Annotated in this window: 48 protein-coding genes and 2 tRNA genes (1 of these 50 only partly in view); 30 read left to right on the top strand and 20 right to left on the bottom strand. The window is 55.1% G+C overall.

Annotated elements, in window-relative coordinates:
* The coding region (locus QZ725_RS00535; RefSeq protein WP_293775510.1) for a hypothetical protein at positions 1–134 on the top strand (134 nt) is incomplete at its 5' end.
* Positions 135–230: 96 nt separating this feature from the next.
* On the opposite strand, the gene QZ725_RS00530 is transcribed toward QZ725_RS00535, so the two are convergent.
* From QZ725_RS00530 to fdxA, 6 genes are all read right to left on the bottom strand, one after another.
* Positions 231–2,573 (bottom strand): fatty acid cis/trans isomerase, encoded by a 2,343-nt coding sequence (locus QZ725_RS00530; RefSeq protein ID WP_293775500.1) that lies wholly within the window; start codon positions 2,571–2,573, stop codon positions 231–233.
* A gap of 204 nt (positions 2,574–2,777) precedes the next feature.
* A complete protein-coding gene (gene leuA, locus QZ725_RS00525) occupies positions 2,778–4,442 on the bottom strand; it encodes a 2-isopropylmalate synthase (protein ID WP_293775499.1) in 1,665 nt (554 codons plus the stop codon).
* Between the two features lie 42 nt (positions 4,443–4,484).
* A complete protein-coding gene (locus QZ725_RS00520; RefSeq protein WP_293775497.1) occupies positions 4,485–4,640 on the bottom strand; it encodes a hypothetical protein in 156 nt (51 codons plus the stop codon).
* A 222-nt stretch (positions 4,641–4,862) separates the two neighbouring features.
* On the bottom strand, positions 4,863–5,684 hold the full coding sequence (locus tag QZ725_RS00515) for a class III extradiol ring-cleavage dioxygenase (protein WP_293775496.1): 822 nt from the start codon (positions 5,682–5,684) through the stop codon (positions 4,863–4,865).
* Positions 5,685–5,762: 78 nt separating this feature from the next.
* Complete coding sequence (locus QZ725_RS00510; RefSeq protein WP_293775495.1) at positions 5,763–6,086, bottom strand: DUF3861 domain-containing protein; 324 nt, start codon at positions 6,084–6,086, stop codon at positions 5,763–5,765.
* The gene (fdxA, locus tag QZ725_RS00505; protein WP_293775494.1) at positions 6,083–6,430 is read right to left on the bottom strand and encodes a ferredoxin FdxA; all 348 of its coding nucleotides are present in this window, start codon (positions 6,428–6,430) and stop codon (positions 6,083–6,085) included. The genes QZ725_RS00510 and fdxA overlap by 4 nt, the downstream gene beginning before the upstream one ends.
* A gap of 109 nt (positions 6,431–6,539) precedes the next feature.
* On the opposite strand from fdxA, the gene QZ725_RS00500 reads away from it, so the two are divergent.
* A complete protein-coding gene (locus tag QZ725_RS00500; protein WP_293775493.1) occupies positions 6,540–7,400 on the top strand; it encodes a LysR family transcriptional regulator in 861 nt (286 codons plus the stop codon).
* A gap of 45 nt (positions 7,401–7,445) precedes the next feature.
* Here QZ725_RS00500 and QZ725_RS00495 read toward each other — a convergent pair whose 3' ends face one another.
* From QZ725_RS00495 to fabI, 3 genes are all read right to left on the bottom strand, one after another.
* Positions 7,446–7,850, bottom strand: a complete 405-nt coding sequence (locus tag QZ725_RS00495) for a YXWGXW repeat-containing protein (RefSeq protein ID WP_293775491.1) — start codon at positions 7,848–7,850, stop codon at positions 7,446–7,448.
* 152 nt (positions 7,851–8,002) lie between these two features.
* Complete coding sequence (locus tag QZ725_RS00490; RefSeq protein WP_293775489.1) at positions 8,003–9,400, bottom strand: DEAD/DEAH box helicase; 1,398 nt, start codon at positions 9,398–9,400, stop codon at positions 8,003–8,005.
* 416 nt (positions 9,401–9,816) lie between these two features.
* Complete coding sequence (gene fabI / locus QZ725_RS00485; RefSeq protein WP_293775487.1) at positions 9,817–10,602, bottom strand: enoyl-ACP reductase FabI; 786 nt, start codon at positions 10,600–10,602, stop codon at positions 9,817–9,819.
* Between the two features lie 274 nt (positions 10,603–10,876).
* Here fabI and QZ725_RS00480 point away from each other — a divergent pair, with 274 nt between their 5' ends.
* From QZ725_RS00480 to QZ725_RS00465, 4 genes are read left to right on the top strand one after another with little or no spacing between them, the layout of a single operon-like run.
* Positions 10,877–12,676: an extracellular solute-binding protein gene (locus QZ725_RS00480; RefSeq protein WP_293775485.1), complete on the top strand. Its 1,800-nt coding sequence runs from the start codon at positions 10,877–10,879 to the stop codon at positions 12,674–12,676.
* A gap of 10 nt (positions 12,677–12,686) precedes the next feature.
* Positions 12,687–13,745, top strand: a complete 1,059-nt coding sequence (locus QZ725_RS00475) for an ABC transporter permease subunit (RefSeq protein ID WP_293775484.1) — start codon at positions 12,687–12,689, stop codon at positions 13,743–13,745.
* Positions 13,742–14,818, top strand: coding sequence for an ABC transporter permease (locus QZ725_RS00470; protein ID WP_293775483.1), 1,077 nt, complete (start codon positions 13,742–13,744; stop codon positions 14,816–14,818). The genes QZ725_RS00475 and QZ725_RS00470 overlap by 4 nt, the downstream gene beginning before the upstream one ends.
* Positions 14,815–16,419, top strand: coding sequence for an ABC transporter ATP-binding protein (locus tag QZ725_RS00465; RefSeq protein WP_293775482.1), 1,605 nt, complete (start codon positions 14,815–14,817; stop codon positions 16,417–16,419). Before QZ725_RS00470 ends, QZ725_RS00465 begins: the two co-directional genes overlap by 4 nt.
* 133 nt (positions 16,420–16,552) lie before the next feature.
* Here QZ725_RS00465 and QZ725_RS00460 read toward each other — a convergent pair whose 3' ends face one another.
* Positions 16,553–18,106, bottom strand: coding sequence for a LysM peptidoglycan-binding domain-containing protein (locus QZ725_RS00460; protein WP_293775480.1), 1,554 nt, complete (start codon positions 18,104–18,106; stop codon positions 16,553–16,555).
* Positions 18,107–18,303: 197 nt separating this feature from the next.
* Complete coding sequence (gene gloB, locus QZ725_RS00455) at positions 18,304–19,074, bottom strand: hydroxyacylglutathione hydrolase (RefSeq protein WP_293775478.1); 771 nt, start codon at positions 19,072–19,074, stop codon at positions 18,304–18,306.
* Between the two features lie 4 nt (positions 19,075–19,078).
* On the opposite strand from gloB, the gene QZ725_RS00450 reads away from it, so the two are divergent.
* The 4 genes from QZ725_RS00450 (at position 19,079) to QZ725_RS00435 (ending at position 21,196) form a co-directional block, all read left to right on the top strand.
* Complete coding sequence (locus QZ725_RS00450; RefSeq protein ID WP_293775509.1) at positions 19,079–19,855, top strand: class I SAM-dependent methyltransferase; 777 nt, start codon at positions 19,079–19,081, stop codon at positions 19,853–19,855.
* 29 nt (positions 19,856–19,884) lie between these two features.
* Positions 19,885–20,316, top strand: a complete 432-nt coding sequence (rnhA, locus tag QZ725_RS00445; RefSeq protein WP_293775477.1) for a ribonuclease HI — start codon at positions 19,885–19,887, stop codon at positions 20,314–20,316.
* A gap of 50 nt (positions 20,317–20,366) precedes the next feature.
* Entirely contained in the window at positions 20,367–21,086 is a 720-nt protein-coding gene (gene dnaQ / locus QZ725_RS00440) for a DNA polymerase III subunit epsilon (RefSeq protein WP_293775476.1), read from the top strand.
* A 35-nt stretch (positions 21,087–21,121) separates the two neighbouring features.
* A tRNA-Val gene (locus QZ725_RS00435) sits at positions 21,122–21,196 on the top strand.
* 72 nt (positions 21,197–21,268) lie between these two features.
* On the opposite strand, the gene QZ725_RS00430 is transcribed toward QZ725_RS00435, so the two are convergent.
* On the bottom strand, positions 21,269–21,478 hold the full coding sequence (locus QZ725_RS00430) for a hypothetical protein (protein ID WP_188380250.1): 210 nt from the start codon (positions 21,476–21,478) through the stop codon (positions 21,269–21,271).
* Positions 21,479–21,724: 246 nt separating this feature from the next.
* Here QZ725_RS00430 and QZ725_RS00425 point away from each other — a divergent pair, with 246 nt between their 5' ends.
* From QZ725_RS00425 to QZ725_RS00390, 8 genes are all read left to right on the top strand, one after another.
* Positions 21,725–22,015, top strand: a complete 291-nt coding sequence (locus QZ725_RS00425) for a DUF1427 family protein (RefSeq protein WP_293775475.1) — start codon at positions 21,725–21,727, stop codon at positions 22,013–22,015.
* Positions 22,016–22,067: 52 nt separating this feature from the next.
* The gene (locus QZ725_RS00420) at positions 22,068–24,065 is read left to right on the top strand and encodes an amidohydrolase (RefSeq protein ID WP_293775474.1); all 1,998 of its coding nucleotides are present in this window, start codon (positions 22,068–22,070) and stop codon (positions 24,063–24,065) included.
* Positions 24,066–24,087: 22 nt separating this feature from the next.
* Positions 24,088–24,495, top strand: coding sequence for a DoxX family protein (locus QZ725_RS00415; RefSeq protein WP_293775473.1), 408 nt, complete (start codon positions 24,088–24,090; stop codon positions 24,493–24,495).
* Positions 24,495–26,072: an MFS transporter gene (locus tag QZ725_RS00410; RefSeq protein WP_293775472.1), complete on the top strand. Its 1,578-nt coding sequence runs from the start codon at positions 24,495–24,497 to the stop codon at positions 26,070–26,072. Before QZ725_RS00415 ends, QZ725_RS00410 begins: the two co-directional genes overlap by 1 nt.
* 80 nt (positions 26,073–26,152) lie before the next feature.
* Complete coding sequence (locus QZ725_RS00405; RefSeq protein ID WP_293775471.1) at positions 26,153–26,839, top strand: hydrolase; 687 nt, start codon at positions 26,153–26,155, stop codon at positions 26,837–26,839.
* Between the two features lie 291 nt (positions 26,840–27,130).
* Positions 27,131–30,094 carry a sensor histidine kinase gene (locus QZ725_RS00400; RefSeq protein WP_293775470.1) on the top strand — a complete coding sequence of 988 codons (2,964 nt, stop codon included), beginning with the start codon at positions 27,131–27,133 and terminating at the stop codon, positions 30,092–30,094.
* Positions 30,087–30,713: a response regulator transcription factor gene (locus QZ725_RS00395; protein WP_293775469.1), complete on the top strand. Its 627-nt coding sequence runs from the start codon at positions 30,087–30,089 to the stop codon at positions 30,711–30,713. The genes QZ725_RS00400 and QZ725_RS00395 overlap by 8 nt, the downstream gene beginning before the upstream one ends.
* A 116-nt stretch (positions 30,714–30,829) precedes the next feature.
* A complete protein-coding gene (locus QZ725_RS00390; protein ID WP_293775467.1) occupies positions 30,830–31,375 on the top strand; it encodes an AraC family transcriptional regulator in 546 nt (181 codons plus the stop codon).
* Between the two features lie 14 nt (positions 31,376–31,389).
* Here QZ725_RS00390 and QZ725_RS00385 read toward each other — a convergent pair whose 3' ends face one another.
* Positions 31,390–32,340 (bottom strand): LysR family transcriptional regulator, encoded by a 951-nt coding sequence (locus QZ725_RS00385; protein WP_293775466.1) that lies wholly within the window; start codon positions 32,338–32,340, stop codon positions 31,390–31,392.
* Positions 32,341–32,438: 98 nt separating this feature from the next.
* Here QZ725_RS00385 and QZ725_RS00380 point away from each other — a divergent pair, with 98 nt between their 5' ends.
* Complete coding sequence (locus tag QZ725_RS00380) at positions 32,439–33,680, top strand: MFS transporter (protein WP_293775465.1); 1,242 nt, start codon at positions 32,439–32,441, stop codon at positions 33,678–33,680.
* A gap of 72 nt (positions 33,681–33,752) precedes the next feature.
* Here QZ725_RS00380 and QZ725_RS00375 read toward each other — a convergent pair whose 3' ends face one another.
* Positions 33,753–34,550 carry a bifunctional hydroxymethylpyrimidine kinase/phosphomethylpyrimidine kinase gene (locus QZ725_RS00375; RefSeq protein WP_293775464.1) on the bottom strand — a complete coding sequence of 266 codons (798 nt, stop codon included), beginning with the start codon at positions 34,548–34,550 and terminating at the stop codon, positions 33,753–33,755.
* 216 nt (positions 34,551–34,766) lie between these two features.
* On the opposite strand from QZ725_RS00375, the gene QZ725_RS00370 reads away from it, so the two are divergent.
* From QZ725_RS00370 to QZ725_RS00355, 4 genes are all read left to right on the top strand, one after another.
* Entirely contained in the window at positions 34,767–35,081 is a 315-nt protein-coding gene (locus QZ725_RS00370; protein WP_293775462.1) for a hypothetical protein, read from the top strand.
* Positions 35,082–35,133: 52 nt separating this feature from the next.
* The gene (locus tag QZ725_RS00365; protein WP_293775460.1) at positions 35,134–35,502 is read left to right on the top strand and encodes a hypothetical protein; all 369 of its coding nucleotides are present in this window, start codon (positions 35,134–35,136) and stop codon (positions 35,500–35,502) included.
* A gap of 173 nt (positions 35,503–35,675) precedes the next feature.
* Positions 35,676–36,269: an OmpW family outer membrane protein gene (locus QZ725_RS00360; RefSeq protein ID WP_293775508.1), complete on the top strand. Its 594-nt coding sequence runs from the start codon at positions 35,676–35,678 to the stop codon at positions 36,267–36,269.
* Between the two features lie 150 nt (positions 36,270–36,419).
* Complete coding sequence (locus tag QZ725_RS00355; RefSeq protein WP_293775459.1) at positions 36,420–37,055, top strand: flagellar brake protein; 636 nt, start codon at positions 36,420–36,422, stop codon at positions 37,053–37,055.
* Positions 37,056–37,067: 12 nt separating this feature from the next.
* Here QZ725_RS00355 and QZ725_RS00350 read toward each other — a convergent pair whose 3' ends face one another.
* Positions 37,068–38,177, bottom strand: a complete 1,110-nt coding sequence (locus tag QZ725_RS00350) for an acyltransferase family protein (protein WP_293775458.1) — start codon at positions 38,175–38,177, stop codon at positions 37,068–37,070.
* Between the two features lie 467 nt (positions 38,178–38,644).
* Here QZ725_RS00350 and QZ725_RS00345 point away from each other — a divergent pair, with 467 nt between their 5' ends.
* A complete protein-coding gene (locus QZ725_RS00345) occupies positions 38,645–38,869 on the top strand; it encodes a hypothetical protein (RefSeq protein ID WP_293775457.1) in 225 nt (74 codons plus the stop codon).
* Positions 38,870–38,900: 31 nt separating this feature from the next.
* Here QZ725_RS00345 and QZ725_RS14955 read toward each other — a convergent pair whose 3' ends face one another.
* The 4 genes from QZ725_RS14955 to QZ725_RS00325 form a co-directional block, all read right to left on the bottom strand.
* The gene (locus tag QZ725_RS14955; RefSeq protein ID WP_366773385.1) at positions 38,901–40,376 is read right to left on the bottom strand and encodes an EAL domain-containing protein; all 1,476 of its coding nucleotides are present in this window, start codon (positions 40,374–40,376) and stop codon (positions 38,901–38,903) included.
* Between the two features lie 118 nt (positions 40,377–40,494).
* Positions 40,495–40,713, bottom strand: coding sequence for a hypothetical protein (locus QZ725_RS00335; RefSeq protein WP_293775456.1), 219 nt, complete (start codon positions 40,711–40,713; stop codon positions 40,495–40,497).
* A gap of 61 nt (positions 40,714–40,774) precedes the next feature.
* Positions 40,775–40,850: transfer RNA gene (locus QZ725_RS00330), tRNA-Asn, on the bottom strand.
* 92 nt (positions 40,851–40,942) lie between these two features.
* Positions 40,943–42,157, bottom strand: a complete 1,215-nt coding sequence (locus tag QZ725_RS00325; protein ID WP_293775455.1) for an amino acid aminotransferase — start codon at positions 42,155–42,157, stop codon at positions 40,943–40,945.
* Between the two features lie 118 nt (positions 42,158–42,275).
* Between QZ725_RS00325 and uvrB the strand changes: the two genes are divergently transcribed.
* Complete coding sequence (gene uvrB, locus QZ725_RS00320) at positions 42,276–44,369, top strand: excinuclease ABC subunit UvrB (protein WP_293775454.1); 2,094 nt, start codon at positions 42,276–42,278, stop codon at positions 44,367–44,369.
* A gap of 91 nt (positions 44,370–44,460) precedes the next feature.
* The gene (locus QZ725_RS00315; protein WP_293775453.1) at positions 44,461–45,246 is read left to right on the top strand and encodes a uracil-DNA glycosylase; all 786 of its coding nucleotides are present in this window, start codon (positions 44,461–44,463) and stop codon (positions 45,244–45,246) included.
* Between the two features lie 156 nt (positions 45,247–45,402).
* Here the strand turns inward: QZ725_RS00315 and QZ725_RS00310 are convergent, their stop codons facing one another.
* On the bottom strand, positions 45,403–46,125 hold the full coding sequence (locus QZ725_RS00310; protein ID WP_293775507.1) for a TetR/AcrR family transcriptional regulator: 723 nt from the start codon (positions 46,123–46,125) through the stop codon (positions 45,403–45,405).
* A gap of 471 nt (positions 46,126–46,596) precedes the next feature.
* Between QZ725_RS00310 and iscR the strand changes: the two genes are divergently transcribed.
* The 4 genes from iscR to iscA form a co-directional block, all read left to right on the top strand.
* Positions 46,597–47,073 (top strand): Fe-S cluster assembly transcriptional regulator IscR, encoded by a 477-nt coding sequence (gene iscR, locus QZ725_RS00305; protein WP_293775452.1) that lies wholly within the window; start codon positions 46,597–46,599, stop codon positions 47,071–47,073.
* Between the two features lie 17 nt (positions 47,074–47,090).
* The gene (locus QZ725_RS00300) at positions 47,091–48,344 is read left to right on the top strand and encodes an IscS subfamily cysteine desulfurase (RefSeq protein ID WP_293775451.1); all 1,254 of its coding nucleotides are present in this window, start codon (positions 47,091–47,093) and stop codon (positions 48,342–48,344) included.
* Positions 48,345–48,381: 37 nt separating this feature from the next.
* The gene (iscU, locus tag QZ725_RS00295; protein WP_293775450.1) at positions 48,382–48,786 is read left to right on the top strand and encodes a Fe-S cluster assembly scaffold IscU; all 405 of its coding nucleotides are present in this window, start codon (positions 48,382–48,384) and stop codon (positions 48,784–48,786) included.
* A gap of 68 nt (positions 48,787–48,854) precedes the next feature.
* Positions 48,855–49,083, top strand: partial view of an iron-sulfur cluster assembly protein IscA gene (gene iscA, locus QZ725_RS00290; RefSeq protein ID WP_293775449.1) — the 5' portion only. It continues 95 nt past the right edge of the window; 229 of the gene's 324 nt are visible here — the first part of the coding sequence; the start codon lies at positions 48,855–48,857; its stop codon lies off the right edge, out of view.

Genomic DNA, 49,083 nt, shown 5'->3' with positions numbered 1-49,083 from the left:
ACATCCCGATCGGCAATACGCACCGACTGGAGAATCCGGGCAAGCTACCGCTGCATCTGATCGAGGTGCAATCGGGGGCGTATCTGGGTGAGGATGACATCGTCCGGTTTGATGATGTGTACAAGCGTAATTGAGTGAATCGATCGATTGTCATGATGTGAAAAACGCTGCCATGTATTCCATAGGCAGCGTTTTTTTATGGACTTCCCCCCAAGCGTGGGCAAGCCTCGTTATCGATATTCCATCCGGTTGTAATCCAGAATCCCAGCCTGATTTGGCTGTTCCTTGCGATAACGTTCATGTACCGCATCACTGAAGGCCCAGAAGCCCGGGTTGTCACGCTTGACGGCCCAGCGTTTGGTAAATGCGGCGTAATCCTTTTCGGATTTCAGGTGCTGCAACGTTTGCACGAATGTTGACAGTTCGCGTGCCGACACGTTGTAGAACGCATTTGGGTAGCTAAATGCAACCCCAGTAGCGAGTGTCAGCGTATCTTCCTTGGGCAGGAGCGATTGATTTTCTCCAAGTAGATGCGAGACGCTGGCACGTGCCGTGTTGCGCATGAGCGAGAAAGTCTTCTTTTGACCGTTCGGCATATCCACCACGAGTACAGCACTTTCCGGCAGCCATTGCAGCGCGGTGCCATGCGTTGCCGCAAGCGAGCGTAGCGGTGCGTGCAGTACCGGTGTTGCCTGACGTTGCCAGTCGAAATCGGTATTGATGACTTTGCCTACTCGCTGGCGCATCAGTTCCAGTAGCTCCCGCTTGTGCTGATTGGTTTGATAACGCACGCCACTTTCCGTATCCAGCGTAGTCGATGGCCCGCCATAGACTTGATCGCGTACTGATTGGCTATCGCCTCGGTACCAGTCGTCGCGTACGGCGATACGTTCGGCTTTCGGCAGAAACATAAGGAAGCCGGATTCACCTTCCGCACGCAAATAATCCATATAGAGACGCGAATTGAACTGATGGCCGACATTGCCATAGACGTCGTAATTGGCGACGAGCAGGTAATGGATGCGTTCGAGTAGCGGGTAACCGATGACCCAGGCGGTTTTTGGTGTTTCGCCGATGAAGCCCTTGACGACACTGGCACCATCGAAGTGGCGCAGAATCGTCAGCGCTGCATTGTCGTTGTTGCCGTCGCCATCCCAAATCAGATTCAAATTCAAGTCAGTAGGTTGCCGGATGGCTTTATTCAATAACTTGCTGCGCTCCTTGAGATATTCGTTTTCCAGCTTTCCATATTTGAGCCAAGGTGTAAGGATGCCACTGGTACTGCTGCCTGTCGGCAGACTGGCGAGATCGGCACTACGCTGCAGCAGGCGATCGACTTCCTTGTCGTATGCATCTGATGGCGCCATGAAAGTCACCCAGAACTGATCCTGAATGACATTGAGTGCGAGTTGGCCGCGGCAGACGGGCCCTTTGATGAAACCCATGATGGTGAACTCTGCCTCGTCCAGCATGAAGCGATAACGTGCGCCGACTGGCAGATCGGCATAGGTTTCAAAAGGATTGGCGGCGGTACGCTCGGTATAGCCGGGCAACTTCTGTACCGAGTAGTTCGGTTCAAGAAACAAGGTTTTCCAGCGCGCCATGCGTTGTGCATCAAGACGATATGGCAGATGTGTCTTGGCGACGATGGTTTCGCGCTCTTCTGTCAGGCGGTAGTAAACGCGTTTTACCTTAGGATCGTCTACGGGACGAGCGCTGGGAATGATGCGGATTGGCTGGCCGGGCGGTGTGGTTGAGCGTACCAGCTTGAAATAATGCCGTTGCTTGTCGTTGCCAAAGTAAAGATGGGCGAGGAAAAGATGTTCGTACGCATAGCGTGCAAACAGTTGTTCCTTGTTGGCGTTGCCGTTGAAGAAGCGTTCCCAGTTTGATACTTCCTGTTGCACATCGTTTGGCAAGGCCGCCGATTTTTCAGCTGGCGCGCCAAGTTCCAGCCAATGCAGCAGTGTGCGCTGTTCATCTGGCGACAGTGCTGGCAACCCAAAGGGCATACCGCCGAGAGGGACGGTTTGTTCGTACACATCCATTTCGGCGCCAGCTGGGCACATGTTGCTGCGTGTAGAGGAAATATCGAGTTTGTCCAGTGTGGCATCGTTCGATGGCCAGGGATGCTGCTGCTTCAGCATCAGCATGCGATAGATCAGATTGGCAGAACGATTGGCTTCGGGCGTTTGCTCATGCTCGTTTAGCACGGAAAAAAAACCTTTGGTACGCCATTCGGATGCGTTCTCTGCATCGATGTAGAGGCGTGAAGGAGCAGAGGCGATCAAGCGTCCTGCGTCATAGACAGTGGTTTTGCTGGCACCGCGTGATAGGCCTTCCCAACTCGTGGTTTTCAACTGGCAAGGTGCATCGTAGCAGGCGTGGCAAACGACGCAGCGTTGATCGAGAATGGGACGAATCGTTTGATTGTATGAAAGGCCAGTTGGCGGCCGCGATGGTTCGTCAAATCGCGCAGGGTCGGCAGTGCCATAGAGGCGATTGAACTGGGCAGTTGCCAGCGTGGTACATGCGACCAGCATGAGCAGTGGGATGAGGACGATGCGGCGCATAGAATTTTGATGTATTGGGGCAATACATCTTACTCTTTCATCCCTGCTCATCCTAACTTCCAGTGCAAAATGATGGCGCATGTCTCACGTTGTCCCTGTATGGAGGGATTGCAGTGTCATTGCCGCAAATCCTGGCCGGCTGCAGAAAACAAAAAGCCGCTGCAATAACTTGCAGCGGCTTTTACAAAAAGATCAGAATGGGCTTTAGGCAGCTTTCACATTCAAGGCGCTATCGCGATTGATGGCGCTCAATACGGCGCGGAACGATGCCGTCATGATGTTGCTGTCGATGCCGACACCGAAGCGCGTCTGGCCGCCGTTGACGCGCAGCTCGATGTAGCTGGCTGCGTTGGCATCGGCACCTGAGCCGATTGCGTGTTCATGGAAATCCATGATCTTGACATCAAGGCCCAAGGCATCGACGAAGGCATCGATTGGACCGTTACCTTTGCCGGTTACCGTCAGCGGTTTGCCATCTTTTTGCAGATCGACCTTGATCGTGATGTCACCGCCATCGTCCTGCATGTGATGGCTGATGTAACGGTACGGCGTGACGGCATCCACATACTCGTTCTTGAAGATGGTGTGAATGTCGCCGGCGACAACTTCCTTGCCGGTTTCATCGGTCACGCGCTGGACGACGCGGCTGAATTCGATTTGCAGACGACGTGGCAAAACGAGGCCAAATTCCTGTTCGAGCAGATACGCCATACCGCCTTTGCCGGACTGGCTATTGACGCGAATGACAGCGTCGTAGCTGCGACCGAGGTCCGCTGGATCGACCGGTAAATAAGGGACTTCCCAGATCGCATCCTTCTGCTGCTTGGCAAAGCCTTTCTTGATCGCATCCTGATGCGAGCCTGAGAATGCGGTAAAGACCAGATCGCCAGCGTAAGGGTGACGTGGATGTACAGGAATCTGATTGCATTCTTCAACTGTCTGACGAATTGCATCAATGTCGGAGAAATCGAGACCCGGATTGATGCCTTGCGTGTAGAGATTCAGTGCCAGCGTGACGAGATCGACGTTACCCGTGCGCTCACCGTTGCCGAACAGACAGCCCTCGACACGATCCGCACCGGCCATGACGCCCAGTTCGGCGGCAGCAACGGCACAACCGCGATCGTTGTGCGGATGCAGGCTGATGATGATGGAATCGCGACGTTGAATATTGCGATGCATCCATTCGACCTGATCGGCATAGACGTTCGGTGTGCTGACTTCGACTGTACCAGGCAGATTCAGGATCATTTTGCGTTCCGGCGTCGCACCCCATGCTTCGGAAACGGCATCGCAGACTTCCTTGGCGAAATCCAGTTCGGTCATGCTGAAGGCTTCCGGCGAATACTGGTAGACCCATTCGGTTTCAGGACGTGCGTCGGTCAGTTCCTTAATCAGCTTGGTACCTTTGACGGCCAGCTCTTTCACTTCTTCCTTGGTCATGTTGAACATGATCTTGCGGAAAGAAGGCGCGGTCGCGTTATACATGTGCACGATGGCGCGGCGTGCACCGGTGACCGAATCCACGGTACGACGGATCAGATCTTCGCGTGCCTGCGTCAGCACTTCAACGGTCACGTCGTCAGGAATACGTTTTTCTTCGATCAGCTTGCGGCAGAAGTCGAAGTCGGTCTGCGAAGCGGAAGGAAAGGCGATCTCGATCTCCTTCACACCGATTTTAACCAGCATTTCAAAGAAGCGCAGCTTCTTGGCAGAGTCCATGGGGTCGATCAGCGCCTGATTGCCGTCGCGCAGGTCCGTGCTCATCCAGACAGGTGGTTTGGTGATGGTTTTGTTTGGCCAGCTGCGGTCAGGGAGATTGATGACCGGGAATGCCTGATATTTGGTCGATGGGTTCTTCAACATCATGATGATTTTCCTTGCTGAGTATTCTGTAGTAAGTCGTTGTATTCAATAGATCGAGGCTGTGGCGAAGGGCGATTCGGCTGCCACGGAACGCGAGGCCGGATCACCGATCGGTAGCGACAGCAGGGCGCGTGTGCGTGCAAAGACCTTGGCAATGAGTTTGCCGGCAATGTGCATGACAGAAAGGGCCTTGGTATGCATGTTTTCGGTACAGCCTGATTGGAGGAAACGAAACCGGCAAGTGAGAACCGGCGAGGTACGACAGAACGCTACGATCAGATTAGTCGTAGCGATAGCGGTAGAGCTGCCAGCGAGAACGTGGCAACAGGCGCTGTAATGCGGGGAGTGATGGATGTCTTGGACATGATGCCGCTACTTTAGGCGCGTGCCTGCTTGATGTCAAGCTGCACGCGCCCTGGCGGCCTATTGTGTGGCATTTTTCCCTGTGCCGAAGGCCAAGGCCGATACCACCACGTTCATCACCGTATCCTGAAAAACACGGACTCCGGTGTCTGTGCCAGCGGCTCCTGCGGCCACCATCAACGGCAGCAGATGGTCGGGATGCGGTTGTACCTGTCGTGCATGCGGGGCATTTTGCCAATCCTGCAACAACATATTCCGCGCGTTTTCCGCCTGCGTGGCCATATTGGCCAGCCAGTCGTCGAACTGTGCCGAAGCGTCGCGGAATGCAGGACTGAAACCGCGCATGTTGTGAAAGCTCATGCCGCTGCCGAGAATCAATACGTTTTCGTCGCGCAATGTCTGCAAGGTTTGCCCCACGCGCAGGTGTTCGGCGGCATCTAATCCTTTTTTCATGGAAAGTTGCAGAACCGGAATGTCCGCGTCGGGAAACATCACTTTTAGCGGAATGAAGACGCCATGATCCCAACCGCGACTTTCCTCGTGGTTAACGGTTATACCTGCCGTCGTGAGCAAGGTTTGCACGCGTGCCGCTAGCTCGGGGGCGCCTGGCGCTGCATATTCCAATTGATAAGTGTGCTCTGGAAAGCCGTAGTAGTCATAAATCAGGCCAGGTTGCGTGGTGGCTCCCAAAGTGAATTCGGCTTCTTCCCAATGGCCCGACACGATCAGGATGGCTTTGGGGCGCTTGGGCAGCGATGGACTCACGCTACGCAGAAAGTTTGCCATACGATCCCACATGTGCGGATCGCCGGGCCAGTCCATGAAAAAGCAGGGGCCGCCGCCGTGCGGGATGAAATAGGTCGGTAGTCGATGCGTGGTCATGATGTTCTCGAGCGAATGAGGCGGTGAGTGAAACGCTAAGCAGCAGTCAGGACGTCAAGACGGTTTGCTTATGTCGTCCTATGACAAGGGTTGGGGCTGGCCGTCGAGCGCGTCGCGGATGCGTTGTTTGAATGCGCTGATGAATTCCACAAATGCGGGTTGCAAGGGGCTGAACAGCGGATCCTTGCGATGCTTGAGCATCACCTCGCCAAACAGTTTCAAGCCGAGCGCCAACGCGGCAGCTTCATCCTTGTCCGTGATGTCGACGGCTTGCGCGCGCTCGATGATCATGAACAGATCGTCATGGTTACCGGCATCGAATTGCAAAGGTGCATGGGCTTCAGGGCCGGCATGTTTGCCGCCCAGGTATTCCAGGGTGACGCGGTAATCGTGTGCGCTCATGATGCTTTCCTTTCTGGATAAACGAGTTCCGACAGTTTGTCTTTGGCCGTTGCCCAATGTGCGTGATCCGGCAATGGTGCCTTGCTGTGACGCAGGCGTTGCCAGTCCGGATGTCGCGAAAGCTGGCGATTGAGTTCAATGAAATGCGCCTGTTCCGGCGCAATCTCACGATCGCCGACGATGGCTCCGACCGGGCATTCGGCAACGCACATCGAGCAATCGATGCATTCGTCCGGATCAATCACCAAAAAATTCGGCCCTTCCTTGAAACATTCCATCGGGCAGACCGTGACACAGTCCGTGTATTTGCAGCGTATGCAGGGTTCGGTTACGACAAATGTCATGCAAATCCTTTCCTTGTTTCTCCACTATAGTCGTCATTAAATTGTTGATAAATAATGTATATTCATAATAATTATCTTCAAATTATTGACAATGGATATTCTGGCCTGCATGAAAACCTTTGTTGCCGTGGTTGAAACCGAGAGTTTCACTGCTGCAGGGATGAGGCTTGATCTATCGAAGGCGGTGGCCTCCAAATACGTGGCGATACTGGAAGACCATCTGGGTACGCGGCTGCTCAATCGCACAACGCGTCGCCTGAGCCTGACGGAGTCCGGCAGTGTGTACTACGAGCGATGTGTGCAGATACTCGCCGATGTGGAAGAGGCCGAGCAGGCGGCCGCACAATTGACTACCGTGCCGCGCGGTACGCTCAAGGTGGCGCTACCGGTTTCATACGGCACGATTCGCATCGCGCCGTTGTTGACGTCTTACATGCAACAGCATCCAGACGTTCATCTGGATATTGCCCTGGCGGATCGGCGGGTCGATCTGATTGAAGAGGGATTCGATCTGGCGATTCGTATCGGTGCCTTGCCGGAATCCGGTTTGGTCGCGCGTCGCCTGGCAACGGAGCGCATCGTCCTGTGTGCGGCGCCTGCGTATCTTGCGCGCCATGGCAAGCCGATGCAGCCGGCAGATTTGGCTATGCATGCTTGTCTCAATTACAGCTATGCGAGCACTGGCGACGAGTGGACTTTCGTAACGGGGAAAATGCAGGAACATGTGCGTATTGGCGGGCCGATGCGTGCCAACAATGGCGACATGCTGCGCGTGGCGGCGCTGGCCGGCGCCGGCGTGATCTGGCAACCGCAATTCATCGTCGGCGATGATATTGCGGCAGGACGGCTGGTCGAGCTATTACCCGATTTCGCGCCTGCCGAGCTGGGAGTCCATGCCTTATATCCGAGTCGCAAGCATCTTTCCGCCAAGGTCAGGACGTTTGTCGATCATCTGGCGGTCAGCCTGTAACAAGGGTAGCCATCTCCACCGGGATGGCTATGGAGCGTGCCTTGGTCAGCAATGACCTTTCTTGGCTTGTCCCGGTGGACAGTGATAGCCGTGCCCACGATCATGTTTCTTGGGCTTGTGGCCGTGATGGTGGCGGTCCTCTTTCCAATGGCCTTTGCGAAGATGCCAGCCGCCCCGATCCTGATACCAATGGGCTTTTTCATAGACATAGCCCGAGCGTGCTTTCACCCAGTATCCGGGCACCCATACGTGACCATGTCCGTTCCAGTTCCAGTAACCTGGTGCCCAGACGTAGCCTTTACGCGGGCCTGGTACGCGTTCATAACGCGGTGGCGGTGGTTCTGCACCGATATTGACATTGATACTGACCTGCGCGCTGGCTTGGATTGGTATCAGCGTTGCCGTGCCAAGCAGCAGGGCGGTGAACAACGCGGCACTTGTTTTTTTCATGATGGCGCTCCGTAAGGGGTATGGGTGCAGTATAGGAAAACGATGCGCGCTTGAGCGTAATCCGAAAACTTGCTTACAACTGTTACGCAAGTCGCACAGACATAAAAAAAAACGGGCCGATCGGCCCGTTTTTTTTATGTAGGAAGCAGCTATCAACGCTCGCCAAACGAACGGCGCTGACCGCCATCCGCCGGACGCGGGCCCTTGCCGAATCCCGATCCTTCGTGGCGCGGACCATTGCCCGGCTTGCTGAACGTGCGTTGACCTGGTTTGCCGCCGCGGCCATCGCCTGGACGCCAGCCACCTGGTTTATGCGAACGTGCTGGAGAAGCCGTACGTTTCGGTTCCAGACCTTCAATCACGCTGACCGGAATCGATTGCTTGATGAAGCGTTCGATGCGCTTGACGTTGACTGTCTCGGCATGGTTGACCAGCGAAACCGCAATACCCTTGCGACCAGCGCGGCCGGTGCGGCCGATGCGGTGGACGTAGTCTTCGGCAAATTTCGGCAGATCGTAGTTGACCACGTGCGTGATGCCCGGCACGTCGATGCCGCGTGCGGCAACGTCGGTGGCAACCAGTACGCGAATCTGGCCGCGACGCAAGCCATCCAATGTGCGATTGCGCGCACCCTGATGCATGTCGCCATGCAAGGCTGCAGCGGCGAAACCGGCGATGTTGAGGCGATCAGCGATCGTGTCCGCATCACGCTTGGTCGCCGTGAACACGACAGCTTGATCCATCGTGCTGTCGTTCAGCAGGTGATCGAGCATGCGGTTCTTGTGCGACAGATCGTCAACGAAATGCACGCATTGCTGGATATTTTCGTGCTTGCTTGCCGAACCAGCGATCTGGATGATCAGCGGATCCTTGGTAATGCGCTTGGCCATGTTGCCGACGACGCCGTCCAGCGTTGCCGAGAACAGCATGGTCTGACGGGTTTCCGGCGTTTTGGCGACGATGCGTTCGATGTCTTCGATGAAGCCCATGTCCAGCATGCGATCGGCTTCGTCGAGTACCAGAATCTGCAATTGCGAGAAATCGATCTTGCCCGATTCCATATGGTCGATCAGACGACCAGGTGTCGCCACGAGGATTTCCGGATTGCGCGACAGCAGTTGCATCTGTTTTGGATAAGGCATACCGCCGAGAATCGACACGGCTTTTACGCGGCGCATGAAGGCGCCGTATTTGTCGGTCGAGGTCGTGACTTGCAATGCCAGTTCACGTGTTGGCGTCAGGACCAGCATCTTTGGTTGCGCAGGGCGGAAACGCGGACGCTCGCCACGCGAACGTGCCGATTGCATTTCCTGATTGGGCGTGCGGCTGCCCATAGGTGCCTGTTCGTCGGCTTGAACGGCGAACTTGTGCAGGGCTGGCAGCATGAACGCTGCGGTTTTGCCCGAGCCTGTCTGCGACGAGACCATCATGTCGCGGCCTTCGATACCGGCAGGAACTGCCTGCGCCTGAACGGGCGTCGGCGAGGTATAGCCGGATTCGGTCAAAGCCTTGATGATGGAAGCATGCAGGCCTAGTGATTCAAATGTCATTCTTTTCTTTCGTATATGTCAGCGCGACACAAGGCATCCGACAACAAGCGGACAGTTCTCGATGTAGCGCGAAAAATGCAAGGCCAACCAACGAAACAGCTGAGAAATCAGGGAAATTTCGGCACAAAAGCTTTGCGCCGGGACGGTGTAGGATGATTCAACACCAGAGGGGCGGGATGGCTTTATCGTTAATGCTAACGGTTCGCGATGCTGCGATGTTCACTGCACTCGTTGCGGAGCGATGAACAGCCGACATTGTAGTACAGAACAGGGGCGCCTGTCGAGGCGATGTTGGAAAGGGCATGTCTTGGCACGAAGAGAAACGACAAGTGTCGTTCTTCGTAGACAAAACGGTTGATACAAAAAAAGCGGTGAGTATTGCCACCGCTATTCATTAAGTCCCAAGCCTTGGCGGTTTATTCGCCGCCCATGCCACCGACCACGTGCGAAAAGCCGCCATCGACATAGGTGATTTCACCCGTGATGCCGCCGGACAGGTTCGACAGCAGGAAAGCGGCCGTATTGCCGACATCCTCGATCGTGACGTTACGACGCAGCGGTGCGTGATCCTTGACGAAATTGAGGATCTTGCTGAAATCCTTGATGCCCGAAGCGGCCAGTGTCTTGATCGGGCCGGCCGAGATACCGTTGACGCGCACACCTTTGGGACCCAGGGATTCCGCCGTATAGCGCACGCTGGCTTCCAGCGATGCCTTCGCCAGACCCATTGTGTTGTAGTTGGGCAGGGCACGCATCGAACCGAGGTAGCTCAGTGTCAGCAGCGAGGCACCCTCGTTGAGGAAAGGCGCAGCAGCCTTTGCCATTGCCGGGAAACTGTATGCAGAAATGTCGTGCGCTATGCGGAAGCCTTCGCGTGACAGACCTTCGAGAAAATCGCCGGCAATCGCCTCGCGTGGAGCAAAACCGATCGAATGTACGAAGCCGTCGAACTTGGTCCATGTCTTGCCCAGATCGGCAAACAATGCCTCGATCTGCGCATCTTCGGCTACGTCGCACTCGAAAACGAGCTTGCTGTCGAATTCGTTGGCGAATTCGGTGATGCGATCCTTGAAGCGTTCACCAACGTAGGTAAAGGCGAGTTCGGCACCTTCGCGCTTGCAGGCCGTAGCAATGCCGTATGCGATGGAGCGGTTCGACAGCAAACCGGTGATCAGAATTTTTTTGCCTTGCAGGAATGCCATGAACGACTCCGAGAATTCAGCCAAATGTTGTGGAATGGGCAGGATTGTAGGGGTTGCAGCGGGCGAGGGCAACTTTTGCATCGGATAGGTGTCTTGTTGCGAAGACTTTTCATTTGCAGGTTTCCGGCGCGGCGCGGCATGCATTTTGTGGCCGCATTCTTGCTCCTTATGCATCTCGCAGCCGGGCCGCTGTAGAATAGCCGGCAGCCCAACTGGCGCCCGATTCGTAGCCTTTCTCATTGACAGAAGCAACCAGGAAGTGATCTTCACGCGCATGACCAAGCCTTTTTTCTCTGTTCTGCTCGCCTGTCTTTTCTCTCATGGCTCGGCCGCCTATGCCGCTCACGCATTTTCTCTTTACGACACGCCCAAGTATCCGGCTGGCTTCACCCATTTCGATTACGTCAATCCCGATGCCCCCAAGGGGGGCGAACTGTTTCTCGCCAATCCGGATCGCCGCACCAGTTTCGACAAGTTCAATCCGTTTTCACTGAAGGGTGTCGCCGCGGCCGGTGTGTCCGAACTGATGTTCGAGACGCTGACGACCGGTTCTGCCGACGAAACCGCAACCATGTACGGCCTTCTGGCCGATGATATGGAACTGGCATCGGATCGCCTTTCGATGACCTTTCATCTGAATCCGAAAGCACGCTTCAATAATGGCGATCCCGTACTGGCTGCCGATGTGAAGTATTCGTTCGATACGCTGATGAGCAAGGGTGCGCCGCAGTTCAAGTCGATCTTCGCCGATGTCAAAGGCGTGGTGGTCGTCAGCGAACGCGTGGTGCGCTTCGATTTCAAGACGCGCAATCATGAGTTGCCCTTGATCGTTGGCGGTGTGCCGGTGTTTTCGCGCAAGTGGGCACAAGGGACGGAATTCGATCGCATCCAGCTGACGCCACCGATTGCCAGCGGCCCCTATCTGATCGATCGTTACGATATCGGGCGCTCCATCAGTTATCGCTTGAACCCTGACTACTGGGGCAAGGATCTTCCGGTGCGCAAGGGCATGTTCAATTTTGCCCGTATCAACTATCGCTTCTACAAGGACGATGTCGCGCGACTGGAAGCGTTCAAGGCGGGCGAATTTGATGTGTCGGTCGAGATGATTGCGAAGAACTGGGCGCGCAGTTACGTCGGTCGCAAGTTCGATAGTGGCGAACTGATCAAGCGCGAGTTTGCGCACGGCAATGGCGCTGGCATGCAAGGCTTCATCATGAATTTGCGGCGCGATCAATTCAAGGATCCGCGCGTGCGGCAGGCACTGGGACTGGCGCTCGATTACGAATGGATGAATCGCCAGTTGTTCTTCAGTGCCTACAAGCGCATCTACTCGTTCTTCAATAACAGCCCAATGGCGGCGACGGGTATGCCATCGACAGGTGAACTGGCATTGCTGGAACCGTTGCGCGACAAACTCGATCCCGCAGTCTTCGGGCCAGCACCCGTGCCGCCGAATACCGATGCACCGCATTCCTTGCGTGCCAATCTGCTGCAGGCGGTCGAATTGTTCCGCCAAGCAGGCTGGACTTATCGCGATGGGGCCTTGCGTAATGAGAAGGGCGTGCCATTTGCTTTCGAGATCATGGACGACCAATCGTCGATGTCTCGCGTCATCAGCGTCTATGTGCGCAATTTGCAGAAGCTGGGGATTCAGGTGACACAGCGCACGGCCGACTTTGCCCTGTTGCAGCAACGGATGGACGATTTCGATTTTGATATGACGAGCCTGCGCTTTCCCGATGTCAGCACGCCGGGTAACGAGTTGTTCGACATGTTCGGTTCCAAGGCCGCAGATGAAAAGGGTTCCAGCAATTACTGGGGTTTGAAGGACCCGGCAATCGACCGCCTGGTCGAAGCGCTCGTCAAGGCCGATACGCGCCCGCAACTCGAGTCTGCCGCGCGTGCCCTGGATCGTGTATTACTCAACAAGTACATTGTGATTCCGCACTGGTATTCCTCGACGCACCGGATCGCCTATCGCAACCGTTTCGGCATGCCGGCCAATTTGCCGCTGTACTACCAGGCCAATCCGTATGTGCTGTCGACCTGGTGGCAGGTCAAACCGCGATGAGGAGCGCGCAATGAATATCTGGACTTACGTCCTCAAGCGGGTGTTGCTGATGCTGCCGACCTTGTTTGGCGTGATTGCCATCACGTTTGCCGTCATCCAGTTCGTGCCGGGCGGTCCGGTCGAGCAGGCATTGATGGAAATGAAGGCAGTCGGTGGGGCCGGCGAGGCGAGTGGCGGTGGGGCATCGCAGTATCGTGGGCGCCAAGGTGTGGATGCCGAGCGCGTGGTGGAGATCAGGGCGCTGTATGGTTTTGACAAGCCGGCCAGCGAGCGTTTCTGGCAAATGCTGAAAGGCTTTGCGACCTTCGATCTGGGCAAGAGCTTCTATCACCACATGGATGTGTGGCAGCTTGTGGTTTCCAAACTGCCGGTGTCGATTACGCTCGGCATGTGGACCTTCTTCCTGACGTATTTCATTTCGCTGCCGCTGGGTATTGCCAAGGCCGTGCGTGAAGGCACGCGTTTCGATGCCGTGACCAGTGCGCTGGTACTGATCGGCTATTCGATTCCTGGCTTCATCCTCGGCGTATTCCTGCTAGTGATTTTCGGCGGTGGCAGCTTCGTGCAATGGTTTCCCTTGCGCGGCCTAACCTCGGATGATTGGGAGCAGTTGTCGCTGATGGGCAAGGTGCTCGATTACCTGTGGCACATCACGCTGCCTGTCACCGCATCGGTCGCGGGTTCGTTTGCCGTCATGACGATGCTGACCAAGAACACCTTTCTCGAAGAGATACGCAAGCAGTACGTGCTGACCGCGCGTGCCAAGGGCTTGAGCGAACGGGCGGTGCTGTACAAGCATGTGTTCCGCAATGCACTGATCCCGCTGGTGACCGGTTTTCCCGCAGCATTCATCGGTGCCTTCTTCGCCGGCAGTTTGCTGATCGAAACCCTGTTCTCGCTGGATGGCCTAGGGCTACTTTCTTATGAATCCGTGGTCCGGCGCGATTATCCGGTGGTCATGGGCACGCTTTATCTCTTCACGCTGATCGGGCTCGTTGTCAAATTGATTGGCGATCTTTGTTATGTCTGGGCCGATCCGCGCCTGCAATTCGAAAGCCTGAACCGATGAGCGCCGCTGCATCCTTGCCGCCACTTTCCACGCCGCCAACCGAGGCGGCGTCATCGGTATCACCGTGGCGACGCGTCTGGTTGCGTTTTCGGCGTGATCGGCGTGGTTATTGGAGTTTGATCCTGTTCAGTATTCTGGTCGTGATCAGTCTTTTCGCTGAATTGATTTCAAACGACAAGCCCTTGGTCGCCAAGTACAACGGTGAACTGGTCTTCCCGATTCTGCAGAATTATTCGGAAAAGAAATTCGGTGGCGATTTCGAGACGCCGGCCGATTATCTCGATCCTTTCATCGAGCAGCAATTCGAAAAAGACGGCAACTGGGCGATCTATCCGCTTAACCGCTACCGTTACGACACGCTCAACTATTTTGCCGAGTCGCCCAATCCTGCCCCACCTTCCGCCGAGAACTGGCTGGGGACCGATGATCGCGGGCGCGACGTGGTAGCACGCCTGCTGTACGGTTTCCGCGTATCCGTCCTGTTCGGTTTTGCATTGACGATTACGGGCGTGCTGCTCGGTCTGGTGACGGGCGCAATCCAGGGATATTTCGCCGGTCGCGTCGATTTGTTTTTCCAGCGTTTCATGGAAATCTGGGGCGCGATGCCCGAGCTGTATCTGCTCATCATTTTCGCTTCGATTTTTCAGCCCAGCATCGGGCTGTTGCTCGTCCTGTTGTCCCTGTTCGGCTGGATGGGTTTGTCGGATTACGTGCGTGCGGATTTCCTGCGTAACCGCAATCTCGAATACGTGCAGGCAGCCCGCGCGCTGGGCTTATCCAATGGCCAGATCATCTGGCGTCATGTGCTGCCGAACAGCCTGACCCCGGTGGTCACCTTTCTGCCATTCCGCATGAGTGCCGCCATCCTCGCGTTGACTAGTCTGGATTTTCTCGGCCTTGGCGTGCCTCCCTCAACGGCCAGCCTTGGCGAGTTGCTGGCGCAGGGCAAGAACAATCTGGATGCATGGTGGATTGCCGTCTCCACTTTCATGGTGCTGACCGTGATGCTGTTGTTGCTGACCAATATTGGCGATGCCTTGCGCAACGCGCTGGATGTGCGGAGAAAGGCATGAGTCTGCTGGAGGTAAAGAATCTGCAGGTTGCCTTCGATGGCAGCCGTGTCGTAGAAGACGTGAGTTTTTCGATTGCGGCAGGCGAGAAATTCGCGCTGGTTGGCGAATCGGGATCGGGCAAAACGGTGACGGCCTTGTCCATCCTGCGCCTGAATCAGGATGCGCAGTACGGCGGTGCGATTTTGCTCGACGGCGAGAATCTGCTGCAACGCAGCGAGAGGGCCATGCGTGCCGTGCGCGGCAAGGAAGTCGCCATGATCTTTCAGGAGCCAATGACGGCTCTGAACCCGCTTTATACGATCGGCAACCAGATTGCCGAAGTCCTGATGCTGCACGAAGGCATGAGTGCCAAGGCGGCTGCATTGCGTGCCATCGAATTGCTCGACAAGACCGGTATTCCCGAGCCGCAACGTCGCGCGCTGTCGTATCCGCACCAGTTGTCGGGTGGGCAGCGTCAGCGTGCGATGATCGCGATGGCGTTGGCGTGCAAGCCGCGTCTGCTGATTGCGGACGAGCCGACTACCGCACTGGACGTCACGATTCAGGTGCAGATCGTCGAATTGCTGAATCAGTTACAGCGTGAAGAGAACATGGCCGTGCTGATGATCACGCACGATCTGAATCTGGTTCGACATTTTGCCGACCGCGTTGGCGTAATGGAAAAAGGGCGCCTGATCGAGACTGCAACCACGGCCGATCTGTTTGCCAACCCGCGTGAGGCGTACACACAAAAGCTGCTCGCCAGCCAGCCGCATCAACTGGTCGATACGCTGGATGCCAAGCCGTTGTTGAAAGCCGAGAAGCTGCGCTGCGTGTTCGATATCAGGCAAGGGTGGTTTCGCTCGCGGCCCTTCGTTGCGGTCGATGCCGTTGACTTGCAGGTGGCACGTGGCGAGACCTTGGGCATCGTTGGCGAATCGGGTTCGGGGAAATCCACGCTCGGGTTGGCATTGTTGCGGTTATCTGCAGCACTTGTAGAAGGTCGCATCACGTTTGGCGATACGGATATTTCACGTTTACACAGCAATGCCTTGCGTCCATTGCGGGCGCGCATGCAGGTGGTGTTTCAAGATCCGTTTGCCTCGCTATCGCCGCGTCGTACGATCGAGCAGATTGTGGGCGAAGGGCTAGCCTTGCATCAGCCGCAATCAAGTGCGGCAGAAATTCGCCAGGCAGTCGCGCAGGCGTTGGAAGAAGTTGGCTTGTCGCCAGCTTTGATATCGCGCTATCCGCATGAATTCTCTGGTGGGCAGCGTCAGCGGATTGCGATAGCGCGTGCGCTGGTACTCAAGCCAGAGCTGATTTTGCTCGACGAGCCGACTTCATCGCTGGATGTCTCGGTGCAGCAGCAGGTGTTGCGTCTATTGGCGGATTTGCAGGCACGCTACGGTATTGCCTATCTATTCATCAGCCACGATCTGGCCGTGATTCGCGCCATGGCACACCGCGTCATGGTCATGAAGGATGGCAAGGTGGTAGAGCAGGGAAAAACCGCCGAAGTGCTCGCGCAGCCGCAACAGGCTTATACGCAAAAACTGTTGGCAGCATCGGTCTATGCCGGTGTTGCGCGTCAGGATGATCGTACCGATACAGCGATCTGAGATACGGTCACGCTGTTAAAAGCAAAACGCCGCTATGCATTGCGTAGCGGCGTTTTGCTTTATGCGGTGTTTAGATTCTCGACTGAAACGCATCACAACTCTGAAGCGTGGAGACGCAAAATATCTTTGCGTCTTATCGTGAAGCCGTCTTCGTCGAAGCCAGGCTGACTTTCACACGTGTATCGGATGGCTTGGCTGCCACCTTTCTGACGGTAGCTTTGGATGCGGTGGCTTTGTTGTTGCTCTTTGCAGGCGACTTGGCTGCGACGCGCGTGCTGGTGCTGCGGTTGCCCCCACCCGGCGTATGCAATTCGATCTTGCTGCCTACGGCCAGCTTGTCGCTGCGCAGATTATTCCATTCGCGAATCTGGCTGGCACTCACCTTGTAACGTTTGGCCAGCGAGGCGAGCGTATCGCCATGTTTGACTGCGACACTGCGCTTGCGACCTTCGGACGCTTCGGGTGCCATGGCCAGCACGGCGCTATCGGCAATATCGGAAGTGATGTCTTTTTGCTTGGCATCGGTACGCGGTACCAGAATCGTCGAGCCGGCTTTCAACACCATCTTCGGCGGGATGTGATTCACTTCGCGAATGACTTGTGGCGTGGTGTTGAACTGTGCGGCGATGGTTTCGATCCGCTCGCGTGCGCCGGTAATCTTGTGCGCTGTCCATGAAGACAGGGCATGGGTCCAGTTCGCCAGATTAGCCTTGAACTTGTCGGCGTTGCTCTGCGGCAGAAGAATCTGGGTATTGCTGCTGCCCGTGATGACCGGGCGGTTGAATTGCGGATTCAGCGCCTTGAATTCTTCGATCGGCAGTTCTGCCAATTGTGCCGCCAGTTTGACATCGATGTCGCGTGTCTTGGCGACGCTGACAAAGTACGGCTGGTTGTCCACGCGGGGCAATGCGATGTTATAGGCATCAGGGGTTGCAATGATGTTCTTGACGGCCTGCAGCTTGGGCACATAGTTGCGCGTTTCAGCCGGCATGTAGATCGACAGGCTGGTGTAATCGGTGCCGGTCCCGGCTGCTTCCGCCTTTTTGATCGCACGCATGACCGAGCCTTCGCCCCAGTTGTATGCGGCGAGTGCCAGTTGCCAGTCACCGAACATGCCATACAGCTTTTCCAGATAGTTCAGGGCAGCATCGGTTGAGGCCAGCACACTACGGCGCTCGTCCTTGAACATGTTCTGCTTGAGGTTGTAATCCAGTCCGGTCGAAGGGATGAATTGCCACATGCCGGCGGCCTTGGCCGAGGAATAGGCTTGCGGGTTGAATGCCGATTCGATGAAGGGAAGCAATGCCAGTTCAGTCGGCATGCCACGTTTTTCGAGTTCTTCGACCACGTGGTACAGGTACAGCGAAGCGCGCTTGGTGGTACGTCCGATGTAATCGGGGCGCGAGGCATACCAGGTCGTCTGGTTGTTCACCAACTGGTTGTCGACCAGATCAGGAATGCCGAAACCCTTGCGGATGCGGGCCCAGACGTCGATTTCGCTACCGACGCGGAAGGCGCTCAGCGGATCGTCATCGAGGCCAGGGTTGTTTTGTAGTGCTGCATCTTTTGCCCAATTGTAGGCAGGCAATGCCAGATCGCTGGCGGCGTGGGCCGTGTTGGCAGTAGCGAAAAGGAAAGTGGCGGATGCAAGGGTTTTGAGTACGGCGCGGATGTCGGACTGTGGCATGGGAACTCGCAATGATCACCGACCCATGAACAGCCGGCAGAAAAGAATAGATGCGAGTGTAAGGAATCGACGTTTTCGGCGTCAAGTAATTTGACAGGATAATGACAAATCGCAGCAAATTCGATGCCGATGAGAAAGGATCGCACTGCTTGTGCCGGTCTCTGCCATGACGAGGCCGGCACATGGGAAAGAATTATCTAAAAGCTATTTTTCCATTCGCGCAGCGCACCGAACACGGCAACGGTGTCGCCGCCTTTGACGCGCCCTTCGCCTTGCAATGTTTTCAAAATGGCGGGTTCGCGCGCGCGCAGGAAGGGATTGGTCGCCTTTTCAAGCGCAATGTTGGAAGGAACAGTCGGTTCGTTGCGTGCGCGTTTGGCCTGTTCGGCCTCCAGGCGCTGGCTCACGGCCTGATTGCCCGGTTCTGCAGCCTGGGCAAAACGCAGGTTCGAGACCGTATATTCGTGAGCGCAGTAGACCTTGGTGTCGTCCGGCAGTGCGGCCAGTTTGTCGAGCGAATGCAGCATCTGTTCTGGCGTACCTTCGAACAGACGACCGCAACCGCCGGCGAACAGCGTGTCACCGCAAAACAGCCAGCCTTGCTCTTTGGCGACGTAAGCGATATGTCCGCGCGTATGGCCCGGCACATCCAGTACGGACAAGGTCAGATCGAGTTCGGAAATGTGGACATTGTCACCTTCGGATAATGAGGTGGTGACATTGCTGATGCGGTCGTTGCGTGGCGCATAGACGGGCACCTTGGCATGTTGCAACAAGGCAGGCACACCGCCGACATGGTCGTTATGGTGATGAGTCAGTAAAATAGCGACCAGCGACAGATTGTGGGCACGCAATGCATCGAGAATCGGTGCGGCATCGCCCGGATCGACCACAGCGGCATGTGTGTCATCGTGGATGAGCCACAGATAGTTATCGTTGAACGCGGGAACGGTGAGTACTTTCAACATGAGCATGGACAATTTTTCGTCTGAAAAATCGATTATATCGCTGGGCTCGTGGTTGGAGAGTCCGGCGGGCAGTTACGTGCGCGCGTGGGAAGAGGCACAACTGGAAGAAATCACGGCCGACATCTTCGGTTTTCATGCCACGCAACTCGGCTTGCCGCAGGTGCAGACGTTACGCGGCAGTCGCATGCCGCACAAGTGGCTGACCGACACAGCATTGTTGGAAAGCGCGTCCGAGAAATCGGATGAGGAAAAATTGTTGGTTGTGGTGCAGGATTTTGAAGAGCTGCCTTACGAGACTGCCAGTATCGATCTTGTCGTGCTGCCGCATGTGTTGGAATTTGCGGCCGAGCCGCATCAGGTGCTGCGCGAAGTCGAACGTGTACTGATTCCCGAAGGGCAGGTCATCATTTGCGGTTTCAATCCGTTCAGCCTGTGGGGCGCGCGCCAGATTCTCGGCCGCATGATCGATGCCCATTATCTTCCCGAAGAAGGCGAATTCATCGCGCTTCCGCGTATCAAGGATTGGCTCAAGCTGCTGAACATGGAGGTTGGTAACGGTGTATTTGGTTGTTATGCGCCGCCGTTCGAGACGGAAAAATGGCTGCATCGCTGGCGCTTCATGGAAAGTGCCGGCACGAATGGCTGGCCGGTGTTCGGTGCGGTCTATATCGTGCAGGCGATCAAGCGCGTGCGGGGGATGCGATTGATCGGTCCGGCGTGGAAAGGCAAGACCGCAGCCGCGCCTTCGCGCGTGCCCGTCACCAACAAGATTCACCAATAACCCTGCAGTTGCAGGATAAAAGAAGCGTAATGAGTAAAGTCGAGATTTATACCGATGGTGCATGCAAGGGCAATCCTGGTCGTGGTGGCTGGGGCGCCTTGCTGCTCATGGGCGAGCATGAAAAGGAATTGTTCGGCGGAGAAGCCAACACGACCAACAATCGCATGGAACTCAAGGCCGTCATCGAGGCCTTGAATGCCCTCAAGCGTCCGTGCGAAGTCGTCTTGCATACCGATAGCCAATACGTACAGAAAGGCATCAGCGAATGGATACATGGCTGGAAGGCACGCGGCTGGAAGACGGCGGCGAAGGCACCAGTCAAGAATGTCGATCTGTGGCAAGCGCTCGATGCGGCACAGGCCCGGCATCAGATCGAATGGCGCTGGGTGCGTGGCCATAGTGGCCATGAACAGAACGAACGCGCCGATGCCCTCGCCAACCGCGGCGTGGAAACGATCTGACCGGCTTCGGCCTCGTTCATCAATACAGCAAGTAATCGGAAAGTAACCGTATGCGACAAATTGTCCTCGATACAGAAACCACTGGCCTGAATGCACGTTCTGGCGACCGCATAATCGAAATCGGTTGCGTGGAAATGATCAACCGTCGTTTGACGGGCAATAATTTTCACTACTACATCAATCCAGAGCGTGATTCCGATCCGGGCGCGCTGGCGGTACACGGCTTGACGACCGAATTCCTGAGCGACAAGCCCAAGTTTGCCGAAATCGCCGACGAATTCTGCGATTACGTCGGCGGTGCCGAAATCATCATCCACAATGCGCCTTTCGATATCGGCTTCCTGGATGTCGAACTGCAACGCCTGGGCCGCCCGGCTTTCCGCGAACATGTAGGCGAGATCATCGATACGCTGATTCGTGCCAAGGAAATGCATCCGGGCAAGCGCAACTCGCTCGATTCGCTTTGTGATCGCTACGGTATTTCCAATGCGCACCGTACCTTGCACGGCGCATTGCTAGACTCGGAGTTGCTGGCCGAAGTCTATCTGGCGATGACGCGTGGTCAGAATAGCTTGTCTATGGATTTGGGATCGGATGACGACGCTGACGGCGCCGGAATCGAAGTGGTGGAGATCGCAGAAATCCTCGTCTTGTCAGCCAGCGACCAGGAAATCGCTGCACATGACGCGTTGCTCGATGGACTCGACAAGCAGGTCAAGGGAACGTCGCTGTGGCGCGTGGCTTCTGCTGAAAGCCAACAGGCAAATTGATGTCTGCGTACTTTTGTGGAATAATGCGTGACTTCGGGAGGTTAGCTCAGGGGTAGAGCGATCGCCTCACACGCGATAGGTCACAAGTTCGAAACTTGTACTTCCCACCAAATCTCAAAGGCCACGTTCATGCGTGGCCTTTTTATTTGCCGAACGCTCGTTCGGTTTTTCAGATGGACTCTTCAGTCCATCACATTGGTGAAGCAAAGATTGAAGCCTTCGCCAAATTCCGGAATGGCGGTTTCTTCAATCGCCAGCAGAACATCTGGCATGGCGCGATCGATCATCTCGCGCACGAGTTCTTCATTAGGATGGGTTTTGACGAGGGCGCCGACGATGAATTTGAGTGCGAGCAGCTGGCCATGCAGGTTGGCGACGTCTTTGTCTTCCATGATGTGTCCCTATTGAATCGTGGTGTTGTTATCTGAAGTACAGACAGCAGCAAGCGGTCAAGAGTTCATCCATTTGCTGCAAATCTCTGGGTAATTATGCCGTGCATTTATTCTTCCGGGCACGGGAAATTTGATTTCCGGAAATTCATTTTCATAAGCAAAGAGCATTCTGATACAAGCGCAACGTTTGACGCACTTTCATAATCCCGCCTAATTCATCGACTCAAGGAAAGTGCAGGTGCCGAAATGAAAGGCTCTGTCTATTTTCTCTCGCTGGGAGCCGGTCTGCTGGTCGGCATTCTCTATGCCTTGATCAAGGTGCGTTCACCCGCGCCACCGGCGATCGCGCTGCTTGGATTACTAGGCATGTTGATCGGCGAGCAGATCGTGCCGATCGCTGCCAAGGTTGTGCGCGGCGAACCCTTGTCGATTTCCTGGTTTGCCAGCGAATGCGTACCCAAGATAACCGGTGTCGAGCCTGCAGCAGGGCTGACGAGTTCCGCACCTGAACAAGCTGTCTCTCCTCCCAAATCGTGATGCCTGGCGTCGCTCACCTGACATCCAATTTTTATCCTGAAGGATCACTGACATGAACAATCATCGTCGCAACATGCTGAAGTCGGTGGCATCCAGCGCCGCGCTGGCTACGCTTGGTGCCGTTGCCAATCGTGTAGAGGCGGCATCGGCCGGCTACGTGACACGTAACGCTAGTGACGACGCCGCAGCAGGCGCTGCCGGCAATACGCTGATTCTGCTGAATGGCAAATTTCACACCGTTGATAAAAGTAAGCCTGTGGCTTCGGCAGTGGCGATTCGTGATGGCAAGTTCCTCGCGGTGGGCGATACCGAAGAGGTGATGCGTCACCACGTGCCGGGTAGCCAAGTCATTGATCTGCATGGTCGCACTGTCATTCCGGGGCTGAACGACTCGCATACCCACCTGATTCGCGGTGGCCTCAATTACAACCTGGAGTTGCGCTGGGAAGGCGTGCCATCGATTGCGGATGCCTTGCGTATGTTAAAAGAGCAGGCATTGCGGACGCCAACCCCGCAATGGGTACGCGTGGTGGGTGGCTGGACTGAATTCCAGTTCGCCGAAAAGCGTATGCCGACGCTGGAAGAAATCAATGCCGCAGCACCAGACACGCCGGTTTTCGTGTTGCATCTGTATGACCGCGCCTTGCTCAACCGTGCGGCCTTGCGTGCTGTTGGTTATACGAAGGACACGCCGAATCCGCCGGGCGGCGAGATCCAGCGCGATGCAGCCGGTAATCCGACCGGCATGCTGATTGCCAAGCCGAACGCCTTGATCCTGTACGCCACGCTAGCCAAGGGGCCAAGCCTGCCGCACGACTATCAAGTCAATTCAACACGCCAGTTCATGCGTGAACTGAATCGTCTTGGCGTTACCAGCACGATTGATGCCGGCGGCGGTTTCCAGAACTATCCTGAAGACTACGCCATCATCGACGATCTGGCGCGCAACAAGCAGTTGACGGTACGGATCGCTTACAACCTGTTCACGCAAAACAAAGGCAAGGAACTGGAAGACTTCCAGTCCTGGAGCAAGCTGGTCAAGCCGGGACAGGGCGATGACTTCTATCGCCATAACGGTGCGGGCGAGATGCTGGTGTTTTCTGCTGCGGACTTTGAAGATTTCCTTGAACCGCGTCCGGAACTGCCTGTCAGCATGGAAGATGAACTGGAGCGCGTGGTCCGTCATCTGGTTACGCAACGCTGGCCGTTCCGACTGCATGCAACCTATGACGAGTCAATTGATCGCATGCTGGATGTATTCGAGAAGGTCAATCGCGAGATCCCATTCGATGGTCTGCGCTGGATGTTCGATCATGCGGAGACGATTTCGCCGCGCAATATCGATCGCGTGCGTGCGCTTGGGGGTGGTATCGCGATCCAGCATCGCATGGCATTTCAGGGTGAGTATTTTGTCGAACGTTATGGTGCCGAGGCAGCGCAGCAAACGCCACCGATCAAACGCATGCTGGATGCCGGCATTCCTGTGGGCGGTGGCACCGACGCCACGCGTGTTGCGAGTTACAACCCGTGGACAGCGTTGTACTGGCTGGTGTCCGGCCGAACGGTTGGCGGTATGAAGCTGTATCAGAGCGGCGCGCAACTATCGCGTGATACCGCGCTGGAACTGTGGACCAACGGCAGTGCCTGGTTCTCTAGTGAACAAGGCAAGAAAGGTCGGATCAAGGAAGGCCAGTTGGCCGATCTGGCTGTGTTGTCCAGCGATTTCTTCTCTGTCGATGAAGATGCGATCAAGTCGATCGAATCAGTCCTGACCATCGTCGATGGCAAGGTCGTGTATGGCAGCGACGAATTCACCAAGATCGCGCCGCCACCGATTCCTGTTCTGCCGGACTGGTCGCCGGTCAAGACCGTGCCAGGCCATTACCGTCAGGTCACCACACGTCAGCAGATGGCGGCCTTGCCGCATCAATGCGCCGGTGCGTGCGGCGTGCATGCCCATGCCCATGACGTTGCGCGCAAGTCATCGGTCCCGATCTCGAACTACTCGGGTTTCTGGGGCGCGCTGGGTTGCAGCTGTTTCGCTTTCTGATCGCGCTGGATACATCACTCAGATGACTCAATCTGTTCAAGGCTGGAATAAGCCACGCATCGACGCCGGCCTGTTTTTTCTGCGCGTGGCTGGTGCTTTCATGCTGTTTTATGTGCATGGTCTGCCCAAGATTTTGCATTACAACGAAGAGCTGACATTGATCGAAGATCCGCTCGGTCTTGGGCGTCAGTTCTCTTTACTGATGGCGATCTTTGCTGAAGTGATTTGCCCATTGTTCATTGCCGCGGGCTTGTTCACCAGACTGGCTTGTTTGCCTGTACTCGCCGTGTTGGTGGTGTCGATGTTTATCGTGCACACGCAGTGGTCGATTGCTGAAGGGCAGTTCGGCTGGTTACTGATGATCATATTCGGCGCGATTGCCTTGTGCGGTCCGGGTAACTGGTCGCTTGGCCGCAAGCAGGTGGCGTGATGGCAAGCATTTCTTCCTGGAGCCCGTTACAGAACAAGATGTTCCGTGCGTTGTGGCTGGCAACGGTCGCGTCGAACGTCGGTACCTGGATGCATGATGTCGGTGCTGGCTGGATGATGACGTCGCTGAGTCCGGACCCTTTGATGGTGGCGCTGGTGCAGGCGGCAACGAGCTTGCCAATGTTCCTGTTTGCATTGCCATCTGGCGTGTTGGCCGACATCGTTGATCGTCGCAAGTACCTGTTGTTTGCACAGGGCTGGATGTTGCTGACGGCTGCTGTGCTGGGCGTATTGGCTTTTGGTGATCTGGTAACGCCGGAGATTCTGCTTGCGGCAACCTTCATGCTTGGCGTCGGCGCTGCAATGGCGGCACCACCGTTTCAAGCCATCGTGCCGGAACTGGTCGGCAAGGAAGACCTTTCGGCGGCGGTTGCGCTCAACTCGCTGGGCGTCAACATCAGTCGTGCCATCGGTCCTGCTTTGGGCGGCTTGATTCTGTCGTTTGCTGGTCCACCCGTCGTCTTCATGCTAAATGCATTGTCGGTCCTCGGTGTCGTCATGGTGCTCTATACATGGAAGCCTGCGCCACGTGTACAACGGTTGCCATCTGAGCATTTTATTCCCGCCGTGCGTGCCGGTTTGCGCTATGTACATGCAGCACCGTTGTTGCGTGTGGTACTGATCCGCGCCGTTGCCTTCTTTGTATTTGGTAGTGCAGCATGGGCTTTGTTGCCACTGGTGGCGCGTAACCAGCTTGGTTTGGGCGCTGGCGGTTACGGTGCCTTGCTGGCCTGTATCGGTGTGGGTGCGGTCGCAGGCGCCTTGTTACTGCCGCGTCTGAAGAAAGCCTTTTCGACCGATACGCTGGCGCTGGGTGCCAGTGTCCTGTTTGCCATCACGATGCTGGCATTGGGTACAGTGCAGAACGCATGGCTGCTTGGCGGCATCCTGCTGTTTTCTGGTCTGGCGTGGATTGCAATGCTATCGATCCTAAACGTCGGTGCGCAGCGCAGTTCTGCAGGTTGGGTCAAGGCACGTGCACTGGCGGTCTATCTGGTCGTGTTCTTCGGCTCGATGGCAGCGGGCAGCACGATTTGGGGCAAAACGGCGGCGCAGCTTGGTACTTCGATGGCTTTGATCATCGCGGCGGTTGGCATGGTGCTCGCGTGTGCAACAGCACTGCGTTGGAAGCTCAACATGTCGCCAGACCTTGATCTGACGCCATCCAAACATCTACATGCACATGCGCCGCAGATCGACGCTGCACATGATGCCGGTCCTATCCGTATCAATGTTGAGTATCGCGTGACTACAGAAAACGCTGTGGCTTTCAAACATGCCATCCGTGAGATGCATCGTGTTCGCCGACGTGGTGGTGCCTTGTCGTGGGGTGTGTATGAAGACATGGCGGAACCCGGACGCTACATCGAAACCTTTGTCGTCGAATCATGGCTCGAACATCTGCGCCAGCATGACCGCTTTACTGAAAACGATAAGGCAATTACGACACGTGTGCATGCTTTTCATATCGGCCCGGATGCGCCACGTATCGAACATCTGATGACAGCATCTTCCTGACCAGATTATCTCAACCAGATTTATCCGGACTGCATGGGCAATTCAGCATCCATGCAACCAATCAACCCAAGGAGCATTGAATGAGCAACCCAAAACTGGAAGTCCTGACCCCGACTAATTCGCAGTTGATCTTTATCGATCATCAACCACAAATGGCATTCGGTGTACAGTCTATCGATCGCCAGACCTTGAAGAACAACACCGTTGCGCTGGCCAAGGCGGCCAAGGTATTCAACATTCCAACCATCATCACGACGGTGGAAACCGACAGTTTTTCGGGCCACACTTATCCGGAATTGCTGGATGTCTTCCCGGATCACAAGCTGCTGGAACGTACTTCCATGAATTCGTGGGATGACCAGAAGGTGCGTGACGCCCTCAAGGCCAACGGTCGTAAAAAGGTGATCGTATCGGGCCTGTGGACCGAAGTCTGCAACAATAGTTTTGCCCTGTGTGCCATGGCCGAAGGCGGTTATGAAATCTACATGGTGGCCGATGCATCCGGCGGTACCTCGCAACTGGCGCACGACATGTCGATGCAGCGCATGATTCAGGCAGGCGTGGTGCCGGTTACCTGGCAACAAGTCATGCTCGAATGGCAGCGCGATTGGGCGCGCAAGGAAACCTACGATGCCGTGACCGGCATCGTTAAGGAACATTCGGGTGCATATGGCATGGGCATCGACTATGCCGTCACCATGGTGCACAAGGGTGCGGAACGTACCAAGGTCAAGAACGAAATTCTGGCACCGATTCCCGCAAAATAAGCGTATGCAATGCGTGGCAAATGCGCAAACGGTTGGCAGGCTACTCATCGGCCTGGCTCTACCGCGCAACGCGCACGAGCACGCGTTTGGTCGTACCACGGGATACCGTTAGTGGTATCCCATTTTTTCGTCGGGATGATGTTTCTGTCTGCAATCACGATCATGCATCCCCTTTCTCTTCTTGCTTCCCTATGTTCGTTTGCACATTCGTTGCGCGCCGCATCTGGTGTGCCTCGCTGGACGTTGGGATGCTGCCTCCTGTTGATACTGCTTGGGCAATGCGGTAACGCCTTGAGCAAGCCTCCGAACCGGATGGAGCACCACCGATGGCTGGCTGCGGATGGCGGGCCAAGTCAGGTTGGTGCAATTGCACAGACAGCCGACGGTTATCTATGGCTGGGGACCAATGATTCCCTGTTTCGCTTTGACGGCTTTGACTTCACGCCTTATCGCACCCCGGATGCAAAACCCATTGGTATCGTTTCTTGCCTTCTGGCCGTGGAGGATGAGCTATGGGTCGGGTTACGTGCGGGTGGTGTCGTGCGAATCAGAAAGCAGGGCCTGACACGTTTTTCGCCTGAGCAGTTGCAGCCGGGCGTGGTGTACGGCATGGCCAGAACCCACGATGGTGCAATCTGGGCGGCGGCGGAAGATGGGCTGGCACGTTTTGACGGACGACGATGGCAAACCGAATGGCAGGATTGGCGCTTGCCCGCGGGCAGAGCACGTGCCGTGTTTGTTGATCGCACGGATACGCTCTGGTTGGCGACTGCGGGAGAACTGTTTTATCTGCCTTCCGGTACCAGGCAATTCATCAATGCCGGTGTGAAGGTGGAATGGGGAAGCGGGTTTGCACAGGCGCCAGATGGTGCGATCTGGCTGGCAGAGCGCTACAAGGGCGTGCTGTATCGGATCGCCCGCGAACAGATGCGGACGACCGTCGACACATTTCAGATGGATGTGCCCGCCAGCAATTTGCATGTCGACCACGACGGTGGACTGTGGATCAGCACACTCGGTCAGGGTGTGCGGTATGTGGATTTTCCAGTGGATGCGACGCGGTTGCGCAAGGCGCAGGTTTTTTCCTTCCGGGATGGTCTGAGCGCCAATTATGTGTGGCCGATCTTTGCCGACCGTGAACACAACATCTGGATCGGCACGAGCGCCGGTCTGGACCGGTTGCGAACGCGTGTCCTGATGCCGTCCGGGCTGCCGCTGGATGGGCTGAACTATGCGCTTGCACCGGGCCGGATGGGGACTTTGTGGGCGGGTACCAGCAATCATGGGGTAACGCATCTGCAAGGCAAATACCAGCAGCGTTTCTCACTGCCATCACCGATTACGGCTGCCATGCGCGATGCGCAGGAAAACATCTGGATCGCCGGTCCGGCGGGGATATGGAAAACGGTCGGTGATATTCCGCGCTTCGTGACATCGCTGCCATCGGGAAGCAGTGCCGATTCAACCGTCCGTGCTTTGGCGGTGGATGCGAAGCACAGCCTCTGGGTATCCATCAATCGACGGGGACTGTATGTATGGAAGCATCATGCCTGGCACAAAATGCCCCCCGTCTCAGCGCTTGCAAGCCAGATCATGCCGGTTTCTGCCGCGACCGATGCGCAGGGAAATGTCTGGTTTGGTTATCGGGACGGCTTGCTGATCCGGCAGCAAGAAGATGGCGTGACGCGCTGGACAAGCAAGGATGGCTTGGATATCGGCCATGTCACCGCCATTCTGCATCACGGCGGTCGTACCTGGGTCGGCGGCCAGAACGGCATGGGATGGATCGAGAACGACCGCTTCGTGCGGCTGAACGTCCCGGACTGGTCTGCCTTCGGTAACGTGTATGCGATGCTGGCGGTACAGACGGCAGGAAATGCAGACGCCATGCCTGAGTTATGGGTGCATACACGATCAGGCATTTTTCAGATTGAATCGTCGGAACTCATGCATGCCGCATCCTTGCCGAATCATCGCGTGCGCTATCGGTCGTACGGTCGCTTAAGCGGACTGGCAAACGATCCGTATCAGGTGCTGCCGTTGCCGACGGCAGTAAAGACAGAGGATAACCGGCTCTGGTTCTCGACCAGTAATGGCGTGTTCTGGATCGATCCTGCGAGCGTGCAGTCGGATCAGGCCGGGCCGTCGACCCATATCGAATCCGTGGTGGCCGACGGTGCATTGCTTGCGAATTTGCAGCCTGCCGTGCTGCCTGCATCGACGCAGCGCCTGGTGATCGATTACACAGCCTTGAGTCTGTCGGCACCGGAAACGGTGTCGTTCAGCTATCGCCTCGATGGTTACGACAGCGACTGGCAGGTGGCGGGCCGTCGTCGGTCAGCGACCTACACGGGGCTGGACGCGGGAGACTATCGCTTCCGTGTTGTCGCAACGGATCAGGACGGCATCCCCAGCGAACAGGAGGCGACTTATACCTTTTCCATCGAGCCAACCTTGTACGCGCGCCCGCTTTTCCAGATATTCGGTGGCGTGCTGATTGTATTGCTCCTGATGCTGGCTTATGTCTGGAGCATGCGCGGTTTGCGGCGTCGCATGCATGATCGTCTGGCGGCGCGGCATGCAGAACGCGAGCGCATTGCGCGCGAACTGCATGATACCTTGCTGCAAGGCGTGCAGGGTTTGCTGTTGCGATTGCAGGTCATTGCCAATGCCATGCCAAGCGAGACCCGTGCGCGGGACGATCTTGAGAAAGCGCTGCTGCGTACCGAAAAAATGGTCGAAGAAGGACGTGACCGCGTACGCGACTTGCGTGATGCGCAGGTGCCGGTACGCATCGATCTTGCACAACGTCTGGAGGAACTCGGGCGGACCCTGGAAAGCGACAGTGGTGCAGTCTTCGAAATCAGATCCAGCGGCACGCCTGTGGAGATGTCGGCAGCGTTGCATCGCGATTTGTACGGCATTGCGCACGAGGCGATCGTGAATGCCTTTCTGCACGCGCAGGCAACCACTGTACGCGTGGAACTGCTCTACACCGCAACCCGCATTCGCTTGATTGTCCGAGACGATGGGATTGGTATTCCGCCTGCCTATCTGGGTCGATATGGCAAGGAAGGCCATTGGGGGGTATCCGGCATGCGTGAACGTGCGTCCGAGATCGGTGCGATTCTGGATATCCGCAATAGGGACGACGGAGGAACAACGGTTGATGTACTGGCGTGCCTGCGTGGTTGTCGCTGGCTGAAATGGCAGGCCTGGTTCAACAGAATCGCGGAATGGAGAAAACATGACTGACAGAAAAATCCGCATACTCATTGCAGACGATCATCCGCTCATGATCGAAGGCATTCGTGCCGTGATCGAGAGCCAGCCGGATATGGAAGTCGTGGCTGAAGCCGCAGACGGGCTGGAAGCATTGACGCTGTATCGCACGCATTTGCCGGATGTCGCGCTGATTGACCTGCAAATGCCGCGGATGAACGGCATCGATGCGATTCACCTGATCCGCAACGAATTTCCCACCGCGCGGATCGGCATTCTGACGACTTATCGCGGCGATGTACGTGCCAGTCATGCCATCAAGGCCGGGGCGCAGGCCTACCTGCTCAAGACCGCCTTGCGTACCGAGCTGACGGAAGCCGTACGTGTGCTCGCTGTCGGCAAGCGCTATTTTCCAACGGCGATTGCGGCAGATCTGGCTGATCATCTCGGGAAGGAGCATCTGACGCGGCGTGAACTGGAGATACTGGGACTGATTGCGGGCGGCCTGTCCAACAAGGAAATTGCTGACCATCTTGGTTTGGCCGAAGACACGATCAAGGGGCATGTACGCAGCCTGATGGACAAGCTGTCGGCGCGCAACCGTACACACGCGGTGGCGATTGCCGTCGAAAGGGGATTTGTCACGCCCTGAATATAATTCACGTTGAAAACCAACACGAAAGTGTTGGTTCAGGTCCGCCGACTTGAGTCTTTTGCATAACCGGCAAGGACTGCATGATGTCGTTTTGACAGCCCGCAGGGTCAACCATGCATACGATTCCTCGCGTTCTATCCGCAGATTCGGCTCGTCGGACGCCAGAATGCCTGTCCGCCTATCAGATTGCGATGGCCAGTCTGGGTGTCATGTCGATTTCTGTCAGCCTGGCGTGTCCTGCCGAACGTGCTGCGCCGTCTTGTCCCGGCTCGCAGATGTCTGCCGAAGGCGATGCCGTCAACAATGACCATGCAGGCTTGTGTGCATGGCAGGTGCATCGGCTCACTGCCTATATCGATGCGCATATCCACATGCCGATTCGCACGGTGGATCTTGCCCAGGCACTGAATCTGAGCGTGAGTCATTTTTCACGCGCGTTCAAGCGCGCATGCGGCATGACGCCACGGGACTTCATCCTGCGCAAACGTGTGGCGCATGCGTGTCTGGCGATGAAGCAGCAGGACATCAAACTGACGGAGATCGCGCATACCCTAGGTTTCTATGATCAGTCACATTTCACGCGAGTCTTCAAAAAACTGAGTGGGCAGTCACCGCAAGCCTGGCGCAGACAAGCGTGTCTGGCAGATATGAGTGAATGATCGTTCCGTCTCAATCAAGCCCGGCGCCATGAAACGGCACCACTCACTGAACCTGGCATGGCTTGCCGCATCGTATCGATGAAATGCCGCAGACGGGCAGGATAGAAGCGCGCGTACGGATAAATGATGGAGACTGGCAAGGGCGCTGCCTGCCATTCTGGTAACAGCTGAACCAACCGTCCACTCGCTAGATGTTCTTCCATCAACCATGAGGAGCCAAGGCATACACCCAGACCTTCCACTGCCGCATTGCTCAGCGCATACAAACTATCCGAACTCAATTGCGGCTGAATTGCGACATGACATTGCTCGCCAGTTGCGCTGTGCGTGAGTAGGACTTCGCGTCGATAAAAAGTCGGAATGGCAACCCAGGGGAGTACGGTCAGATCGCGCGCATGCTGCGGCATGCCATAACGCGCCAGCAAGGCAGGCGATGCCACCATCATGCGTGGCACTTCTGCAAGCTTGATGGCGACGACCGATGGATCATTGGTTTCGCCAACCTGAATCGCGCAATCGATGCCTTGCGTGATGAAGTCGCTGCCACGGTCATGCAGTATCCATTCGATCGTGATGCCCGGATAGCGGCGCATGAATTCGGCCAACGGTCCGATCAGTTGTTTTTGCCCGAACGCATGCGGCACGATCACGCGCAAAGAGCCGCTGACTTCACTGCTTGCCGCGCGCAGATCGGTTTCAAATGCTTCCCAGCCGGCCAGCAGTTCTCTGGCGCGTTCATAGCATCGTTCGCCATCTTCGGTCAGCTTCATCGCATGCGTGGAGCGTTGCAGCAATCGCAGGCCAAGTGAGCGTTCCAGTTGCTGCAGACGGCGGCTGATGGTGGGTTGGGTTGTACCCATTTGCGTTGCGGCAGCAGACAGGCTGCCGGCCTGGACAATACGGACGAAGGTTTGCATCAGCTCGATCCGATCTGAGCTGACGGCTGGGGATGATAGTTTTGTCATGCGTAAAGCGTATAACAATTCTGCGCATGGTGCTACTACCATGCCGAGGTTTATAGGATCAGACTTCGTTTCAGCTTTTATCAACTGGAGAAACGAGTATGTCTTCCATTCAAAATACGCATACAGAGCCTGTATTAGCAGCGACTGGAGCGACTCCGCTAAAACGGGACGTGCGTCTTTCCGGCATGCGGATCTGGCTGCTGGCTGCCAGCGCGGGCTTCAGCGTCGCATCGCTTTATTATTCGCAACCGATGCTGGGCGTGATCGGCAGCGATCTAGGGATATCGGATCGTGCTGTCGGCATGGTGCCGATGTCCTCGCAATTGGGTTATGCGCTGGGCATCCTGTTGCTGGCACCGCTGGGCGACCGGCACGATCGCCGTCGCATCATTCTGATCAAGGTTGCTGTGCTGGTGCTGGCATTACTGCTGGCAAGCACATCATCCGGCCTGAGTCTGTTGCTGGCATCCGGACTGGCAATCGGCTTGTCTGCCACCATGGCACAGGACATCGTGCCGGCGGCGGCCATCCTCGCACCCGAGCAGCATCGCGGCAAGGTGGTGGGTACCGTGATGACCGGCTTGCTACTCGGCATTTTGCTGTCGCGTGTGCTCAGTGGCTTTGTGGCTGAACAGATGGGGTGGCGCGTCATGTTCATCGCTGCGGCCGTCAGTGTCGCGATGATTGGCTTGGCCCTGCTACGCAGTCTGCCTGCCTTCAAGCCAACGACGCAACTGGCCTATCGTGCCTTGCTTGGCTCGATGCTGGATCTGCTACGCCGACATGCTTCGTTGCGTCGTGCAGCGATGGCGCAAGGTTTGTTGTCCGTTGGTTTCAGTGCGTTCTGGTCGACGCTGGCGTTAATGTTGCACGGCGCACCGTTTCACCTTGGTAGCACGGCTGCCGGTGCATTTGGGCTGGCAGGGGCTGCAGGTGCGCTGGCAGCGCCATTGGCAGGACGCATTGCCGATCGCAAGGGGCCTGAACTGGTGACGCGTCTTGGTATCGGTCTGGCTGCACTGTCGTTTGCAGCAATGGGATTGGCACCTTTCTTTTCGGTCGATGGCAGCCTGTGCCTACTGGTACTTTGTGCGATCGGATTCGATTTCGGTGTGCAGGCAACGTTGGTGGCGCATCAGACGATCGTGTATGGACTTGACCCGGCTGCACGCAGTCGTCTTAACGCGGTCCTGTTTGTCGGAATGTTCGTTGGAATGGCCGCGGGAGCAGCATTGGGTAGCCTGATGCTGGCACAGTGGGGATGGTATGGCGTGATTGTTCTCGCAACCTTGATGTCATTTGCGGCGCTGGTTGTACGTGTCTGGCCACAGCGACACTGATCGCCTTCTTCAAAACGAAAAGGCCTGTCAATCGATCAAAATTGGCAGGCCTTTTAGCGTGAAGATGGATGTTCAGTTGCAGAAGTCGGTGGGCAGGCGGCGTGGGAAATACTGACCGGCGCCTGGTCGATCGGCATCACGCAGTGTGCGCCAGGTATAAGCCAGCGCGTTCTCAACAGCCGTATGCGTGTCTTCGCCCAATGCCAGACGACCCGCAAGAGCACTGGCGAGCGTGCAACCAGAGCCGTGATAGCTGCCAGGCAGACGATCACAGGTGAAGGTTGCAGTAGATCCATCGCGCGAATACAGACGGTTGTGGACGCGGCTTTCTTCGCCATGGCCGCCTGTGATCAGCAGATGCTGGCAAAACGGCAGTAGTTTTTCTGCACATTCATCGGGTGTGCCATTTGGCAGTTCGGCCAGAATGCGTGCTTCCGGCAAGTTCGGTGTGGCGACGGTTGCGACAGGCAGCAAGCGTTCGCGCATGGCGTAGCCGACTTCGTCCTTACCGAGTGCGCCACCGCCACCCGCACGTAATACCGGATCGCAGACGATCGGCAAACCTTGCAGGCGCTGCAAGACTTGTACGACCGTATCAACCATGGCAACCGAGCCCAGCATGCCGAGCTTGACGCCCGCCACCGTCATATCCTTAATCACGGCATCGGCCTGAGCGAGGACCCAGTCAGCATCGAGAACACGGAAATCGGACACATCGATCGAATTTTGTACTGTCAATGCAGTGACGGTTGGCGCAGCATGGCAGCCTTGAGCCATGATCGCTTCGATATCGGCCTGCAGGCCGGCGCCACCGCTGGGATCGTGGCCGGAAAGACAGAGAACAACCGGGCGGGAATGATCAGGTTTCATGTGCAACGATTCCTTGCCAATCGCGGAGTGACATGCGATGTGAATGAGGGGCAGTGACTGCCTTGCTTGAACAAACGGGCGCTATTATAACTGTGTACTTGGTCGTGCATTGATTGGTCTGCGTGGAGTAAAAAACCTTCTTGTTCATGTTGCTTCTTGCTTCTCTGGTAAGGAGCAACGTACCATGCTCATACCATCATTTCTGGGAGGGACATTATGTCGGTATATCTGATCGAAGCCGTACGTTTCAATGCAACGGGGGATCGTGTGGAAATGGTGCGCTGGGGTCGCGGTCACCGCAAGGGAAATGGTTCTCCGGGGTGGGAAGCGACGATGGTCGAGCAGGATGTGAGTCTGGTGGTGGATGCCTTGCATTTCGGCGATGAGGTCGCCACGGCGTTCAAGGCAGGCGAGGAACTGGTGCTGGGACCGCGCGTGCATATCGTCTGTCATGAGCATGGCATTGAAGATATCGATACGATCGACCACGATGTGCCCGGTCGCATGCTGTCGGACTTGCCGCGATTTTGATCAACAAGGATGTCGCCTTTGGCGACATATTCAGATTTTTACGATAACGAACATGGGTGAAGAGTTAACACTGGACGAGTTTTCTGCACTGAAGCAGATTGCCGCGATGGGATGGCAGAAAACGCGTCCATCCGCATGCGTGGCGCGTAACATCAAGCGCCTGACAGGGCTGAAATATGTGTCGCACACGAAAGGCATGCCAACGCTGACAGAGAAGGGAAAGCAGACGCTGTTTCTGCATCAATGCGTGGAAGCATTGTGTCAGCTGGATGCCAATGCTTCGCTTCCAGTCCCGCCGGATGTGGCAACTTTTCTTGAACGCAAAGGGCATGTTTCAGGAAATGCGACTGACGGATTCGTCATCACAGCCAAGGGCAAGGAGTGCCTGGACGATATCAATTCCCGAGCCAAAGTGCGTTGAGAATCACGGCGTGAATCCCGGGTGCAGTGCCATTTAATATCAAAGAAACAGAAATTTATTAGCAATACTTTTTTTGACCAGCGTCAAATTCCGAAGTTGTCGAACCGTTTAACGTGACGGTGTTGTATTCAACTTTGGAGGTTATTGTGAAAAGAAGTATTGCAGCACTCGTCATGATTCTGTCGGCAGCCGCCGGATCGCAAGCATTCGCACAACAAGTACAGGAAGGACCATGGCTGGTACGTGTACGTGCAGTCCATCTCGACCCTGCAAACAAGTCTGACCCTATTGGTGGTACCGGTGCAGCCAATCGTCTGACCATCGATTCGAAAACGATTCCGGAAGTCGATATCAGCTATTTCTTCACGCCTAACTGGGCGGCAGAACTGGTCCTTACGTATCCGCAAAAGCAGCGTGTCTATCTGGATGGTAGCGACATCGGCAGCTTCAAGCATCTGCCACCGACGCTGACATTGCAATACCACTTCACGCCTGAAAAAACGTTCAGCCCATACGTGGGTGCCGGTATCAACTACACACGTATTTCGAGCGTTCACTTGTTGAATGGTAGCGCCGATCTGGAAAGCAGCAGCGTGGGACCTGCTTTGCAAGCGGGTATCGATTACAAAATCAATCGCAACTGGTCGCTGAATCTGGACGTCAAGAAAGTCTATATTCGTTCCGATGTGAGCAATGCTGCCGGGACTATTAGTCAAGTCAAGGTTGACCCTTGGTTGATTGGGGTCGGTGTCGGTTATCGCTTCTGATCACAATAAAACCAGAAGAGGCGAGGGGAGGCGACCCGATAGCTATCCTGTAATAAAGGAAGTCATTACAATGCCGAACTTCGTTTTGCAGCGGGCTTTCGGAAAATGCAGGATCAGGCACAGCAGGCGGTCAATACCAAAGAGAATTCGATGAATTTGCAGCCCGGAACCCGGTTGCAGATTTTTACGCATCGCGGTCACAAGCCCATGCAATATGTCTCTGCCGTCATTGGCTTCGATTTTCCCAACTACATTCTGATCCAGCAACCGCGTGAAAGTGGTTCGCTTCTCACTTTCATCGATGGTGAGAAGTTGACCGTACGCGTGTTCTCGGGCACGACCATTTTTGCGTTTGATAGTGTCGTCCTGAAAACACTGGCGCATCCCGTCTATTGTCTGTGCATCGCCTGTCCGCTTGATGTTCGTACTAAAAAAGTCCGTAGTGAGATGCGTATCAAGGTGGCGATGGGTGCAGAGGTCGTTCGCGCTTCTGGCAGCGAACAAGTATCCTTGCAAAATCTGAGCGCGACAGGATGCCTGATCATGTCATCGAACAATCTCGGAAGTTTCGATGACGAACTTGGGTTGCGTTTCACGCTGCCACCCGGAGATGGCGAGCCTAGTCATGAGATCGATGTCCACGCAAGGATTCGCAATGTCATGCCACACGGTGCCGCAGGCATGACGACTGGCGTCGAGTTCGTCAAGGTAGGTGCGACCGAGTCGCTGGTGATCCGCAATTATGTATATGAAATGATGCTGGACGGCCGACAGAACATTGCCTGATTTCCACTGCATTCATTTCTTCTTCCAATCCAGAGGGAGCAATAGCGCAGAGAGGAGCCTACTGCGTTTGCACACCTCCCAGATCGCAAGCGCAATACCGGTGCAGGCGATGAAAGCGATCAGTCCCGCAAGTATTGCGGGCAGATGCGGTTGCAGGGCTGCCACCAGCGGGAACTGGATTTGTGCATGAAACAGCAAAATCATCAGGCTTCCCTTGCCAATGTAGGACAGCATTTTTCGCAGGTGCATGACTTGCGCAAGTAGCGTGCAGATGCACAGCATCAGATAGATTCCCGCCAAAGCCTGAATCGTGGAGATGAAGAGACTATCGTAGCGGCGCATGTTGAAGTCGATGCGGAAGCCGTATTGCATATTGAGCAGAATGGCGACCACGAATGCGATTGTCATGACAATCGGATGGATGCGGAAATTCTTGGCAGGTGTGGAGAGAAAATGCCCCAGCAAGAAGTAGCTTGCTGACAGCAGCAGGACATCGGCGCTGAAGGGCAGTCCACAATGCAGCAGCATGGGCTCCACATGCATGATGCGTTCGCAGGCGGGATTGTCGCGTACGGTATCAAACGCATTCATCACGTAATAGCCGATGCCCAGTAACAGTAGCAACACTGCACTTTTCTTGATGGGCTGATCAATCAGTGATTGCCCATGTTTGACGAGAATGGCAACGCTGACATAGAGCAGCCAAAGATGCGGCAGAAACCACAGCACATTCCAGCCTAGTGTAAAGCCGGTGCCATAGAAAATCCCTAGTAGCACGGATTCCACGCTTTCTTTCCCCATCAACCACTTCAGCAGTCCGCCCAATAACAGCACCATGACGTAAGGTTTCAGCCAGGCATCGGCGCGCCGCCACGCAATCGTGCCGATGTCGCGTCGCCCGACTGAAAAAATAACGCCTGAAATGAAGAAAAAGAAAGGTAAACGAAAGGCCGCTAGAAAATTGGCCGCGTCTTCGTAATGCGAAGTAAAGATGCGGTTGTGTCCAAGAACGATCAGCAAAATGCCGATTCCCTTGGCGACATCGATCATCGGTAGACGGGGTTGTGGAGGATGTGTGGTAACAGGTGTGGCTTGAGATTGATGCGTGACGGCAATCGGCATGGCAAGGCAGATCGATACGCTACGTTATGGATGGCAAAGAAATTGCCAAGAGTTCGCGCAGGTTCTCGATGAAGAAGTTCTTATTGCCTTGTTAGATGCTATTTTGAAAATATGTTCAACTCAAATCATTTTGAGCTGATGATTTCAGTATGGTGATGCGCGTTGACCGTATGAATAGCCGGATTTCAGTCGAACTAGAAAAGCCAGATCAGGGCCGATAGCGCAATCGAAATGACGAAGGCCAGCGTTTTGGCGGGGTGGTTATCGATAAGATAGTTCATGGAAAGGACTTTCATGGAAGCGGCGACAGTATTCCGTTGCTTCGATGAAAGAGCAATCCCATGAAATGGGGATTGTTGAATAGAAAGCGATTAATCGTCCTCATGCGCGGAGGAGTGCATTCGCATTCCCGCAATGTCTGGAAAATTCCCGTATATTGCGTTTTTCAATTTTCATCTGCTTCTATCATGCAAATCACTGCTCAGGAATTCGCCGATCTCGTTACGCAAGCCTTGCAAGACCCTGAAAGATTGGGGAGCGATGCCAGCTTCGGTGTAACGCTATTGCGTGTGGGAAGTGGTTACCATCTGCGTCCGGTAGGGGAAACACCGAGCACTTTCATCCATGAGTGCTATCGGATCATCTACAGCCTGTATCAACCCACATCTACCGTCGTACCGCCGCCGCTTTGATCTCTGCGGTGTTCTGACACTTACCGCCCGTTTAAATGTTGGTCATTTGCTGATGTGACATGGCGAACATATTGAATGCATCGATGGGCAAGGGTTTGCTTAGCAGGTAGCCCTGAAACGCATGGCAGCCGAGTTCCGCAAGAAATTGCCTTTGTTCCTCAGTTTCGACGCCTTCTGCAATGACATGTAATTCCATGTTATGCGCCAACTCTACGACGGTTTGCACGATCGCGACATCATGCTTGTCGATTGTGACGTCGCGTACGAAGGAACGATCAATCTTGATCTGGTCAAGCGGCAACCGTTTTAGGTAGCTGAGCGATGAGTAGCCGGTGCCAAAATCATCCAGCGATAGTCGTACGCCTTTTGCTTTCAATGCATGCATCTTCGAAATGATGTCATTCACATCATTAACTAGCATGCTCTCCGTCAGTTCGAGCGTGAGGCGTGTCGGTTCTACACCGGAGCGATCCAGTACAGAGATGACTTGGTTGACATAATCGCGCTGTTTGAACTGCGATGCGCTGACGTTGACGGCAATGCTGAGATGTGCGGTCGCGGGATTCGCTGCCCATGCTTGCAATTGCGTACAAGCTGCGCCCAAAACCCAATGACCGACGGGCAGAATCAGACCGCTTTGCTCGGCCAGCGGAATGAAGTCCGCAGGTGATACCAGGCCTTTTGTTGGATGGCGCCACCGTAGCAACGCTTCGGCACCAACAATGTGACCATCATTTCCGACCTGCGGCTGAAAATGGAGTATGAGCTGTTCAGCGGAGATGGCTTTGCGCAGATCCGCTTCCATCGCATTGCGTTCGGCCAGATTGGTTTGCATGACCCATAGCAGCGTGACCAGTAAGGCTGTCACGAGGATATTGTGTATCCAGGATCCGGGAGCGCGGACATCCGCACCTAATGCGTATGGCGTGCTGATGCCCCATTGCGTGCTGGCGAAAAAGATAAAGGCACCAAGCGCTGCCAGCAGCGTGCCATAGCGCAACCAGACTGCATCGCCTTTAAACACCAGCCATGCGAATAGGGCCACAACCAGAAAATAGTTGTGATTGGAGCGAGGTGCATCTGCTGTAGGGACGTCCAAAAAGACGCAGAACACGCAGAGGATCAGATACACCGCCGAAAACAGCGTAATCGAAGCGAAGCGTATTTTCCCGCGCCAGGTCAGCCAGGCGACACCGATTGCAACAGCAATTGAAAGTATGTTGATCGGCCAGATAATCCAGTTGCCCTGTGTGGCAAAGTAAAAGCCCCAGGCGATGGAAATGCAGCCCAGTACCAATGCGCTGAGCAGCAAGGCACGGCGCATGCGTAGCGATTGTTTGGGATTGGGCGCAGGAGGCATGCTCATTATTGTTTGCCGTCTTTCATCGACATCTGGGAAAGCTTGCTCTTCGTTAAAAATTCTACGCTTCTGAATTAACTTTGGGCAATTGTCGGTTGCCAGGCTGTAGTTCGAATGGCTGGTTTGGCTAACCCTCGGTGAACGCATGGATGGTGGGGGCGGGTACTGTTTGTAATGCGAGGCTGCTCTATATCCCCAAAAGAAAAGGCCCTACATGGTAGGGCCTGATAATTCTTTTATGTCGCGGATCGACTGTCTTCAATAATTATGGTCGCAAGACGCCGGGACTTGGCGCACCTTCGTAATAGGCAATCGCATAGCATTCGCGAATGAAATCCCGATCAGGAGAGCCGATCATTTTCAGCACATAGCCATAAGGCTCGCGTGCCAATTCCACGCCGTAATGTGGTTGGCTACCAGCGCGAGCCGGGTCGCTTGCGAGTTCGTTGACGCGGTCTGCGAATTCCTGTGGTGTACGTGCCATGACAATTCCTGTCGTGAAATGGAAAAAGGGCCCAGCTTTTAACTAGGCCCTTTGCATTCTGTGGCTCCCCGACCTGGACTCGAACCAGGGACCTGCGGATTAACAGTCCGTCGCTCTACCGACTGAGCTATCAGGGAACAGAGACAAGATTATGTCTGAAACTTCCTTGCCTGTCAAACACTAAGAGAAACTTTTTACGATTTTCTGCAGAAAAATTTACGTGCTTGCCTTACAAAACTTTTGCAATGGCATCGACAACGTAATCGATGTTGCCGCTGTTGAGCGCGGCCACACAGATGCGGCCGGTATCGACCGCATAAATCGAAAATTCATCGCGCAGGCGTTCGACTTGCGGCTTGGTCAGGCCGGAATAGGAAAACATGCCGCGTTGCGTGACAACGAAATCAAAATTATGCGATGGCGCTTTTACCTTGAGCTTGTCGACAAAGGCATGACGCATTTCGCGAATACGTACGCGCATGCCGGCCAGTTCTTCTTCCCACAGTGCACGCAGCTCTGGCGTTGCCAGTACGGTCGCGACGACCTGGCCACCATGAATCGGTGGGTTGGAATAGTTGGTGCGAATGACGCGCTTGAGTTGCGACAGCACGCGTGCCGCTTCTTCGGCACTGGTCGCGACGATCGACAAAGCGCCCACGCGTTCGCCATACAGCGAGAAGGATTTGGAGAACGAGTTGGAGACGAACACGGGGCCGCCGGCATTGGCAAACAGACTGACAACCTTGCCGTCCGATTCGATGCCATCGCCAAAGCCTTGGTAAGCCATGTCGAGGAAGGGAATCAAGCCGCGCGAGGTGACGACATCGATGACTTGCGTCCATTGTGTATCGGTCAGATCGGCGCCGGTGGGGTTGTGGCAGCAAGCGTGGAGCAAGACGATGGAGCCAGCCGGAATCGATTTGAGCGTATCCAGCATGCCAGCGAAATTGATGCCCTTGCTTGCTGCATCGTAATAAGGATAGTTATTGACCACGAAGCCTGCTGATTCGAACAGGGCGCGGTGGTTTTCCCAGCTTGGATCGCTGATCCAGACTTGTGCATTCGGTGCAAAGCGCTTGAGGAAGTCGGCGCCGAGTTTCAACGCGCCGGTGCCGCCGATTGCTTGCGCGGTGATTGCACGTTTTTCCTTGACGACGGCGCTATCGGCCCCAAATACGAGATCCTGGACCGTTTTGTCGTAAGCAGCCAGTCCGTCGATAGGAAGATAGCCACGCGGTGCGGTTTTTTCCATCAACTGGGCTTCTGCCTTGCGTACGCATTCCAACAGAGGCAGCTTGCCGTTGTCATCATAATAAACGCCGACACCCAAATTGCATTTCTTCGGATTCTTGTCTGCGTTGAATGCCTCGGTGATGCCGAGGATCGGATCGCGGGGCGCCATCTCGATGGCATTGAGCAGTGAAGCAGAAGTAGGTGCGTTCATCGTGATAACATCAAAAGTTAGCTGCAAGTCACTGATTGCAGAGAGGTTGATTGGTGCGCAGGGCCAAAAGTCCTGAGCGAGAATTCAGCCGAACAATTCTACCAAAGGTCGTATTGCAATGTCCGATTTATCCCAGGTCACGCCGTCATTCGACGAGTCGAAAATCATCACCTTCCCGGATTCGCCGTTTCGGCTTTATCAGCCGTTTCCGCCTGCTGGCGATCAGCCGAAGGCGATTGACAAGCTGGTGGAAGGGATCAATGACGGTCTGTTTTATCAGACCTTGCTGGGTGTAACCGGCTCGGGCAAGACTTATACAGTGGCTAACACGATTGCTCGCCTGGGGCGCCCAGCGATTGTGTTTGCGCCGAACAAGACGCTGGCGGCACAGTTGTACAGCGAATTTCGCGAGTTCTTCCCGCAGAATGCGGTCGAGTATTTCGTCAGTTACTACGATTACTACCAGCCGGAAGCTTACGTACCGCAGCGCGATTTGTTCATCGAGAAGGATTCGTCGATTAACGAGCATATCGAGCAGATGCGCCTGTCCTGCACCAAATCGCTGATGGAGCGGCGCGATGTGGTGATCGTGGCCACTGTGTCAGCGATTTACGGTATCGGTAATCCCAACGAATATCACCAGATGATCCTGACCTTGCGTGCCAAGGACAAGGTCAGCCAGCGCGATGTGATTGCCCGTTTGATCCAGATGCAATACACGCGCAATGAGGTCGATTTCGGGCGCGGTACTTTCCGCGTGCGCGGCGATACGATCGATGTTTTTCCGGCGGAACATGCCGAGTTGGCATTACGGATTGAAACTTTTGATGATGAAATCGAGAGTCTGCAACTGTTCGATCCTTTGACCGGGCGCGTCAAACAGAAGATTCCACGCTTCACGATCTATCCGGGTTCGCATTACGTCACCCCGCGCTCCACGGTATTGCGCGCAATTGAAACGATCAAGGAGGAGTTGCGCGATCGTCTCGCCTTCTTCCGCAAGGAAAATAAACTCATCGAAGAACAGCGGCTGGAACAGCGCACGCGCTTCGATCTGGAAATGATGACCGAGATCGGCTTTACCAAAGGCATCGAAAACTATTCGCGTCACCTCAGTGGTGCCAAGGCTGGCGAGCCGCCGCCGACGCTGGTCGATTATCTGCCACCCGATGCGCTCATGTTCCTGGATGAGTCACACGTGCTGATCGGTCAGTTGAATGGCATGTATAACGGTGATCGCGCGCGCAAGACCAATCTTGTCGATTACGGTTTCCGTCTGCCATCTGCATTGGACAATCGTCCGCTCAAGTTCGATGAATTCGAGGGCAAGATGCGGCAGACCGTCTTTGTATCGGCAACGCCGGCCGAATATGAAAATGCACATGCCGATCAGGTGGTCGAGCAAGTCGTACGTCCGACAGGGTTGGTCGATCCTGTCATCAGCGTGCGGCCGGCAACCACGCAGGTGGACGACTTGATGTCGGAAATTACCGAACGCGTGAAGTTGAATGAGCGTGTGCTGGTGACCACGCTGACCAAGCGCATGGCCGAGCAATTGACCGAGTTTTTATCCGATAACGGCATCAAGGTGCGTTATCTGCATAGCGATATCGATACGGTTGAACGTGTCGAGATCATTCGCGATTTGCGACTGGGGACGTTCGACGTGTTGGTTGGTATCAATCTCTTGCGTGAGGGGTTGGATATTCCCGAGGTATCGCTCGTGGCGATTCTGGATGCGGACAAGGAAGGTTTCCTGCGTTCGGAACGCAGCCTGATTCAGACCATTGGTCGTGCTGCACGTAACCTGCGCGGGATGGCGATCCTGTATGGTGACAAGGTGACCGATTCGATGCGACGTGCAATCGATGAAACCGAGCGCCGTCGTGCCAAGCAGTTGGCTTTCAACGAAGCGCATGGCATTACGCCGGCAGGTATCAAGAAGGAAATTCGCGAGTTGATCGATGGCGTTTACAGCCCGCAAGAAGCGCGTCTTGAATTGCAGGTTGCGCAGGATAACGCCAAGTATGAATCGATGAGCGAGAAGCAGGTCAGCAAGGAGATCAAGAAGCTCGAAAAGCAGATGATCGACCACGCGAAAAATCTCGAATTCGAAAAAGCGGCCAAGGTGCGCGATCAGTTGCGTGTGTTGAAGGAGCAGTTGTTCGGGGCAGCGACGGGAACGGATTCATCGAACGTTATTCCCCTGTGATTTAGTTTATTTGCATGTGACGGCAGTTGCGTCACAAAATATATTATGGTCGGCCTCGTGCCGGCCTTTTTCCATTTATTTGTTCGTTACCATGCCTACTTCTGTTCCTGCCAAGTTCATCGCCATGATTGATCGCGCCCATCCATCGTGGCATGCCGTGTTGCGTAAAGGTCTGGATGCGGTTGCATCGGCACATCCGGCCTATCTGGTAGACCTCGACGATGCGGCTTTTCTGCCGACAGAGCAGCGCCTTTTTGCTGCCTTCGCGCAGCCGCTGGATGCGGTGCGATATGTATTGGTGGGGGAGGGGCCGTATCCACGTGCCGAGAGCGCAACCGGTTTTTGTTTCATGGATGGTGCCGTTGGTTCCTTGTGGTCCGAAAAGGGATTGTCCAAGCAAGTCAATCGCGCTACTTCATTGCGCAATTTCATGAAGATGCTGCTGGTGGCAGATGGCCAATTGTCACTGGCGCAAACGAACGGTGAGGCGATGGAAGCGGTTTCTGCAAAAGCACGTGCCGATGCGCCGCATGTCGTGCAGACCCTGCCTGAGTTGCAGGAAAAAATGATTGAACAGGGATTTTTGTTATTGAACGCGTCCTTGGTGTTTCGCCCGGATGTGCCGCCTGTGCGTGATGCCCGGGCTTGGCTACCATTTTTGCAAACGGTGCTGTCGGCACTGGCCGATCATGCCGAAGCGGCAGGGCAGACGCCAGCGATGCTGGTGTTATGGGGGAAAATTGCCGTGCAGCTCGATGCCTTGCCAGCCACGGCGCGTTTTCCGCGCAAGGTGGCGGAGCATCCTTATAACCTGAGCTTTATTGCCAACCAGTCGATGCAGGAATTTTTTGGTCCGATGTACTTGCTGGAGAAGTGACGGTGACAGATAAGGGCATTTGTACAAGTACGAATTAGCGCCTTCAAGCATGCTTTTGTTAGCTTGTTAAGCATTCCAAGAAAAAACGCCGCTACGGATTATTCGTGGCGGCGTTTTTTATGAACGAATTGTAAGTGGCATGAGCCAGCAATCTGTTTAAATCAGACTCATCTGTCGTACATCGGGTTTGACGTAGGGTGGTTCTACGCCGGTCAGCAAATCTGCTGGCGGCAAACCGGTCTTGCTGCGACTTTCGCTTTTGGTTTCCTTGCCGAGCACACGCGTAATCATGGTGTCGAAAAATGCAGGCAGGGCTTGCGGGTCGTCATGTGCGTGAAAGTGCTGGCGGATGACCATGCCGTCCCACAAGCCGGTCAGAAACAGGGCGGTTTGTGCGGCATCCAGCGAGGCATCAAGCTGACCACGTGCCTGGGCGACACGCAGAATGTTCGTCAACCCCATTACCCATTCGGCTTCGATCTTGCGCAACACGGCACCGGTACGCCTGCTGCGCATGCCTTCTGCATAGACTTCTGTCATCAAGCCTGCATCGCCACTGGCGCGATAACGATCGGCAAACATGCGTGTGGCCATTTCCAGCGCTTGCTGGATCGATTCGGCATCACGCATCTGCAACAGCATGGCGCGCGCCTGACGACGTTCTTCTTCCACCATTGCTTCAATGATGGCTTCCTTGCCAGTGAAATAGCGGTACACCGCACCAGGGCCAAGGCCGGTTTCTGCGCAAATCTGCTGCATGGAGGTTTGGTGAAAACCGGCCTTCCGAAAACATTTGCCGGCTGCCTTGAGGACATCACCACGTTTGCGGTCTGCCTTCTGCGTGGGGGATTGCGGTGTTTTCGGTATGCGGATCGCCATATTCATTAATGAAGCGAAGCTTCAGTCAGTAAACGAAGGATTGATTATAAATTGAATGCTCCCTCAAATAAAATTTGTGAAAATTTATTTTTAACTTATTGATTATCAATGTAATTAAACTATTTGATCGTTCATTCAATTATTTTAATTCGTTATCTGTATGTGTTTTTTCGGCTATCTGCAGCGATTTGACATTGAGTGTTGTAAGGTTGGCTTTGGATATGGTGGATTTGGGTGGATGGTGATCTAGTTGTTTTTAAGGAAAGCTTTTGTGAGTTGAATTGATTCGCGGCAGCCATGTTCCGAGCTAGGATTTTTTTCATGAGGGAGGTTGCGCGCCGAGAGTTGAGGCGGTGTTGCATAGGTCGCTGCAGGCTTACTTTTTATTCCTGACAGATTTAGTGGGGTTTGATATACTTGACGAAAATATTCAACCACTCAGGTTAATCCTTTCCGTGTGAGGAATAGCGTATGCGTTTGACCACAAAGGGGCGTTTTGCCGTGACTGCGATGATCGATTTGGCGTTGCGTCAGGACAATGGTCCGGTCACGCTGGCCGGGATCAGTCAGCGTCAGGAGATTTCGCTCTCCTATCTGGAGCAGTTGTTTGGCAAGTTGCGTCGCCATGAAATCGTGGAGTCTGTGCGTGGTCCGGGAGGCGGTTACAATCTCGCGCGCCGTGCGGAAGACGTGACGGTGGCCGACATCATCATTGCCGTCGATGAGCCGCTGGACGCCACGCAATGTGGTGGCAAGGAAAACTGCCATAGCCCGGCGCACGAAAATGGCGGACGCTGCATGACCCATGATTTGTGGGCCACGCTGAATGCCAAGATGGTCGATTATCTGGATTCGGTTTCGTTAAAAGATCTGGTGGATCAGCAAAAAGAAAAGGTTTCCGAGCAACGTGTGGTGGTGATGCATCGCAACAGTCACGCTGCTGTTTGATTATTTGGAGTAAATGGATGAATGCCCCGTTAGACAAAAGCCTGCTTGACACGATCAAGGCCCCGCACTTCCCGATCTATATGGATTATTCGGCGACCACGCCAATCGATCCACGTGTCGCTGACAAGATGATTCCCTACCTGCGCGAGCAGTTCGGCAATCCTGCGTCGCGTAGCCATATGTATGGCTGGTCGGCCGAAAAGGCCGTCGAAGATGCACGCGAGCAGGTCGCAGCGTTGGTGAATGCCGATTCGCGCGAAATCATCTGGACGTCGGGTGCGACCGAAAGCAACAACCTGGCAATCAAGGGTGCGGCGCATTTCTACAAGACCAAGGGTAAGCACATCATCACGGTCAAGACCGAGCACAAGGCCGTGCTGGATACCGTGCGCGAGCTCGAACGCGAAGGTTTTGAGGCGACGTATCTGCAGCCGCAAGACAATGGTCTGATCACTATTCAGCAACTGGCGGATGCAATTCGTCCTGACACGATTCTGGTGTCGGTCATGCTGGTCAACAATGAAATTGGCGTCGTGCAGCCGATCGACGAAATCGGTGAACTGTGCCGTAGCAAAGGCATCATTTTTCACTCCGATGCTGCGCAGGCGACGGGCAAGGTCAAGATCGATCTGGAAAAAACCAAGGTCGATCTGATGAGTTTTTCGGCACACAAAACCTACGGCCCGAAAGGCGTGGGTGCCCTGTATGTGCGCCGCAAGCCGCGCGTGCGTATCGAAGCGCAGATGCATGGTGGTGGTCACGAACGCGGCCTGCGTTCGGGTACGTTGGCTACGCACCAGATCGTTGGCATGGGCGAGGCTTTCCGCATTGCACGTGAAGAGATGGATAGCGAACTGGCCCGTATTCGCGGCCTGCGTGATCGTTTGGCCAAGGGCCTGATGGAAATGGAAGAGGTCTATGTCAATGGCGACATGGATCACCGTGTGCCGCACAACCTCAACGTCAGCTTCAATTACGTCGAGGGCGAGTCGCTGATCATGGCAATCAAGGATCTGGCAGTGTCGTCGGGTTCGGCTTGTACTTCGGCCAGCCTGGAACCATCTTATGTGTTGCGTGCACTGGGCCGTAGCGATGAACTCGCACATAGCTCGATCCGCTTCACGATCGGTCGCTTTACAACCGAAGACGAAGTCGATTTCACGATCAACCTGATCAAGGAAAAAGTTGCCAAGCTGCGCGAATTGTCGCCGCTGTGGGATATGTACAAAGACGGGATCGATATCAGCACGATCCAGTGGGCAGCGCACTAATCGCTGTTGAAGCGCAGATTAATCAAGGAGCATCAAAATGGCTTACTCGGACAAAGTACTCGATCATTACGAAAACCCGCGCAACGTCGGTGCGTTTGAAAAAGGCGACGAAACGGTTGGCACCGGCATGGTCGGCGCGCCGGCCTGTGGTGACGTCATGAAATTGCAGATCAAGGTCGGTGCCGACGGCGTGATCGAAGATGCCAAGTTCAAGACCTATGGTTGCGGTTCGGCCATCGCTTCCTCGTCGCTCGTGACCGAATGGGTCAAGGGCAAGACGCTGGATCAAGCCTTGGCAATCAAGAATACGCAGATTGCGGAAGAACTGGCTTTGCCACCGGTGAAGATTCACTGTTCGATTCTGGCGGAAGACGCCATCAAGGCTGCCGTGGCGGACTACAAGACCAAGCACGGTTCGGCGGAATCGCAAGAGGCGGCATAAATTTGTTTCTTGCACATGGGGTCGTAATGACCGGCATGTGCAGCGACCATCCTTTCGTGTGGAAGATCATGGCAATCACATTGACAGAAAAAGCGGCAAAACACATCAATCGCTACATGGAGCGACGCGGCAAGGGCATTGGCCTGCGTTTTGGCGTTCGCACGACCGGTTGCTCCGGTCTGGCCTACAAGCTTGAGTATGTGGATGAAAGCGCAGCCGAAGACAGTGTGTTCGAGTCGCATGGCGTGAAGGTCTTCGTCGATCCGAAAAGCCTGCCGTACATCGATGGCACCGAAC

Source organism: uncultured Oxalicibacterium sp. (assembly GCF_913776015.1).
Classification (GTDB): domain Bacteria; phylum Pseudomonadota; class Gammaproteobacteria; order Burkholderiales; family Burkholderiaceae_D; genus Oxalicibacterium.
This window is presented reverse-complemented; position numbering and strand designations above follow the sequence as displayed.

Excerpts from the sequence above, each read along its gene's own strand:
- QZ725_RS00350 (WP_293775458.1), bottom strand. The coding sequence starts at position 38,177 with ATGCCGATTGCCGTCACGCATCAATCTCAAGCCACACCTGTTACCACA.
- QZ725_RS00530 (WP_293775500.1), bottom strand. The coding sequence starts at position 2,573 with ATGCGCCGCATCGTCCTCATCCCACTGCTCATGCTGGTCGCATGTACC.
- QZ725_RS00345 (WP_293775457.1), top strand. The coding sequence starts at position 38,645 with ATGCAAATCACTGCTCAGGAATTCGCCGATCTCGTTACGCAAGCCTTG.
- rnhA (WP_293775477.1), top strand. The coding sequence starts at position 19,885 with ATGAGTAAAGTCGAGATTTATACCGATGGTGCATGCAAGGGCAATCCT.
- QZ725_RS00370 (WP_293775462.1), top strand. The coding sequence starts at position 34,767 with ATGTCGGTATATCTGATCGAAGCCGTACGTTTCAATGCAACGGGGGAT.
- QZ725_RS00325 (WP_293775455.1), bottom strand. The coding sequence starts at position 42,157 with ATGAACGCACCTACTTCTGCTTCACTGCTCAATGCCATCGAGATGGCG.
- QZ725_RS00515 (WP_293775496.1), bottom strand. The coding sequence starts at position 5,684 with ATGACCACGCATCGACTACCGACCTATTTCATCCCGCACGGCGGCGGC.
- leuA (WP_293775499.1), bottom strand. The coding sequence starts at position 4,442 with ATGATGTTGAAGAACCCATCGACCAAATATCAGGCATTCCCGGTCATC.
- QZ725_RS00520 (WP_293775497.1), bottom strand. The coding sequence starts at position 4,640 with ATGCATACCAAGGCCCTTTCTGTCATGCACATTGCCGGCAAACTCATT.
- QZ725_RS00480 (WP_293775485.1), top strand. The coding sequence starts at position 10,877 with ATGACCAAGCCTTTTTTCTCTGTTCTGCTCGCCTGTCTTTTCTCTCAT.
- QZ725_RS00510 (WP_293775495.1), bottom strand. The coding sequence starts at position 6,086 with ATGAGCGCACACGATTACCGCGTCACCCTGGAATACCTGGGCGGCAAA.
- QZ725_RS00475 (WP_293775484.1), top strand. The coding sequence starts at position 12,687 with ATGAATATCTGGACTTACGTCCTCAAGCGGGTGTTGCTGATGCTGCCG.
- iscU (WP_293775450.1), top strand. The coding sequence starts at position 48,382 with ATGGCTTACTCGGACAAAGTACTCGATCATTACGAAAACCCGCGCAAC.
- QZ725_RS00450 (WP_293775509.1), top strand. The coding sequence starts at position 19,079 with ATGGACAATTTTTCGTCTGAAAAATCGATTATATCGCTGGGCTCGTGG.
- QZ725_RS00495 (WP_293775491.1), bottom strand. The coding sequence starts at position 7,850 with ATGAAAAAAACAAGTGCCGCGTTGTTCACCGCCCTGCTGCTTGGCACG.
- QZ725_RS00380 (WP_293775465.1), top strand. The coding sequence starts at position 32,439 with ATGTCTTCCATTCAAAATACGCATACAGAGCCTGTATTAGCAGCGACT.
- QZ725_RS00395 (WP_293775469.1), top strand. The coding sequence starts at position 30,087 with ATGACTGACAGAAAAATCCGCATACTCATTGCAGACGATCATCCGCTC.
- QZ725_RS00385 (WP_293775466.1), bottom strand. The coding sequence starts at position 32,340 with ATGACAAAACTATCATCCCCAGCCGTCAGCTCAGATCGGATCGAGCTG.
- QZ725_RS00500 (WP_293775493.1), top strand. The coding sequence starts at position 6,540 with ATGAAAACCTTTGTTGCCGTGGTTGAAACCGAGAGTTTCACTGCTGCA.
- QZ725_RS00360 (WP_293775508.1), top strand. The coding sequence starts at position 35,676 with ATGATTCTGTCGGCAGCCGCCGGATCGCAAGCATTCGCACAACAAGTA.
- QZ725_RS00300 (WP_293775451.1), top strand. The coding sequence starts at position 47,091 with ATGAATGCCCCGTTAGACAAAAGCCTGCTTGACACGATCAAGGCCCCG.
- fdxA (WP_293775494.1), bottom strand. The coding sequence starts at position 6,430 with ATGACATTTGTCGTAACCGAACCCTGCATACGCTGCAAATACACGGAC.
- QZ725_RS00410 (WP_293775472.1), top strand. The coding sequence starts at position 24,495 with ATGGCAAGCATTTCTTCCTGGAGCCCGTTACAGAACAAGATGTTCCGT.
- QZ725_RS00310 (WP_293775507.1), bottom strand. The coding sequence starts at position 46,125 with ATGGCGATCCGCATACCGAAAACACCGCAATCCCCCACGCAGAAGGCA.
- QZ725_RS00405 (WP_293775471.1), top strand. The coding sequence starts at position 26,153 with ATGAGCAACCCAAAACTGGAAGTCCTGACCCCGACTAATTCGCAGTTG.
- QZ725_RS14955 (WP_366773385.1), bottom strand. The coding sequence starts at position 40,376 with ATGCGTTCACCGAGGGTTAGCCAAACCAGCCATTCGAACTACAGCCTG.
- QZ725_RS00490 (WP_293775489.1), bottom strand. The coding sequence starts at position 9,400 with ATGACATTTGAATCACTAGGCCTGCATGCTTCCATCATCAAGGCTTTG.
- QZ725_RS00365 (WP_293775460.1), top strand. The coding sequence starts at position 35,134 with ATGGGTGAAGAGTTAACACTGGACGAGTTTTCTGCACTGAAGCAGATT.
- iscR (WP_293775452.1), top strand. The coding sequence starts at position 46,597 with ATGCGTTTGACCACAAAGGGGCGTTTTGCCGTGACTGCGATGATCGAT.
- gloB (WP_293775478.1), bottom strand. The coding sequence starts at position 19,074 with ATGTTGAAAGTACTCACCGTTCCCGCGTTCAACGATAACTATCTGTGG.
- QZ725_RS00415 (WP_293775473.1), top strand. The coding sequence starts at position 24,088 with ATGACTCAATCTGTTCAAGGCTGGAATAAGCCACGCATCGACGCCGGC.
- QZ725_RS00335 (WP_293775456.1), bottom strand. The coding sequence starts at position 40,713 with ATGGCACGTACACCACAGGAATTCGCAGACCGCGTCAACGAACTCGCA.
- QZ725_RS00375 (WP_293775464.1), bottom strand. The coding sequence starts at position 34,550 with ATGAAACCTGATCATTCCCGCCCGGTTGTTCTCTGTCTTTCCGGCCAC.
- QZ725_RS00355 (WP_293775459.1), top strand. The coding sequence starts at position 36,420 with ATGAATTTGCAGCCCGGAACCCGGTTGCAGATTTTTACGCATCGCGGT.
- uvrB (WP_293775454.1), top strand. The coding sequence starts at position 42,276 with ATGTCCGATTTATCCCAGGTCACGCCGTCATTCGACGAGTCGAAAATC.
- dnaQ (WP_293775476.1), top strand. The coding sequence starts at position 20,367 with ATGCGACAAATTGTCCTCGATACAGAAACCACTGGCCTGAATGCACGT.
- QZ725_RS00470 (WP_293775483.1), top strand. The coding sequence starts at position 13,742 with ATGAGCGCCGCTGCATCCTTGCCGCCACTTTCCACGCCGCCAACCGAG.
- QZ725_RS00425 (WP_293775475.1), top strand. The coding sequence starts at position 21,725 with ATGAAAGGCTCTGTCTATTTTCTCTCGCTGGGAGCCGGTCTGCTGGTC.
- QZ725_RS00430 (WP_188380250.1), bottom strand. The coding sequence starts at position 21,478 with ATGGAAGACAAAGACGTCGCCAACCTGCATGGCCAGCTGCTCGCACTC.
- QZ725_RS00390 (WP_293775467.1), top strand. The coding sequence starts at position 30,830 with ATGCATACGATTCCTCGCGTTCTATCCGCAGATTCGGCTCGTCGGACG.
- QZ725_RS00420 (WP_293775474.1), top strand. The coding sequence starts at position 22,068 with ATGAACAATCATCGTCGCAACATGCTGAAGTCGGTGGCATCCAGCGCC.
- fabI (WP_293775487.1), bottom strand. The coding sequence starts at position 10,602 with ATGGCATTCCTGCAAGGCAAAAAAATTCTGATCACCGGTTTGCTGTCG.
- QZ725_RS00460 (WP_293775480.1), bottom strand. The coding sequence starts at position 18,106 with ATGCCACAGTCCGACATCCGCGCCGTACTCAAAACCCTTGCATCCGCC.
- QZ725_RS00465 (WP_293775482.1), top strand. The coding sequence starts at position 14,815 with ATGAGTCTGCTGGAGGTAAAGAATCTGCAGGTTGCCTTCGATGGCAGC.
- QZ725_RS00315 (WP_293775453.1), top strand. The coding sequence starts at position 44,461 with ATGCCTACTTCTGTTCCTGCCAAGTTCATCGCCATGATTGATCGCGCC.